We start from the raw sequence: 57671 nt of genomic DNA, 5'->3' as shown, positions 1-57671 counted from the left end.
TGGATTCGTTGCCAACGACCAAGCACCTTGAACCTCAGAAATATCATTCACCATCATTTTGACCAAATTACCCAGCATATACAGTTGACCTAACAGAGGTAAAATCAGCCAGCCTCCAATCCCTTGGAAGAATTTTTGAGGTTTAGTATGACTCTGCGCAGGTATTTGAGCCGCGGGCAATGATTCGGGATTAGATGATAAATTCACATCCATAGTAATAACCTTTTTATTCTTTACGCTCTTTGAGTTTTTCTTCGATAAATGCTTTCAGAACCAACGCCTGATTATGTTGCGTATCTTTCGCGCTATATAACAACGTGATATCTCCTTGTTGCGCCTTCGTAAATACAGCACACCATTCATCATTTTGCTGAAGTTCTTGCTGATATTTCGTCACAAACTGCTCAAACTGGTCAGTATGTTGATGAAACCATTTGCGCAATTCATTGGAGGGCGCAACCGCTTTGTTCCATTCATCACACTGCAAATCCACCTTTTTGATCCCTCGAGGCCACAGCCTATCCACCAAGATGCGATAGCCATCCTGAGGACTACAAGGGTCATAGACTCGTTTACAGTAAATCATTAGCAGGCTCCACGGTCATTGGGGTTCACTAATTAATAAAAGTATTGCGAACACGCACAGAGACAAAAAAGTAAGGCACCCAAACGAAACAACCAAATAATCCTCGTATCAATTCACGAATATCATTGGAATCTATTTCGAGGTCTAACAATTGATTGGCAAGCACCAAATCAAAAACCATCACAGCCAATGAAAAAATTTGAAAAAAGGCATACACCTTAATAATTAATTTTTTCTTAGTGAAAAAGAGATAACAAAGATACAAGACTGTACCGTAAATAATCGCATTACCAACCATTTCAAAATATATCACTTCTTTGAATAGCGGAATGAAATAGTCTGAACCCGGTGACGTCAATTCACTCCAATATTCAATCACTTCTTGATTATGATGCCAAAGTCTAAACGGCATAAATAGTGCCGAAAAAATCACCCCAAGTAATGGGAAAATCAACCATCCACCGATACCATTTAATTCAGGCTTAGGTTTTGGTACAGGAGGCATTTCATTATTTACTGCGTTCACCTTCACATCCTTGATTTAATTTATGCAGTTAATCTGCTCATCGATTTGCGCAAGAATTTGCTGAATAGATATGAGCAAGCTAAATTAGCACATGATTATCTGAGTCACCTTTTTGCTAAGCTAACATACTCTAACGGCTAAAAATGTAGCGTTTGACGTTTTTTGTCAAAATTTAACCAAAAATGAGCATAAATCAGAAGAAGACGAACTATGGCATCAACACAATCTGTTTCTATATCACTGCCACCTTATTATCGTATTGATGATTTTTTTGCTTTTCACTTGCGAGATCCGCAAAATATCGCTGAGATTGTTGAAAAAAACACCTTGCGCAAAGGGATTATCTGGCAGGAACGTGCTGCGCAAATTCACCTATCCATTAACGACCAAGCCACTGACAATAAACAAGCAATATTGCAGCTTGATGTTGATAATGCAGAAACCTCGCCTTCCTTAAATGAGCTACACACACTTGCGATTCATTTACTCGGATTGAATCAACCCGTTGAGCAATTTGAAGAAAAATACCTTACCCACCCAATACTCGGTAAACTGATTGCGCCACAGCGAGGTATGCGAGTGTATCAATCCGCCACCACGTTTGAAGCGCTCGTATGGGCCATTATCGGTCAACAAATTAGTGTTCTTGCTGCCATCGCCATCCGCCGACGTTTTATTCAAGCTGTTGGGCAACAGCACTCATCAGGAATTTGGTGCTTTCCTACCGTTACCTCAGTCATCAATGTGGACGATGAAATTTTACGACAAGCGGGGTTTTCTCTTGGAAAAATCATCGCCTTACGCGGGCTTTGTAACGCTATTCAAGCGGGTGAATTAGACTTAGACAACGCCGTTACCCCCGAAAATGTCCATGATGTCACCGAAAAATTGCTAGCCATCAAAGGCATTGGGCCTTGGACTGTCAGCTATGGTCTCCTGCGGGGATTTAATTACCTAGATGGCTCCCTGCATGGGGATGTTGCCGTGCGGCGCAATCTACAAACTTTATTAGTTCAAGATGCGCAACCATCCGCGAAAGAAACCCAGCAATGGCTAGCCCAATTTGCACCGTGGCGAGCACTGGTTGCAGCCCACCTTTGGCGCAGCCAATCTGCTGCGGGTTATTAAACAAAAATCCCCAATCCAGTACACCGAATTGGGGATTTATTTATGATACTAATTTTAGGGTGCTACTCGATTAGATAACAATTAACGCAACCAGTTGGTTTTCACCAATTGCACCACCTCATCACCACGACCGCTCATAATCGCCTTCAACATATATAAGCTAAAGCCTTTGGCTTCTTGCGCTTCAATTTCCGGAGGCATTGAAAGCTCTTGCTTCGCCGTCAATACATCCACAACAACTGGACCATCATGGGCAAAAGCTTCTTTCAGCGCACCGTCCAGATCTTCACTTTTCTCAACGCGAATGCCTTTGATACCTGCCGCATTGGCAATCGCAGCAAAGTTTGGATTCTGTAAATCGGTGCCCGCAGTCATAAAGCCTGCAACCTTCATTTCCATCGCTACAAAGCCCAACACACCGTTGTTATGAATGATGATTTTTACTGGTAATTTCATCTGCGACAGTGAGATAAAGTCACCCATCAACATACTGAAACCGCCATCACCACACATCGCAACCACTTGGCGATTTTTATCAACAGCTTGCGCACCAATCGCTTGCGGCATTGCGTTGGCCATCGAGCCGTGGTTAAACGAACCGATCAGACGACGTTTACCATTCATTTTTAAGTAACGCGCAGCCCACACCGTTGGTGTGCCCACATCGCAGGTAAAGATAGTGTCGTCGTTCGCCAACTCGCTCAATTTGGTAGCTAAATATTGTGGATGGATCAACCCTTCATGACCCGGCTTAGCCAAATCATCCAACCCTTTACGCGCCTCGGCATAGTGCTTCAGTGCGCCATCCAAATGTTTGCGGTTCTGTTTCGCCGTTAAATGTGGCTGTAAGGCAGTCAATGTCGCCTTAATATCCCCGATTAGCCCCATATCAATATGACAATGGGAGCCTAAGCTTCCGGCATTCAGGTCAATCTGAATAATTTTCGCATCAGTTGGGTAGAACGGACGATACGGGAATTGGGTGCCTAGCAATACAACGGTATCCGCATTCATCATCGCGTGGTAGCCAGATGAGAAACCGATTAACCCCGTCATGCCCACGCTATTTGGGTTATCCCACTCAATATGCTCTTTACCACGCAGCGCATGTACCACTGGTGCATTCAAGGTTTCTGCTAGTTTCACCACTTCATCATGAGCGCCAGCACAACCATTACCGCAGAACAATGTGATATTTTCTGACTGATTCAATGCTTCTGCTAGTTTTTCAATTTCAGGGCGCTGAGGCATGATCAAAGGTGCTTGTGGCTGATACCACTCTTCTTTCGCCGATTCTGGTGCATCTTTCAGGGCGATATCACCCGGTATAACGACAACGGAAACGCCTTTATTCAGGATCGCTTTACGCATCGCAATACCCAGAACTTGTTGAATTTGCTCAGGGTTAGTTACCATTTCACAATAGTGGCTACATTCACGGAACAGTTCTGTTGGGTGGGTTTCTTGGAAGTAATTACTACCGATTTCACTCGATGGGATATGTGCAGCAATGGCTAATACAGGTACACGGTTACGATGGCAATCATACAACCCGTTGATTAAGTGCATGTTACCGGGTCCACAAGACCCCGCGCACACCGCTAGCTCGCCCGTTAGTTGCGCTTCTGCGCCCGCGGCAAATGCAGCCACTTCTTCATGACGGGTGCCTAACCACTCAATAGCCCCTTGCTTACGTAAACTATCCGTTAAACCGTTTAATGAGTCCCCAGTGACTCCCCAGATGCGCTTAACACCTGCGTTATCCAGTACTTTCGCAATATAGGATGCAATACTCTGTTTTTTCATAATGGCACTCTTTTTAAGTCGGATTAAATTCAATGTATTCTTGTTAACAATGACATATTTAACAAGAGGTGCTAATTTTCAAATACGCTTAATAATATGTATTTGATTCTAACTAAATCGATTCCCCATTCCTACCAATGCAGTACATTCAAAAACAGAACAAGATATTCATCCGCGAATATCGAAAGAAGAATGAGATAACAGGACAAATTTAAGGTCGTAAAAAGAGGGTTAGTTTCAGTTATGAACAACCCAGCAAAATCCCGTTTATTTTGCGCGCATCGAAAGTCATAAATATCTTTATATTTTCCAAAGAACGATTCCAAATTGATAACCTGCACCTAACGTCCAAAATAAGACAATATCTTCATCACGGAGTAAATTCTTTTTCTGGTGGCAATAATAAGCAATAAATGGGCTGGTTGCCCCTGTATAACCATATTCATCCGCAATATATTCTATTTTTTTATTAGGAATATTTAATTCTTCTGCCAATTCTGAAATATTGCTTTTCATTACCTGAGAAAAGAAAAAACAACTTATATCATCAATAGTTAACCCATTATTTTTTAATAATTTGTCAATGTGATAAATAGCATGAGGCAAACACTCTTTTGTTGTAAATTTACCCCAGTAAATTTTCTCATCTTGCATATTTTGGCTCTGTGAAAAACCATGCTTAGGAAAACGAGTCTCCCGGCAAAAACTCGAATCCGTATAATAAAAGCTATCCATCAAACCAGAGCTTGTCCCGTTTTGTACTTTTTCTAATGTCATAGCAACTGCTGCATCCCCAAAGAGAACTGATGGGAATAGCTCATTTTGATTACATAGATTTGAAAGATGGTCCGAGGCAACAATAAGGGCTTTTTTAGCTGTTTTTTTCATCTTTAGTATGATCGCAGCCTGCTCTAACGCCATTAACATTCCGAGGCAATTACCGTTAATATCAATACATACACACTCATTTTTTAAGGCTAAATGATGATGTAAATATAGGGCATTAAGTGGTGACAAATATTCCATCGTCGTTGAGGCAAATATCAAAACATCGATATCTTTATCACTAATTGGGGCTAATGCATTAATCGACATCGTCAACGCATTTTCATCAGGCTGGATCGTGATATATCGCTGCTTCTGCCCAAAATCATTCAATAATTCCGGTAAATTTTTGACATTTGGATACTTATCAAAATAATATTGGTTATTCCTAATATTTTCAGGATGGTAGATATGAATAGATGAAATTTTTATTGCCTCATTCATTGCATTTCCCTTATCTGTATTAGTTTACCCACAAGGTATAACCCACCAATTAATAAAAAACAATCGACACAAACCACCGCATTTTACATTTTGTCGATATTATTGTATTATTGGATCATATTTGACTATCTAAAGGTGACATTTTTGCTTTATTTTAAAAACACAATAAATAAGTATTTCCCTATCAATACACTTCGTTATAAAAACTTGATATAGCTTATTCAACAAGCTTATTAATCAATAAATTTCCATTCAATTAGTTTAGATACTGCATTTAATTATCCATACTAATTTTCATTATTTGCAGATTGTCCGAGCAAATCGGATCGGGAAACCCACATCTTAAAATTCAAATAAGAGGATGGTTCCATGAAGCTCAGAAAGAAAAAAGAAAAACCATTAAATATCAACGATATTACAATTATTGATGATGGAAAATTGAAAAAAGCAATCACAGCGGCTTCGCTGGGTAATGCGATGGAATGGTTCGACTTCGGTGTTTACGGCTTCTTAGCCTATGTACTGGGTCAAGTCTTCTTTCCGGACGCATCACCGAGCGTTCAGATGATTGCGGCGTTAGCCACTTTCTCCGTGCCTTTCTTGGTTAGACCCCTTGGGGGCGTTGTCTTCGGTATTCTCGGGGATAAATACGGCCGACAAAAAGTATTGTCCATGACCATTATTATTATGGCAATCAGTACCTTCTGTATCGGTCTGATCCCATCATATGAGAGAATTGGTATTTGGGCGCCTATCTTATTACTGCTCGCTAAACTGGCTCAAGGTTTCTCCGTGGGTGGTGAATACTCTGGTGCTGCTATCTTTGTTGCTGAGTATTCCCCAGACCGTAAACGTGGCTTTATGGGCAGCTGGTTAGACTTCGGTTCTATCGCAGGTTTTGTGATGGGTGCGGGTGTCGTCGTGCTGATTTCAAGCCTTGTCGGTGAAGCTAACTTCCACGATTGGGGATGGAGAATTCCGTTCTTCTTAGCCTTACCGCTAGGTATTATCGGTCTCTATTTACGTCATTCATTGGAAGAAACCCCTGCATTCCAGCAACATATTGAAAGTTTAGAGCAGCAAGACAAAGCCAATATCCAGAATCCACCGAAAGTCTCTTTCCGTGAAGTTGCATCTAAATATTGGAAAAGCTTGATGATTTGTGTCGGCTTAGTTATCGCCACTAACGTGACGTACTATATGCTGCTGACCTATATGCCGAGCTATTTATCCCATAATTTGAACTACTCAACCGACCACGGTGTGTTGATTATTATCGCCATTATGATTGGTATGCTGTTTGTACAGCCAATCATTGGTTTAGCCAGTGACAAAATTGGTCGCCGACCTTTCGTTATCATGGGCAGCGTGGGGTTAATTGTGTTGGCTTACCCCGCATTTATGATGATTAATAGCGGTTCTGTTGGCTTAATTTTTGTCGGATTGTTGATTCTTGCGGTATTACTCAACTGCTTTACAGGGGTGATGGCATCGATTTTACCGGCTATTTTCCCTACCCATATTCGTTATAGCGCATTAGCCATCGCTTTTAATATTTCGGTATTAATTGCGGGTGCAACACCAACAGCGGCGGCATGGTTAGTTGAAGCGACTAATGACTTGTATATGCCTGCATATTATCTGATAGTCATTGCATTGATTGGTCTGTATACCGGTATTAGAATGCCAGAAACAGCTAATAAACCACTACGTGGTGCAACGCCTGCAGCCTCAGATAAAGCGGAAGCAAAAGAAATTTTGAGTGAGCATTTTGACAATATCGAACAGAAAGTTGAAGATATCGAACAACAAATTGCTGAGCTGGAAAAACAGCGTCAATCGCTAATCAACCAGCACCCAAAATTAGATTAACCCTTAAAAAATAGCGAGGAAAGCGATGTCGGCTTGTCACTTAGTTTGGTTTCGCAACGATCTACGAGTCACCGATAATAAAGCGCTTACCTTTGCTTGTGAGGATCCTACTGCCACTGTGATTGGCGTCTATATTGCGACGCCAGAACAGTGGGCAACTCACAACGTATCACCAAGGCAAATTGCCTTTTTGCATCAAAACCTGGTGGAGCTACAACACGCTTTAGCGAAACGAGGTATTCCCCTGATTTGCCATACCACTGCGACCTTTGCGGATTCCGTGAAATGGTTGCTGGATTTTGCCCAACAGCAAAATGCCACAGGGTTATATTTCAATCACCAGTACGAGTTAAATGAACGCTTGCGAGATGAACAGTTACGCCAGCAGGCGCAACATCTGAATATTTTCACCTATGATGATGCGCTATTACTTACGCCAGGTTTAGTGACGACGCAAAAAGGGGATATGTACCAAGTCTATACCCCGTTTCGCCGCGCCTTTTTGAGCCAATTGATGATGAGTGATTTTCGCTCGTTTCCCGCCCCCAAACCACGGGAAGCGGCATTAGCCGTTGAAAATACACTTCCACTTTTTGCTCACCAATCCGTTGAAATTTCACCGCAATTTATTGCCGGAGAACAAGCTGCATTAGCAAAGTTACGGCAGTTTTGCAGCGAGCGCGTACAAGATTACCAACGCAACCGAGATATTCCCGCCATTGATGGTACTAGCCAATTATCCCCCTATTTAGCCCTTGGAGTGCTTTCGCCTCGCCAATGTGTGAATCGCTTATTGGCAGAGAACCCGCAGGTTTTTGACTCCCAAGAAAGTGGCGGTTTTAGCTGGCTAAATGAATTAATTTGGCGAGAATTTTATAGTCATCTATTGGTCGCTTTTCCGCGCCTTTGTCGTCACCAACCGTTTATTGAATGGACGCAGCATATTCAATGGAACCCCGATGATGCTGTATTTTCGACATGGAAAAACGGGCAAACAGGCTACCCGATAGTAGATGCCGCCATGCGCCAACTCAATCAAACGGGCTGGATGCATAACCGGCTACGGATGATTGTGGCGAGTTTTTTAGTCAAGGATTTGCTAGTCGATTGGCGCAAAGGGGAACACTACTTTATGAGCCAGTTAATTGATGGCACTTTGGCGGCGAATAATGGCGGCTGGCAATGGTCAGCGTCAACGGGTGTTGATGCCTCACCGTGGTTCCGTATTTTTAACCCAACCACTCAGGGGAAAAAATTCGACCCACAAGGGACGTTTATCCGCGAGTGGCTCCCCGAACTTCGCGATGTTCCCGAGAAGTTTATTCACGAACCCCATACATGGGCTGAATCTCACCAAGTTTCTCTGAGCTACCCAACCCCGATTGTTGACCATAAGCAGGCAAGGTTGATGACGTTAGAAGCGTTTGAGGCGGGGAAGCGGGACAGCATAAAAATAGAATAAATTTTATTGATTTAACTTAAACCAATCCCTTATCGTTGAATTCTTGCAAAACCCGTCTATAACCCGACGCCATTACCGATATAAATAATTTTGACAATAAAAATTTTATATCACCCATCCCAAAAGTAACGTCTAGTTACTATAACCACGGCGATAATAAATATTTTTCAGCTTAGATTATATTAATTACTCGTATTTAGACTAAACTTAAAAGTGAAAGCCAATACAGCCAACTTGCTTGTATTTGAATTAACTCTCAATACTCGAGATACCAAAGTACGACAAGCGAATAAACCATACTGGATATCAAAGCACTGCTAATTGCATAAATAAATATTGCCTCTATTACGTGATAAATGTCGCTGCAGCTTGAAAGTTGGCAAGTATAAAACTAGCTCAGTTAGGAGATCCGTCATGAAATACTTATCCTTAATTGCAACCGTTATTACGGTACTAATCTCTAGTTTTTCGTTTGCTTATGCTATTTCTAATGCAGCTAATTCCGCTAGCGGTGGCACTATCACTATAACTGGCGCTATCTATGAACCTCTATGTAACGTGAGAATTAGCAATAGCGAAAAGATTGATCTTATATGTTACCGAAATGGTCAGAATTTAGCTAAAACAAGTTCGCTGAAAAATGCGAAAACACTTAGCTCTAATCTCTTAAAAATGAAATATAGCCAGTTCAACAATAAACCAACTTTAAATATAAATTATAATTAACTATTCATTTATGTTCGGGATGTTTATTTAATATCCCGAATCATCTATTTTATAGGATTAATCCATATACTTATATGATATTTTATATGGATGTATTTATTATATATTAAGTCGCAAAGTTGCTAGCTAGACGAGTTTATCACCTAGCTAAATCTCAAATTATTCAGAGCATTAAAAATATTAGTGTTTGTTTAGCATAAAGGTTGCTTTACTACGTACAATACCAGGCACAACAGCTTCGCTGCCATATCGAACAATTCGAGCAGAAAATGCAACATTGACTGAGGACGCTGCTCCTGATGATGGTATTGATAATGATTGCCAGTTATTTGTATTTGAAATAACACCTCCTGTAGCGGCGAGATTCAAAAGTGGTATTTTAGTGTTATTTGAATTAAGAATTTCAATAGCAACCCCTTTTGCTGTAGACCCCATATTAGAGTCAAGTAGCAATACATCCGTTACGTTTTTGCTTATATTCTCTATTCCAGGTGCAAAACCATAATATATACCTGTTGAACCAGCATCGCATTTTACCGTAACAGAAAAATTAACTGGCGTTGACGGTAAAGCGTTAGCAGAATGAGAGCCCAGTTGTACATTTGTATCATTTTTTTCTATGTAGCATGAATTTACTGCGGTTGTACTCGTCCCGCGCAATCCTACTGTGAAGAATGAAAATACTTCAGGGGCACCAAATCCAAGATTCCCTGCTATTTGCTCGTTAATGCCAGGACCTTTAAAATAAACAAACCCTCTTACATACGGGGGAATTACCGGATTAAAACCGCTGGCCGTTACAGCTACATTAGAACGAACCTGTCTGTTAGTCACTCCAGAAAAATGCTTCCCTTTTATCAAAATATAATTTGAGTTTTTTGGATCAATATCGTACCCAATTCTTTTTGTCCTATTCGGCTGATTGTTAAATGCAGTGCCTGCACTAACTCCATTCCCTAAAAAAAATTCAAAGTTAACACCTGAAATAGGGGTGTTATTGGCACCAGTAATCCACATTGCCCAGTACGGTATCCCACCTATGGTTTGAGCAGGCGTTAAATGTTCATCATATGCTCTAAAGACATAATAACCTTCAAAAATTTGAGATGCATCTGATAATGCACAGCGAAATATTACCGTCTCTGCGGTGATTCCATATACTTCTGCCATTTGTGCGCCAGAAATATAGTCCTGACTTAATTGCGTTCCTGCTGGTTGAAACTGCAATCCAGAAATCGTAATTGGGTTTGACGTTCCTATTTGAATAAATCCACCTGTATTTAAAGGTGTTACTATACTGCAAATTGCATTAGCCAAGAAAGATGTAAACATTAGGCTTGCACACATAATTAATTTCACTTTTTCATTAATCAACATGTTTACCTCAATAAAAATAACAAATAGAATCAAAGACAGTATTTTTATTAGAAATGCTGTAATCTAATTTACAACGTTGGTTTTCTTTATCGCCCCATTTAATAAAAATAGTGCCACTATCAGATTGAGAAATAAAATGAACTAACCCACCCTGACCAACTAAACCAATTTTATTATTGGAACTATCATAGACATCAGAGCCAAATGGTATAGCTGATTTATCTTGTAATAAAATTCGATAAGAAATATTAATGCCTTTTTGGGTATTAAATTTAACTAATACAGCAGTTCCAGCGTAAGGCGCAACTTTTGCCATATTATTATCAATCTCAACATCTGAGCTCATATTTTGAGAATCAAGGTATAAAGTATTATATTGGTATGGCATTAGCGATGGAACAACAGCTTGCCCATGCTTATTCAAAACAATATTACTCCATGAAGATATAGATGCACCTTCACCACCTTCTGCCTCAACAATCGCAAACGTATCACCTAAATAACGTGAAGGGATAGCCCCCCCCCCCCTCGTAAATAACAAATGCGCCATTTGCACCTGCCGAGAGTGAACTATAATCACGCCCTTGCGAATACCCAGCATTCACCGAAGCTGATGACAACTCTTTTTGAATACTCGTTGAAAAATTACTATTTGAATGACCAACATCACTTGCTGTCGCATTCCATGAAATAGAATTGTCCTCACCAAAAGAACTACTCACACTGGTATTATTTGACCAACGATCACTAGAATCAGAACGTGTCACAGAGCTACTTAAAACCGTATTTTGTTCAGGATACCAAAGAGAAAACGGTATTGTGACACTCAACATGTAGTTGTTATCACTACCTTGCTCACCATTACGATATAATTTCATATAAGTAAGACTATAGCCGATACCTTTAAAATTATTCATGTAGCCAGCTTGTAATTGCTTACTATCTGGTAAGTTATCACGCCAAGTTTGTAGTGCCCCACTCACATATATGGAACCGTAATAAGCCAGACTCTGATTGACGGTTAAAACATATTGAGCTTTCCTTGGGTTAATTGATTCACCGTTATATAAATAGCTATCACGATATGTATCTGCCTCATATAAACTTAAATAATTTTGTGATTCATAACGGTAGCCTGCTAACGCAATGTTAGTGCTTGTAGATTGGATATCTTTATTCCAAGTCATCCTAGCTCGTGTGCCTTTATATGTTTCATTGTTATTTAATTGAGACTTTGAGCTAGCCATATCAAAACTAAAAGCACCAATTTGAGTATTAACCACTAAACCTAGCATTCCTGATTGATATTTATTGGTGTATTGCATACCTACAAATGGAGTTAAAATATTATTTAAACCGTATTGCACGGTTGATTGCACAAATACATTTGAAGATGTGTTTGGTCCTCGCAATTCACCACTCACAATACTGTAATCAACCTGTCCAGGTCTCAATAAACCAGGAACTGTGGCAAATGGAACAATATATGTTGAGATACTACCATTTGCCTCGGTTACTTCTACGGTTAAATCACCACCATAACCCGTGGCATAAAGGTCATTAATCACAAACTCGCCTGGCGATACGTTCGTTTCATAGATCGTATAACCATTTTGAATAATTTTTACTCGCGCATTACTATTGGCAATTCCTCTAACTGTTGGGGCAAATCCTTGTAAAGATTGTGGTCGCATGCGATTATCGGTAGCTAACTCTGCACCTGTATAGGAAAAACTGTCAAAAAGACTACCACTAGTAAATGATTGCCCTACGGTTAATTCACTCTCAATTTGAGGGAATGCGCGTTGAATATAAGTTCTAATACTTTCATGATGAAATTTATCATTTTGGTTGTATTGAATATTTGATTGATGACGGACTCGATATAATCCTAAATTTAGTCCTGCATTAATATTTCCATAGGCAGAATGCTCATTCTCACCATGACTACGACTACTATAAGCATTGACGTTATAGTTCATAAATAGTGCAGGGACTCCTTCATTGAGAGAGTTAATGGGTACATAGCCACGAGCATATTCTTCCATCATTGCTTGAGGAATCAATATATCCAACCGTAAAACATCTTGTTTCAAATTAATTTTTACATCGTTTGAAAGCGCGGAAAGATCTTCACATTGACCATTTGATTTCACTAACGACAAAAATTCCGGCTTTATATTAAAGCTATTGATCTCATTTAGAGTTAAGCAAGGAATAACTCGACCTTTATCATTCTCATAAAATAAAATATTTTTGTTATAAATAAATTCATTATTTAGATAAATATCAACCGACCAATCTCCAGGAGAAATTTGATCTTCTGAAATTTTGTCAATAGAAATAGACTTTGCATTACCAACTAAAAAGCCTTCATTATATGAGTATTTTTTTTCATTCTGAATTTGTTCAATAGCAAAAGAAAAACTACTCATTCCTAAACTCAAGGATACAAGTGCAAATATTAATTTAATTTTCATATCAATACCGTATTGTTATATATTCGACTCATATGAATCTACACCACCGTAATCATTAATTACGCTGTAGTTCATTTTTTTAGAGTTAAGAAATTCATTCGGTATCGAATTACCATTTTCATTACCAAGTGAAATGGTTGAGAATGGCGCCACCATATTATTTTCTAATTTTAATTTTTTTGAATTATTCGAAATGGTAATATCCTGTAAAGTAACATACCATGGTGAATCATTTTTTACTAAAACCCTATTACCTTTCTCTGATTTCTCAAATGAAAATTTGAGCTTTTCATTTATTAACGCAGGCATACCAATCCCTTCGGGTCTAAAAAATAATTTTATTCTCGTCCTAATCGCAATTTGCATGGTATTTTGTTGTTTTTCAATCGCATCTTCATTTTCTGGTGGAACTTCTAATATATTTAAATAATAGATGGATTCTTTATTTTTAGGTAATGGTTCACCAAGATAGGTTATGCGTAAATTTTGTCCTGAGTTTGATCCCATTTTAAAAATAGGTGGAGTAATAGCAAATGGTGTTTTAATATTTTCAGGCGGCTCATCGGGGTTACCATTATCCAACCACACTTGAACAAGTGCTGGCCATTTATTTTCATTAACGAGTTGTACAATTTTACTTTTAGAGTTTTCATTATAAACCACGCGAGTGCCATTTATAATCACACTAGCATAAATCGATGTTGATATAGCAAATAATGAGAAAAATAAAATAATTTTATTTCTGATTGATGCTTGAGTTATCATAATGACCTAACCTTGAAATCATCTACTTTATTAAAAATATTTTCCTGAGGTACTGAAATTAATAATCATTATATTAATTAAAAATCATTATTAATTTTTTAATACAGCAAAGTGGAAAATATATTTCCACTTTGCTGATTATCTATATCATGAGGGTATTTTCTCTGACATTACTACACTTATGGGTATGTAATTGAATAGTTCACTTGTGCTACAACAACACCTGCGTTAGTAACCGGGGTTTTAGCAAAATAGTAAGCTTGGAATGGTAATGTTGCACTACCGCTAACAATAGTTGTCTGTCCTGCTACACCGCCATTAACTACAGCCTGCGTACCTGCAGCATCAGCTAAACGAATTTGGACACCCGCAGGACCTTGTGTTGGATTTAAATTTCCATTGCTAGTATCCGTATTTGTTGTATTTTCAAAGTTGGCTGCTACAGCGACGTTTGAAGTACAATTTGATAATAGCAAATCAAACTGTGTTACACCGGCAATATCCCCAGCATTTGCTAACGCCGTTGTTGAGACTTTAGGTAAGGTAACAGTGAAATCTTTGCTGCCCTCACTTGAAGAGATATCGCAAGTTGTTGCAGTAATTTCACCATTAAAAGTAATAACACCATTTTCAGCCATAACTGATGCCGAAATTGAAGATGTAACTAACAAAACTAAAAGAGATTTTTTCATATTTGACCTTTGTAGAATAAAACGAATGCTATCCTTTATTAATAGTAATAAGGATAATTAATAACCTATATTGATAAATAGATTTTAGCTAAATCCCTTTAGTACAACTTCCGAAAACTAAATAACTATAGAATTTGCAATGAATATGTTTTTTTCATAAATTGCCTTATCATAATCTGATAATAAAACTGCGATGCTCACATTAAATGCATTGGCAAATTTAACTAATGATTCAACATCAAGTCTATTTATTCCTCGTTCGAAACGCGAGATTTGCTGTTGGCTTATTCCTGTTATCTTTCCTAACACTTCACCACTCCAACCATTTTGTAATCTGAGTGATTTAATTCTTTGACCAATTTCCAATGAGTATTTATATCTTTCCATTTCCATGAGGGTACCTCTGAATTAATTATTCATGACTTGATTCAGACTGGTTCATAGCAAACATATTACCCACTTAAAGTTTAAAGACAAATAACCTCACTCATTAAAGAGTAAATTGAAATTAAGCAATTACTTGTTCTAGCCATACAATTCTCACAAAAATAAAATCAATTTAAACAAAATGTTACAAAACAACACACAGGCAGAATTAACACCTAAATCAATAAAATTAAACGAGACAAATAAGATAAAACACCTACTTAAAATTATAATATCGACATTAAATCCAAAAAAACTCATTTTATAATCTAATATATAACATTTTAGTTACATTTTTAGAGTGCTATAGCTATCATGTATATACCTAATTTAAATCCTTATTAAAAAACATCTAAATATAGCCGTCAGATAATGATTTAAAAATGAGTAAAGAATTATTTTTTGTTAATGTAATAATAAAAATACTTATTTTTACATATCTTTTATTTATTTCACTTTCCAGACAAATTATAAAAAAATCTAAAAATTATTTTTATAACTGACATTGAAATCATCAAAAATAATTCATGTTAATAAATTACAGATTATCAATAAAATAAGTAAATGATTTTTATTATTCTTATAATACAATAGTTACTCCATTTTGGTGTATAACTACCCCGCAGAAGCGGATTCAATATATTTAAGTTTGCCTGAATTGTTCATAAAGAAATTAAAATATAAGTGAAAATTAATAGAATAACCCATTTCCATTTCCAACATAAATTAAGTAGCAATTCACCATTATTCTTATCTGGTTAGTAAATATTATAACCCTTTGTTTTTTATTAAATTATATTGCATACCGTATAGCTAAATCGATGATTAAATTCTTTCTGTATCCACCGCTCATTCAGCTCCATCACCAATATTTTCCGTACTAACACCGAAACACACCATGCTGAATATGTAATAACCTATGAAAAAATAGTAAATATCCGTACTCCCTACACTTTTTCCCCCCAATCCCCAATTTGATCAATCCTAAATAAAAATTACTGGTTATGATAATCAGACAACAACAATAGGAGGCAATAATGCAGGTGATTTTACAGGTTGATTTCCCATACCAAGGCCCATGGGGTGAAGAGATGGCAACGGCAATGGAAGGATTAGCGCAATCCATTAACCAAGAGCCGGGGTTTATTTGGAAGATTTGGACTGAAAACCAACAAACTCAACGGGCGGGAGGCATTTACTTATTTGCTAACCAAGCCGATGCGCAAGCATATCTCGAGATGCACAGTGCGCGACTCAAATCCTTTGGTGTACCTGAAGTCAGCGGGCAAATTTTTAGTGTGAATACCGCACTCAGCCAGCTTAACCAAGCACAATTTATTCAAAAATAGTTTTAATGGAGAGGGCATTTTGCCTTCTCTTATCCCGTTAAAATTTACTCAGTAAAATCCAATTCATCGACATCCACAGATTGATGAATAACGCGGGAGATAAAAATAAATGGGGTTTGGGGCATGTAATAAATGGAATGTTTTTTAAACTCAAATCGCCTCATCCCTTCACATACCCAATGACATTCTTTACCTATCCATGGCGAACTAGCCAGTAACTCAAACGTTTTTTTTAATTCATTATGGTATTTTTTCGCTTGATTGACACCGAACTGCCGTATTGTGTAACGAGCAATTTGATAAATATCCTCTTCCGCAACTTGAGAAATTTTATACATTTAAATCCTTTTCCGCTCTGGCAAAAATGTCATCCATGCTGCTTTCACTTTCCGGTGAATTCAGTCCATCCAATACCATCTTTCTCACATACTCAAGGCGTTGTTCTCTCTCTTCCATCATACGCAATGCGTCCCTTATCACTTCTGATGTATTACCATAGCGGCCAGACTGGATCATATCGCCAATAAAACGGTTGAAATGCTCCCCCAATGTCACACTTGTTACTCTCGCCATAAACTCACCCACCATCGAATTGTATTACTCAGTCATACAACTATAGCAATGAATTTCTGTTGCTTCCAGCCAGCGAAAGAGAGGGCATTTTGCCCTCTCTGATAACTTCGCCCTCAAAAATCCCCGTGGCGACGCTCCACAAGCGTTAAAATACTGTACAGCGCCACAATGTCATTGTGCTGATTAAACACTTGGACATCCCACTCGATAACCCCATTAGGCTTATCTTCGGCTTTTTTCTGGGCTTTTTTGATCTTTTTCTTGCACGTTAAGCGCACTTGGATGGTATCGCCAATTTTGACTGGCTCGATAAAACGCAAGTTTTCCATCCCATAGTTCGCGATAACAGGCCCGACTCCCGCATCCACAAACAGCCCTGCTGCTGCCGATACCACAAAATAACCGTGGGCGATGCGCTCACCAAACATGGATTGCTCGGCGCCAAGTTTATCCACATGCACATAGAAATTATCCCCGCTGAGACAGGCAAAATTCACAATATCCGCTTCAGTTACCGTGCGTCTCGCGGTCAGTAACGTATCGCCAATCACTAACTCTTCGAAATATTTACGGAACGGATGCACCACATCAGCAATAGCCTCAGCGCCGCGCATCCACTGCTTACTAATCGCAGTCAACATGGATGGGCTGCCTTGCAGTGCCGTGCGCTGCATATAATGTTTTACTGCTCGCAAGCCGCCCAGCTCTTCACCGCCCCCGGCACGCCCCGGTCCACCATGTACCAACATTGGCAAAGGTGAGCCGTGCCCCGTGGATTCTTTTGATGCTGCTTCATCCAGAATAAACATCCGCCCATGCGCCCGTGCCGTTGCGCGGATCACCGTCTGCGCTACTTGGCTATCGGCAGTCACCAGCGAACCGACTAAGCTCCCGCCTCCTAGCGCCGCCAATTGCACCGCTTGATCTAACCCGTCATAACTCATTAATGTCGCCACGGGACCAAACGCCTCGGTTTCGTGTACCGCTTGATGCACAAATGGCTCGGCACAGTACAGCAATGTCGGTGGGAAAAATGCCCCTTTCTCGCTATCGCCACCCACCACCTGCATATTGACAAAGCTACCACCACATAAGCGTTCGCAGCCATTGGCTAGCAGATAATTCACTTTGTCCTGCACATCTTGGCGCTGTTCAAGGTTAATCAATGCGCCCATTCGAACCCCTTCGGCAGCAGGGTCACCCACCACGACATTCGAGATGCGTTTTAGGAGGGCATTTTTCACATTTTCCAACTGAGTTTTAGGGACGATAATGCGGCGAATTGCAGTACATTTTTGCCCTGCCTTCGTCGTCATTTCATTAACCACTTCTTTGATAAACAGTGCAAATTCAGGTTGCTCAGGCTGAACATCTGAACCTAAAATGGCGCAGTTTAATGAGTCCGCTTCCATGGTAAAAGGCACAGATTTTTGATTGATGCGCGGGTGAGATTTGAGTTTTTGTCCAGTGCCTGCTGAGCCTGTAAAGGTCACCACATCTTCAAAATCCAAGTGGTCGAACATATCCCCAACGCCGCCACAAATTAATTGAATCGCCCCTTCGGGAACTAACCCGCTCTCCATCATCAGTTTCACCATTGCGTGAGTCAGTTGGGCGGATGCGGTGGCAGGTTTGATAATAGCAGGCATCCCCGCTAACCACGTTGGCGCTAGTTTTTCTAGCATACCCCAGCACGGAAAGTTGAACGCATTGATGTGCAAAGCCACGCCACGGCGCGATGTTAAAATATGGCGGGCAACAAACTGCCCCTGTTTTGATAGCGGGATCATCTCGTCTTCTGACCACACGGTATCATCCGGCAGCTCACGGCTTGCCAGTCCCGCATAGGAAAATAGGGTGCCGATCCCCCCTTCGATATCCACCCAACTGTCTGATTTAGTGGCGCCAGTCTGGGCAGAAATGACATATAACGCCTCTTTATGGGCAAGTAAATGTCGAGCAACTGCTTTAAGCATCTCTCCACGCTGTTGAAACGTTAATTTCCCTAGCGCCTCGCCACCGACATCACGCCCGTACTGTAAGCTTTGCGCTAACGGTAGTCCTTCAGAGGTCACGGCATAGAGTGCTTCATTGGTCAGCGCATGAAAAATCGGACGACCTTCCCCTGCTCCCGTTGCCCACTTCCCCATAATGTAACTTGTTAAATGTTGCATGTTCCATCTCCAGAAAAACGACAATAAACTAGATTTAGATATTAAATATGTATCATATAAACAATCATAGATGCCAATCGAAATTTAACAAATAAAATACAAATAGGGTTGATTTGAATGTTTGCGGCAAGAACCAAACAAAAAATGATGATTTCATTACATTGATTTATATGAATATAATTTAATTACTTGTGAGGTGAATCGCAAAAACCCCACAAACAGCATTGATCTTATTGTTAACTATTCCTAGCATTGATGTTAAATAAATGTGTTCCATATTTTTACATTAACTTAATTTTTATGAATCACTTTAATGGAAAATAACAATGAGCGAGCAAAACCAAATCCACTTCGATGCCAAAATCGAAGCCGACATCGCAATCGAGCCAAAAGATTGGATGCCCGATGCTTACAGACAAAACCTCATTCGCCAGATTGGGCAACACGCCCATTCAGAAGTGATTGGCATGCTGCCGGAAGCCAACTGGCTCAGTCGCGCGCCAACTCTACGCCGCAAAGCCGTTCTGCTGGCAAAAATTCAAGATGAAGCAGGACACGGTTTGTACCTCTATAGCGCCGCAGAAACGTTGGGATGTACTCGCCAAGATATCTACCAAAAAATGCTCGACGAAAAGATGAAATACTCCTCCATTTTCAACTATCCGACGCTCAATTGGGCGGACGTGGGCGTGATTGGCTGGCTGGTTGATGGTGCAGCGATAGTTAACCAAGTGGCACTGTGCCGCGCTTCTTACGGACCTTACGCCCGTGCGATGGTAAAAATCTGCAAAGAGGAGAGTTTTCACCAACGCCAAGGTTATGAAGCCGTCATGGCACTGGCTGAAGGGACTGATGAGCAAAAAGCCATGTTGCAAGACTCTATCAACCGCTTTTGGTGGCCAGTATTAATGATGTTTGGTCCGAATGATTCTGACTCCCCTCATAGCGCGCAAAGTATGGCGTGGAAAATCAAGCGCTTCAGTAATGACGAGCTGCGCCAGAAATTTGTGGATAACACCGTGCCGCAGGTGGAAGCCCTTGGCATGACCATCCCCGACCCTGACCTGCACTGGGATGACGCGCTGGGTCACTACCGCTTTGGTGAGATTGATTGGGAAGAGTTCTACCAAGTGATTAAAGGGCAAGGGATCTGCAACCAAGAACGCCTTGATGCGAAACGTAAAGGTTGGGAAGAAGGAGCTTGGGTGCGTGAAGGCGCAATGGCTCACAGCCAAAAACAAAAAGCCATTAAATCTGCAGCTTAACCACCAAGAAGGAAAAGACCATGAACAATCAAGATTGGCCACTGTATGAAGTGTTTGTTCGCAGTAAACAAGGTTTAGCCCATCGCCATGTGGGAAGTTTACATGCCGCCGATGACCAAATGGCGTTGGAAAATGCTCGCGATGCTTACACTCGCCGTAGTGAAGGCTGCTCCATTTGGGTCGTCAAAGCCGCCCATTTGGTCGCATCTCAACCTGATGAAAAAGATCAATTTTTTGACCCCGCGGACAGCAAGGTTTACCGCCATCCAACTTTTTACACCATCCCTGATGGCATCAAAAACATGTAAGGAGCTTGAAATGACCGAAAAACAGCAGCTCCAACATTATGTGTTACGCCTCGGAGATACCCCACTGATTCTGGCACAACGCCTGTGTGAGTGGTGTGGTCACGCCCCTGAAATCGAAATTGACCTAGCGCTATCTAACATCGGCTTAGATTTACTGGGGCAAGCGCGCAACTTTCTTAGCTACGCCGCTGAACTCAAAGGCGCAGGTTACAACGAAGATAAGCTGGCTTACTTGCGTGATGAGCGTGAATTTAGCAATTTACTGCTTGTTGAGCAGCCAAATGACGGCTTCAACGACACCCTCGTTCGCCAGTTTTTTATCGATGCCTACCATGTGCCTCTTTACAGCGCACTGACCCAAAGCCGCGACCCGCAGCTGGCCGCCATTGCAGCAAAATCTCTCAAAGAAGCCCTGTACCACCTGCGTTTTAGTCGTGGCTGGATGATCCGTTTAGGGGATGGCACCCCACTGAGCCAGCAGAAATTGCAGCAATCTATCAACCGCTTATGGCGCTTTACCGGTGAATTGTTCCATGCCGATGCCATTGAAATGGCATTAAGCGAGGCAGGCATTGCCGTTGACCCGCGTACGCTGCGCGATATTTGGCTGCAAACTGTGAATGAAACCTTTGAAGAAGCCACTCTCAGCCTGCCTGAACAAGCAGCTTACCGATTAGGCGGTAAACAAGGCAGCCATACTGAGCACCTCGGTTTAATTCTCACACAGCTGCAATTTGTGCAACGCGCTTACCCCAACAGCCAATGGTGATAGTGATGGAACAGAGAATGCAACTTCAATCCCCCGATATTCATCAGATCTGGCAGCAACTTCAGCAGATCCCAGACCCTGAATTGCCGGCTCTGTCTATTACTGATCTTGGTATGGTGCGCCATGTGAAGCCAACCGAACAAGGCTGGAAAATTGGGTTTACCCCAACCTATTCAGGCTGCCCCGCCACCGAATTTTTAATCAATGAAATCAAAACGGTTCTCGATAGCGCGGGCTTCTCGCCTGTGGATGTGGAAGTAGTATTAACCCCCGCATGGACCACTGACTGGATGAACCAAGATGCCAAAAGGCGCTTACGTGAATTTGGCATTGCGCCCCCACAAGGCGTTGCCTGTGAGCATCCTGAACATACTGGGGCAATTTGTTGCCCACGTTGTGACAGCGAACAGACGGAAAAAATTAGCGAGTTTGGCTCTACCGCCTGCAAAGCGCTATATCGCTGCAACGAATGCTTAGAACCGTTTGATTACTTTAAATGTATTTAAGGGCACACTCATGACTGTCTTTCACCGTTTAAGTATTGCCGCTATTGATCGTGACACACCCGATGCTGTGGCGGTCACCTTTCATATTCCTGAATCGCTGCAAGCGCAGTATCGTTACCGCCCAGGTCAACATTTGACGCTAAAAGCCGCGATTAATGGCGAAAATCTTCGTCGCTGCTACTCCATTTGTAGCGCCCCCGATGAAAACGGGCTCAAAATTGGCGTTAAAGCTATCTACGAAGGGCGATTTTCTAACTTTATCAACCAACAACTGAATGTTGGAGATAGCTTAGAAGTGATGATCCCTCAAGGGCAATTTGGCTACCAACCCGATAGCCAGCAACAAGGACACTATTTAGCCGTGGCGGCAGGCTCCGGTATTACCCCGCTGTTATCCATCATCAAAGCTACGCTGCAAACCGAGCCAAATAGCCGCTTTGTGCTGATTTACGGTAATCGCAATAGCCGCTCAGTGATGTTCAAAGAAGCCATCGCTGACTTAAAAAACCGCTTTGCCACCCGTTTTCAAGTGCTGTATCTGTTTAGCCAAGAGCCTCAAGAAAGCGCGTTGCTCAGCGGGCGCATTGATGCGCAACAACTTAGTGCCTTAGGAAAATCCCTTCTCAATTTTAGCCAATTCAACCGCGCCTTTATTTGTGGTCCAGAGTCCATGATGGATGAGGTTCAAGAAACCTTAATTCATCACGGCATGGCACAAGAGCGCGTACACACTGAGCGCTTTAATACCTCTGGCGCGAAATTCAAACCGACCCTTGCCACCAGCGAAAACCGCCAAGTCACCCTTCAATTAGATGGGCGCACCTTAAATATCAATATGGATGGGCAAGATGACAGCATCCTCGATGCCGCACTGCGCCAAGGCGCTGACCTGCCTTATGCCTGTAAAGGCGGTGTTTGCGCCACTTGCAAATGTAAGTTGCGCTCAGGAGAAGTTGAAATGGGCGTGAACTACAGTCTCGAACCTGACCAAATTGCCGCCGGTTATATCCTCAGTTGCCAAGCATGGCCAAAAGGGGATGGCGTGGTATTGGACTTTGATGTGTAGGGATGAGCAATGGAAAATAATTGGATTTTATCTCAACAACATCACCGCGTTCTGACGCTGACGCTTAATCGCCCCGATGTGCGCAACGCACTGAGTACACCGTGCCTTGAATTACTGGTTAAGCATCTTGAACATGCGCAAACCGACGACAATATCGGCGCTATCGTCATCACGGGTAATCCACGTTTCTTTGCCGCAGGGGCTGATCTTAAAGAGCTTCAGCAGCAAACCGTTGCCAGCGCTATAACAGATAAACGTCCGCAAGTTTGGCGCCGCTTTGCGCAAATCAGCAAGCCGATTATTTGTGCCGCTAATGGCTATGCGTTAGGCGCGGGGTTCGAGTTATTGCTCGCCAGCGACATCATTATTGCAGGGGAATCCGCTCGCTTTGGTCTACCGGAAATTACCCTTGGACTGATCCCCGGAGCGGGCGGTACTCAGCGACTTATTCGTGCCGTGGGTAAATCCCTTGCAATGCAGATGGTACTTACCGGAGAAACCATCAGCGCTGAGCAAGCCCAACAAGCCGGATTGGTCAGTGAAGTGTGTGTGGACGCACTCACCCTTGAACGCGCTCAAGCCATTGCCAAACGCATTGCAGGTCATGCGCCTTTAGCCGTAAACGCCGCCAAAGCTGCGCTAGTGAGCGCCCAAGAAACTCACCTGACCGAAGGCTTAAAACTGGAGCGCCAATACTTTGTCAGCCTTGCGGGTACTGACGATCGCCAAGAGGGGATCGCCGCCTTTTTCGAAAAACGATCCCCCCAATTTACAGGACGCTAATCATGATAAATGACACTGTGATCACCGACGAGATGATCCTTACAACGCTGGAAAATGGGGTGCTCACGATTACCTTAAACCGCCCTGACCGCCTAAACAGCTTTAACGATGAGATGCATCGCCAGCTGAGCGCAGCCATTAAAATCGCCGAACAAGACGAAACCGTCCGTTGCTTAGTGATCACCGGAGCGGGCCGTGGATTCTGTGCGGGGCAAGATCTTAACGATCGTAATGTCTCCGTCGGATCCAAAGCCCCTGATCTGGGCTTTTCCGTCGAAACCTACTACAACCCGCTGATCCGCCGTTTAGTCGCATTACCCAAACCGATTATTTGTGCCGTGAACGGCGTTGCCGCAGGCGCGGGTGCGGCGATTGCTCTTGCGGGAGATCTTGTTATCGCGGCGAAAAGTGCCAGCTTTATTCAATCATTTTGCCGCCTTGGGCTGGTGCCTGACTCCGGGGGAAGCTGGTTTTTACCGCAATTAGTCGGTCGTGCTCGTGCCATGGGTATGGCGATGCTAGGGGATAAAATTAGCGCGGAACAAGCATTGCAGTGGGGTATGATTTGGCAAGTCACGGAAAATGACCAACTCGCCACCACCGTCAACAACCTCGCGAAGCACCTTGCAACTCAACCGACCTATGGGTTGGGGCTGATCAAAAAAGCGATTCACAGTGCCGCCACCAATACCCTTGATGAGCAGCTCAATTTAGAGCGAGATTTACAGCGCTTAGGCGGGCGCAGCCAAGATTATCGCGAAGGCGTCGATGCGTTTTTAAATAAACGTGAACCGACGTTCCAAGGGAAATAACCATGAAGACTTCACTAAGCTCATCAATACAAAATGTCGCTGTGATTGGTGCAGGTACTATGGGGATTGGAATTGCGCAAGTCGCTGCGAGTGTAGGTCTACAAGTGCACATTTTTGACGTGAACGCCCAAGTGTTGCAGCAATCTTTAACAGCACTCACCACTCGTTTACGCAAACGCGTTGAGCAAGGAAAAGCCGACGCCAAATGCACGGAAGAAATCCTTGATCGCCTCCATGTTGTCGACAGTCTTGCCACCCTTGCTGACGCCGATTTAGTGATTGAAGCAGTCGCAGAGAAACTTGCCATTAAGCAGGCTATTTTCAGTGAACTTGAAGACATTTGCCGCGAAAATACTATTTTTTCCAGCAACACCTCGTCATTATCTATCACGGCAATTGCCAGCGTACTCAAACACCCTGAGCGTATGGCTGGATTGCACTTTTTTAACCCTGCCCCCGTGATGAAACTGGTAGAAGTGATCCGCGGACTCGAAACCGCGGAGAACGTGATTGAAATCCTAAAAACCCTGACACTGTCGTTCAATAAAATTCCGGTGATTTGCCACTCCACGCCAGGCTTTATTGTTAATCGTGTAGCAAGACCTTTTTATGCAGAAGCCTTACGCGCATTAGAAGAGCAAGTGGGCAACCCCGCCACATTAGACAGTGTCATGCGTGATGCTGGAGGCTTTTCCATGGGTCCTTTGCAGCTCACCGATTTAATCGGGCATGATGTTAATTACGCCGTGACAGAATCCATGTTTCAAGCATTTGGCTATGACCCGCGTTTCCAAACCGCCTTTGCGCAATTGGCATTAGTACAAGCAGGGCACCTAGGACGTAAATCAGGTCGCGGATTTTATGATTACACCGCCGATAATCATGATGATCATAATAAATCCGCATCTCGGGTCGATATTGCGCCTGCCGTGACACAGCCTCGCCAGCTCGACATCAAAGCCTATGGAAATTGGCAAATATTTCCTGAACTTAAGCAACTCTTACAGCAAAACGGGATCTGCCTCGAAGAAGTTGAACAAAAAACGCGCCCGTCACCCTCACTGGTTGTTAACGGAGTTATTATTATGTTAACAAATGGTGAAATGACATCCACCCTTGCGCAAAAACTTGATAAGCCCGTAGTGCAATTTGATTTATCCGCCAACTACGTTGCGGCAACCACTATCGCTATCAGTTGCGCAGTACAAAATAGCCACCAGCAAAACCAAGATGCGATTGCCTTTTTTCAGTCCCTCGGTAAGCAAGTGATTGTGCTGCCGGACTACCCTGCACTGTTAACCCTGCGTACCGTTGCCATGTTGTGCAATGAGGCTTTGGATGTGGTGAATAAAGGGGTCTCAAGCGCCCAAGATACTGATCTGGCGATGCGTTTCGGCGTGAATTACCCGAAAGGGCCATTAGCATGGGGCGCGCAAATCGGTTGGTCACATATTTTGCACACCCTTGAACAGTTAACTGATTTCTATGGGGACACGCGCTATCGCCCCAACCCATTACTACGCCAGCTTGCTGCCGGTTTTCAATCACTCTCATTGGAGGCGTTGTCATGAATTCACTGCCCAACATCACCCTCGCTCAGCAAGCGGCACATGCCATGTATCGCGATGATACTTGCGCTAAAGCCATGGGCATGGTGATTGAAGATGTTGCTGAAGGCTATGCGCAACTCACCATGGTGGTTATGCCCAATATGCTTAACGGGCATAAAACCTGCCACGGCGGGCAGTTGTTTAGTCTGGCAGATACCGCGTTTGCGTATGCCTGCAACAGCCAAGGTTATGCCGCCGTCGCCTCTATGTGCTCTATCGATTTTTTGCGCCCCGGTTTTGAAGGGGATGTACTGACTGCCACCGCAAAAATGCAGCACCAAGGTAAGCGCAGCGGGCTGTATGAAGTAGAGATCATCAACCAAGATGGCAAGCCACTGGCGCTGTTTCAAGGCCGTTCCCACCGTTTAGGTCACCGTTTAGTTGGAGAAGCCTCATGAATGACGCCTATATTTGCGATGGTATTCGCACCCCGATTGGTCGCTATGGCGGCGCATTATCCTCACTGCGTCCCGATGACCTTTCTGCCGTCACTCTTAAAGCATTGATGGCACGTAACCCACAACTGGACTGGACACTGACCGATGACATTATCCTCGGTTGCGCCAACCAAGCGGGGGAAGATAACCGCAACGTCGCGCGAATGGCGGGGCTACTGTCTGGCTTACCAATTTCAGTTTCCGGCACCACCATCAATCGCCTGTGTGGCTCTGGCTTAGATGCCATAGCTCTTGCCGCTCGCAGTATCAAAGCAGGGGAATCGGGATTGATGATTGCCGGTGGTGTAGAATCCATGAGCCGCGCGCCGTTCGTGATGGGAAAACAAGATTCTGCCTTTTCTCGCCAAGCGCAAATTTTTGATACCACTATTGGCTGGCGGTTTATCAACCCATTAATGGAGCAGCAATTCTCCACCGACTCCATGCCAGAAACCGCGGAAAACGTGGCGCACACCTACAATATCAGCCGCGAAGACCAAGATGCCTTTGCCCTGCGCAGCCAACAGCGCACCGAAGCGGCTCGCCTTAAAGGTATCTTTGCCGAAGAGATTGTTCCCGTCACCGTGACATTGCGCAAAGCACAGAAGCAAGTCACTGAAGATGAGCACCCACGCCCTGAAACCACACACGAACAGCTGCAAAAACTAAAAACACCGTTTCGTGAAAATGGCAGCGTCACCGCAGGCAATGCTTCTGGAGTCAATGATGGCGCCGCAGCCTTAATCATCGCCTCCGAAGCGGTTGCCAAGCAGCAAGGATTAACCCCACGAGCGCGAGTGATTGCCACTGCCACCTGTGGCGTCGAACCGCGTTTAATGGGTATCGGCCCTCTGCCTGCCACTCAAAAAGTGTTGAAAATGGCAGGGCTGACTATCGAACAAATGGATGTGATTGAACTTAACGAAGCCTTTGCCGCTCAAGCACTGGCTGTATTACGGGGCTTAGGTCTGCCAGATGACGCCCCACAGGTTAACCCCAATGGTGGGGCTATCTCCTTAGGGCATCCGCTGGGTATGAGCGGGTCTCGCTTGGTGATTTCCGCCATGAATGAACTGCACCGCAAGCAAGGTCGCTACGGGTTATGCACCATGTGCATCGGTGTGGGTCAAGGTATTGCAATGATTATTGAACGCGTCTGAATAACAAAACTGCCTGACTCCCCTACACCTGTTCAGGCAAGTATCAATAATAATAAGGATTGGCAATTATGAGCATGACACAACACGATAATATCGACCCGATCGAGTTTGCTTCCCGCGATGAGATCGAGGCGTTGCAGTTCTCACGAATGAAGTGGACACTCACTCACGCATACGAAAATGTGCCAATGTACCGCAAAAAATTCGATGCCGCAGGCGTACACCCTGACGATTTTAAACAGCTTAGCGACATCGAAAAATTTCCCTATACCACAAAGCAGGATTTACGTGAAAACTACCCATTCGATACTTTTGCCGTACCAATGGATCAAATTATCCGTATTCACGCCTCTTCCGGTACCACAGGGCGCCCGACGGTTGTCGGTTATACCCAACAAGATATTGATAATTGGGCAGATTTAATCGCTCGTAGCCTGCGCTCTGCGGGTGCCACTCGCGGGGATAAAGTCCACGTTGCTTACGGTTACGGGCTATTTACTGGCGGACTCGGAGCACACTATGGTGCTGAGCGTCTTGGCGCGGCAGTTATTCCCATGTCCGGCGGTCAAACCGAGAAACAAGCGCAGCTGATTGTCGATTTTAAGCCCGATATCATCATGGTAACGCCATCTTACTGCCTTAGTATTATCGACGAACTTGAGAAAATCATGGGCGGAGACGCTAGTAAGTGCTCACTAAGAATTGGCGTCTTTGGAGCAGAACCGTGGACAGAATCCCTCAGAACTGAAATTGAAACTCGCTTGGGGATCAAAGCCTTAGATATTTATGGCTTATCTGAAGTGATGGGACCTGGCGTTGCCATGGAGTGTGCAGACTCCGACGAAAGCGGTCCAACTATCTGGGAAGACCACTTTTACCCTGAAATTATCTGCCCAAATAGCCTAAAAACCCTCGGTCATGGGGAGCATGGTGAGTTAGTGTTCACTACCCTTACAAAAGAAGCCATGCCAGTGATCCGCTATCGAACCCGCGACCTTACTCACCTAAAATCCGGTGGAAACCGCCAGATGCGCAGTATCGGAAAAATCACGGGGCGCTCCGATGACATGATGATTATCCGTGGCGTGAACGTTTTCCCGTCTCAAATTGAAGAGCAAATTATGCAATTCAAAGAGTTATCTCCACACTACCAGCTGGAAATCGGTCGCCAAGGCAACATGGATAACCTCTCTGTTCGTGTTGAGCTCAAACACCCTGAACAACTGACCTTTGATGAACGCTGTAATATCTGCCACAACCTCAAACACCGTATTAAATCCATGGTGGGGATCAGCACCCGCGTAAGCATAGTCAACTGTGGGGATATCCCCCGCTCACAAGGTAAAGCCCAACGAGTGATTGATACACGAATTGCCATTTAATCTCCGAGAATGAGGTGTATTCATAATGAATACGCCTCTCGGCAGGTTTCCTCACAATGCTCACACTCTTTGGTATGAAAACAAGACAACCTTCTGGTTTTTGTCTAAGATTTGCCAAGTACCTGATACATTAATTTTAGGGATAAAAGCATAATGGAAACCAAACTCAGCCAATTTATACACTACGCCATCGAGAGCCAACCTATCAGCGGAACATCGCTTATCAGCTCCCTATATGGGGATGCCCTGCACCACCGTGGGGGCAAGGTTTGGCTAGGTAGCCTGACCAAATTGCTTGAGCCTATGGGTTTTTCCGACCGCTTTGTGCGTACTTCCGTATTTCGTCTACAAAAAGAAAACTGGCTGGATGTCGAGAAAATAGGACGCCGTAGCTATTACCGTATTTCAGAGCGTGGGCAAAATCGCTTTCGTCGAGCGGAAAGCAAGATTTACCTCAGCGAACAACCTGAATGGGATGGAACATGGGATTTATTGCTGCTGGAAAGCGCAGATAAAGATGAAAAGATTCGCCTTAAAAAAGAGTTTGGTTGGCTCGGGTTTGGGCAATTTAATAGCGGCTTGATGGCAGCGCCAAGCCGGACACAAAGCGACATTCCCGCCTTACTGGGGGAGTTAAACGCGGCTGATCAAGTCATTTACTTCCGTGCCGATTATCCCTTCAACCGCTCCGAGAAAAAATTAAAAGAGTTAGTGTTTGATGCCTGGTCTCTCCCTGAAATTTCAGAGCATTATCATCAATTTATCAGCTTATTCCGCCCAGTCGCATTATTACTGAAAGAGCATGGAGAACAGGCGATTTCCCCTGAATTATGCTTCCAGCTACGCCTATTACTGATCCATTTTTATCGCCGCGTGATATTAAAAGACCCGTTGCTGCCCGATGAGCTGCTTCCTGCACAGTGGGAAGGACACATTGCGCGCCATTTGTGCACCAATATTTACCAGCGTATCGACCAAGGTGCCACCCAGTACGTTACCGGCTTATGCGAAACCACCGTTGGGGAACTTCCACAACCCTCCAGCGCCTATTATCGACGTTTTGGCGGTATTCTTCGGGAGCTAGCAGCCGCATAATCATTATGCTAAAGGAGCCTTTATGCCATTTTATCAAATTGACGGTATTACCCCTGTAGTCAGCCCTGAAAGTTTTGTTCACCCTACCGCCGTGATCATTGGCGATGTCGTGATTGGAAAACGTGTTTATATTGGACCTAACGCCAGTTTACGTGGGGACTTTGGGCGACTGATTATTAAAGATGGGGCGAATGTGCAGGATAACTGCGTGATGCACGGTTTTCCGCAATTCGATACTATCATTGAAGAAGATGGACATATCGGTCATGGGGCTATTTTGCATGGCTGCCATATTAAACGTAATGCACTGATAGGCATGAACAGCGTGGTGATGGATGGCGCGGTAGTGGGCGAAAATTCTATTGTTGGCGCCTGTGCATTTATCAAAGCGGATGCACAATTCCCCGATAACAGTTTAATTGTTGGAACACCCGCTAAAGTACTGCGTAGCCTGTCAGAGCAAGAAATTGAATGGAAAAGCAAGGGGACACTGGATTACCAAACCTTAGTGACCCGCTGCCTCAATACGTTCCAAGAAGTGACGCCGCTGACGGAGGAAGAGCCTAACCGCCCGAAACTGGCCTTTGACGATGTTGTTCCAAAGTCCAGACTGTAAAAAACCATTCTGTAAAAACTATTGTGTAAAAACTATTGTGTAAAAACCTGCCATAAAAAAGCGCGTGCCAATCACTCACGCGCCCTTATTTCCATCAATGACTCGCCGTATTTATGATTTATTGGCTTTGCTGCCAAACGGCGGCTTCGCAAACCACACCGTCACAATCAACGCGATAAACACCCAGCCACATAACCAGAAAATCTCATTCGCCGCGATAATCAGCCCTTGGCTAGTGATCTGCTGAGCAATAAAGCCGGAGGTTTGCTCCGTGGTCATGCCATGCGCCGCCATCCCTTGGTACATATCGAGGGATTCTGGGTTGTAATCCGTAATAAATTCAGTGAGCTGGCTATGATGCACTGCCTCCCTATCACTCCACAGTGTGGTGGTGATCGATGTCCCAATTGAGCCCGCCAACGTACGGAAAAAGTTCGCCAAGCTGGAAGCTGAGGCTAATTTTTCAGGAGGCAGCCCCGACAGCGTCAAGGTGGTCAACGGCATAAAGAAACAGGCTACCGCCATCCCCTGCACCAACTGCGGCCAGACAACGGCATCGAACCCCATGGATGGCTCAAAAGTATAGGCGCGCCAGAAGAAGCAAATGGCATAAAACACGAAGCTAAAGGTGACTATCCAGCGAATATCTAAAAAGTCAGAGAGTTTTGCGACAGGTGCTGAGAACAAGACTGGCAAAAGACCGATTGGCGCGAGTGCTAACCCCGCCCATGTTGCGGTATAGCCGTACACTTCTTGCAGCAGCTGCGGCAAAAGTACGATCGCCCCAAAATACGCCATATACGCCAAACTGACCGAAATCGTCCCGATGGTAAAATTGCGGGATTTAAACAGTGATAATTCGACAATTGGGTTTTTGGAGGTCAGTTCCCAAATAACCATAAACACCAGCGCAATCGTGGAAATCACGGCAAGAATCACAATCTCATTGGACGCTAACCAACCGAGCTCTTTCCCTTTATCCAGCAATACCTGCAAGCAGCCCACACCGACAGATAACAACGCTAAACCGATCACATTGAATGGCACTTTAACCACTGTCGATTCCATTCCCTTGAGGATGATCGAGCCAACAATGATCACGAAGATCCCAAGAGGGATATTCATAAAGAAGATCCAGCTCCAATGGAAGTTATCGCTAATATAGCCGCCAAAAATAGGTCCAAAAACAGGGGCTAAAATAATGGTCATCGACCAAAATGCCAATGCCATATTCTGCATTTTAGGCGGATAACACCGCATGATGAGACTTTGCGAGAGCGGAATAACAGGCCCAGCAACCGCCCCTTGTAGCACACGGAATAAAATCAGCATGCCAAGGCTATCAGAAAATCCACACAGTAATGAAAATAGCGTAAACAGTGCCGTTGCCCACAGGAAGACTCTTATTTCCCCAAACCGTTTGGCTAGAAAACCGGAAATCGCGATAGAGATGGCGTTCGATACCCCAAACGAGGTGATCACCCACGTCCCCTGAGAGACAGACACCCCAAGATTTCCCGCAATTGTCGGGATAGCCACGTTAGCAATCGTGGAGTCCAACACCTGCATAAATGTCGCCAGAGACAGAGCGATAGTCGCCCAGACGAGTTTAGCCCCTTTTAGCGGTTGAATATCAGCCATGGGACTAATCCGCGTTATCGCTGATAATGGTGTCGATCACCTGATCCACATCGTCTAACTTCAGCACCAAAACATCACTTTCAAACGCAGGGGTAGTGCGTTGAACTTCTGACAACACAGGGCCATTTTGGTCTTTAATATCGATGGTCACATTCATGGATAAACCGATGCGCAGCGGGTATTTCGCCACTTGCTCAGGGTCTAACTCCACACGGACAGGTAGGCGCTGCACCACTTTGATCCAGTTCCCCGTGGCATTTTGCGCAGGTAGCAATGAGAACGCACTTCCCGTCCCCATATCCAGCCCCACTACGGTGCCTTTGTAACTTACATTGCTACCATAAAAGTCACTGTTAATCGTGACTGGCTGACCGATACGCACATTTTCAAGTTGCGTCTCTTTAAAGTTAGCATCGACCCAAACAGGCTGAACCGGCACAATCGCCATTAACGAGCTTTGCGGGCTAACTTGGGAACCCACTTGCACATTACGGCGAGAAACATACCCCGTCATCGGGCTTTTGATTTCTGTCCGCTGTAGATTGATCCACGCACTGCGCACACTATCAGCCGCTTGTTGCACCGCTGGCTGGTTTTTCAGTGCCGTATTACGCAACAACGCGCGGTTGGCATTATATTGTTGAATCGAAATATCCAGCGCCGCTTGCGCCAGTTGCACCGCTTCTTGAGAGTGCTGTAAATCCTCTTTTGAAATCGTCCCACTGCGACCTAATGCGGCACGGCGCTGATAATCTTTTTGCGCTTGTGCAAGCGAAACTCGATTTTGTTGGATTTGGGCTTGGTACTGATCTCCATTGATATACAACTCTTTAGTTTTGCGCACCGTAGACGCTAAATCATGTTTGGCCTGTTCATAAGCCAGTTGCGCATTGGTTTTATCTAATACCACCAGCACATCACCTGCTTTCACCAAGTCGGTATTCTCAAAGTTCACTTGAGTGACATTTCCGGTAGTTTGCGCAACGATAGGGATCTGCAAACCCGACACATAGGCATCATCGGTATATTCTTGAAAACGCAGAACCAAAAACCAATACACGCCATAGGCGACAAACAGCAAAACAAAAATAACCGTGGCGATGATCATCCACAGTGTTCTTTTATTTTCTTGTTTCGTTTTTTGATGTTCTTCAATTGAATTTGTCGGTTGTTCCATAATAACTCTCAAGGGAAATAGACTTTATTTAAGCAATAAACCTATCTTTACGAACTCACCGTGATAATGCAATAGCCAACTGTTTTATATTAACTAAATATCCATTTTAATTTTTATTTTCTGTTTTAAATCAATCTTCAATCTTGTTTTTAAATTAGAAAAATCAAATGCAATCAAAAAAAGATGAAATTATTTAAAGATAATAAAAAACATTCTAAATAAGATAATTGCGAATCGTTAAATAATAATTGGTATTTATTTCTTTCACTCCAGAAAAGTCATTCTCTCGTTTTTTAGTCCATTTTCTACCATGTGTACGGCTTTTTACTCTCTCTAGTTCCCTCGCAAAAAATGTTAACCGTGATCAAACTTTGCCCAAAAAATAGCTCGCTAATTATTTATTTTCTATCTGCATCGGTGTTAATATTCGCAAACATTATGATTATCATTATCATTTAGTTTTACTAGGGAAAAACATGAGAACGCACTATCACTACTCTTTAATCGCTGCGGGTGTTTGCGCAGCGTTGGCTTCATTTAGCGCCACAGCAGAAGAAAATTCAGACAAAATGATCGTTACGGCATCGGGTTATTCCCAGCAATTACGCGATGCTCCTGCCAGTGTTACCGTTATTACCGCCGAGCAGCTACAAAACAAACCTGTGCGCGACTTAGCCGATGCAGTCAAAGATGTTGAAGGTGTCAGCGTCGTCGGAAGCGCCAATAAACAAGATATTAATATTCGCGGGTTATCCGGCGAATACACCTTAATCTTGGTGGATGGTCGTCGTCAAAATAGCCGTGAATCTCGCCCAAATGGTAGCGGCGGCTTTGAAGCGGGCTTTATGCCGCCTGTTGAAGCTATCGAGCGTATCGAGGTGATCCGTGGTCCTATGTCCTCCCTGTATGGCTCTGATGCCATGGGCGGCGTCATTAACATCATCACCAAGAAAGTGACCAATGAATGGCACGGTAGCGTGACTACGGGCGCAATTATTCAAGAAAATAGCGAAAGCGGCGATTCCATGGACGGTAACTTCTACCTGTCTGGTCCGCTGATCAAAGATAAACTCGGTTTACAACTGTACGGTGGCGGGGATTACCGTAAAGAAGACAAAATTCCAGATGGTCATGATAAAAAGGACAATAAAAGCCTGACCGCGAAATTAACCTTCACGCCGATGGAAAATCAAACCTTCTTATTTGAAGCGGGTAGAACCACCCAAGAACGCTATGCGGAACCGGGTAAATCACTGGCGGAATACTCCATGTTCAATGGTGTAAAACGTGATAATACCAAGTCTGAAACTCACAATAACCGTAACCATATGGCGCTGACCTACAAAGGGGATTGGGATGTTATCCAAACGGAAGTGAGTGTTTATCAAGAACAAACCAAACGTAAGACTAAAGCCGAAACCAAAGACGCAAAAACGGGGCTGTATAATTACGCTTATGAAGCGCGCGTACCAGAAATTACTAACACGGTAGTGGATGGTAAAGTCACCGCCTTCTTGCCGGATAATATCTTAACGGCGGGGACTCAGTACCAACACGCCAAACTGAAAGATACCTCCGCAACTGGTGCGAAAACCACGGAAAATGTCTCGTTAACCGCAGATCAATACGCGCTGTTCTTAGAAGATGAATTTACTGCCACTGAAAACCTGATTTTAACTGGTGGCATTCGTTTAGATCACCACGAATTCTATGGCGACCACTGGAACCCACGCGGCTACGCGATTTATCATTTAACCGATGAAATCACCATCAAAGGTGGGGTATCGCAAGCATTCCGTGCACCAACCCTGCGTGAAATTAGCCCAAACTACAAAACCTCGACAGAAAAAGGTAAAGGGATCATTTACGGTAATGACAACCTGAAACCTGAAAAAAGCTTTAACCAAGAAATTGGTATCGCATATGACCATGAATCTGGCTTCAACGCGAGCCTGATGTTCTTTAATACTGACTTTAAAAATAAGCTCACCAGCTACTACACCGGTGATAAAGACCCAGTGACAGGCTTAAACCTGTACACCTATGACAACGTCGGTGAAGCCAATATTAAAGGGGTAGAAATCGCAACAGGTATTCCATTTGCCGAAGATTGGAACCTTAGCCTGAACTACACTTACACCGATTCAGAACGTAAAAGTAATGATGAAAAACTCACCAGTGGCGAATCCCTCAAAGGCTACCCATTGGATAAAACGCCGAAGCACTTAGCCAATGCGAAGTTAGATTGGCAATATAGCCCAGACCTCAACTTATACACCCGTGCGCATTACGAAGGTGAGCAAGTATGGGCTGCACAGCGTAACGGTTCTTCCGTTCCACGTTACCGTAAAGGCTATACCACTATGGATGTGGGCGCGACTTATCAGCTACTGAAAAATACCAAGCTGAATTTTGCGGTGTTAAATATTGCCAACGAGAAAGGCTCTAAGATTGACGCTGAGAATGGCGGTAACTGGGATGTTGAAGATGGTCGCCGTTACTGGGCGAATGTCAACGTGACATTCTAATCCCTGATTGCGGGTATGATGCTTATCGCTGATTACCCGCTGATCCTTTTTAGTTCGATGGCAATCCCAATGATAAAAAAACGGTTTATAGCGAGTCTCTTGATGTGTATCGCAAGTATGTGTATCGCAAGCAATACTTGGGCGCGTCCCAACCCGAATATTCCTGAATTCGATGCGCGCGTGGCGGACGTATACACGGTGCAGCATCATGACATGCGCAATGGTCAGCGCGAGCTGCGTATCTACAGCGCCGTTCCACGGCATATTTCAGGAAAACGTCCCGTGCTGTTCATGCTAGATGGGAACGGTCTGTACCCACTCGCGGTCAATCAAGCTGCTCAACAATTTTCTCCCGAAAGATTACCGATTATTATTGGTATCGGCTATCCCAGCCCTGAGGCTTTTCCCAAGAAAGAACGCACATACGACTACACGCCGAAAGTTGCTGGCGATGCATTCCAACACGGGGGCGGTGCGGAATCTCTGTACCAGTTTCTCACCTTCACCATTCGCCCATGGGCTGAGCAGCAGTTCCCGATAGATACCCAGCGTGAAACCTTATTTGGGCACTCATTTGGGGGGTTATTTACCCTGATGGCATACCAAGACCACCCTGCGGATTTCCAGCATTTTGTCGCGGCAAGCCCATCATTGTGGTGGGGAGAAGGGAAAATGGTGAATTTAGATAAGTTAACGCGCCCATCGAAGGCATCACCGCTAGATATCACTCTCGGTGAGTTAGAAGAGACGCCAGATTTAAGCCGTTTAACCGATGAGCAGAAGCAGAATTATCAAACGCGCAAAAGTTGGATTTCTCCGCGTGAAGTGTGTGAAGCCATAAACAGCCCTCAACGGGTTTGTGATTTCACCTTATTTTCGGGCAAAACTCATGGTGGCGTCATTCCTGATGCCATCAAGAAAGCGTTGGAAATCGCCACATCCGAGCCATAAAAAACTCGGTTTCCTGCCCAAAAGCACGAAACCGAGTTGTTATTGATGAAAACTGACAAGACAACTTAACTGTCTATGGTGGCGCTAACGAGGTAATCCACAATATCTTGTAACCGTCGCCACTTCATCCACACCTCATCCTTTAATGGCTGTTCAGTATATTCCTCTATCGCTGTAATCAATTCCAACAGCTCTAAAGAATCGATATGCACATCGGCAATCAGCTCTGCATCCATGGAATAGGTTTTGTTGATACCTGAATACTCACGAATTTGCTGAAGATGGCGTTCTAGCCATTGCTGCGCAATATCTTGTTGTGTGGTCATGTCATTACCTTATGGAAAACGTTTGGCGTTATCGTTATACCGCTCGACTTCCGCTTGGTTTGGTCTTAAAGCGCCATGCTCCGTACCCGTGAAAAGCTCATCGGCTTTCGCGATAGAATCTGCAAACATTTGCTCCGCAGGTACCGTTTGTGGTGCTGTACGCAACCCTTGATAAATCTCTTTATCTGCTTGGCTGCGGTTTAACCCCCCTACTGTCGTGACAACGGGTTTTGCTGCATTTTCTGATCCATTACTCAATTTCCAGCCTGATTTCGTTTGAATATAGCGATTCTGGAAACCTGAATTTTTCGACAATAGCCATTGAATATCCGCAACATATTTTAGAGGTTGTTTAACTTGCTCGGTGGTTTCTAACTCAATGCCTGGCTGAGTTTCTTGCTCAATTACCGGCTTAGTTTCTTTCTTAACCGTTTTCTCACTTACTAATAGCTTACTTTCTAAAAATGACTTTTCAGCAACTTGTGGTTGGTATTGCTTAATGTTTGGGATTTCAAGTGTGGTTTTCACACTTCCCAATGTTTGAACGACAGGTGAAGCTAATTCTATATTCAAAACAGATTTAAATGACGTCGGTAATAATGGTTTTTCATTTCCTTCATCATTGGATGGAACAGAATTGATGCTCGTCGTTTCATGAGGAAAGGCATAGTTATTATTTGTCGTATTATACGTAGTATAAGTATTATACATATTTTCATTATGGCTAGTGCTGCTTGGCAATAACGGTGTTGACGGTGTTAAAGGCGTTGATGGAGAGGCTCTGAAATGCGGTCTTCCAGCGTCAATTTCATCATCCCCCATGCGATTTGCCCTTAAAGGTAATTCTTCGGTTGGAGATTGTGTCTGAGCTGAAGACTGACCTAAATCCATAATCACTTTTAAAGGGCGAATGGTTTCAATTTTTTCCTCCAACGCCAAAAATAGATTATGAATTTGGCAGGCTTTATCCACAAATGCTTGGCTTTTATGTTGCTGATACTCATTAATCGCACCCGCTGCTCGTTGCTCGTTGCTCACAACCATGATTCAGAGAACTCACTAAGAAATCGTTGATCGGGCGACTATCAATTTCCTCTTGATTGAAATAAGTCAGGAGGGTTTCTTTGATTGCAGGGTCAACATACTGTTGCTGAAAACGCTGGGCTAATATTTGCAGTTTATCTTGACCCAATCCAGAGATTACCGATTCGATTTTTTTATCGAATGTTTTTTCTTCATTCCCCAGTACATGTTTTGCCTGCGAGTTTTTTTCACCCATCACATGCAGTTTTTTAATTAGGTTTGCGGCGCTCTCTATAAGACCTCTTTCAGCTTTTAATTCTTCCGGTTTTAATAACGTTAATAGAATTAAATTATTCTCTGGGCGATAATTAATCTCTTGTTGAATCAGATTACCACTCGCACCTGCACAGAGTGCCGATAAGATCATTTCCTTTGAAATTGTTGGAAATGCCTCACTTAACATCTGATGAATAATCGTAGCTTGTTTATTATGATTAGCTCGGTGTAATTCATTACGATCTCCGGTAATCGCAACTTGGTCATTTGTTATAGAACGCCCAGGGAAACTATTTTGATCCCCTACCGAATTAACAGCCGAAATTTGTGAGCTGATAGGATTATTACCCGCTAGCGATGTAGTATTTAATGATATATCTGACGAACGTCTTATTTCAGAATTAGCGCTTCCAATAATAGGCATAAAAACTCCTCATAATTACTTATGATTAAAATTAAATAGGATAAATGACTTAAATTACATATTGATCAGACTATTATTATTTTGATTTAAGTCTTTAATTAATTGAATTAATAACTGAACTAGTGTTTCAAAATGACTATTATCTTGACGAAAAGTCTCTAATAAACGGGAAGTACTGCTATTAACCGAATTTTTTTGGGCATCAATGGCTGTTTGTAGGCTCTGCAATTCCTGAGCCATGATGTCACTTCCCCCCCACTCAGCTGATGATTCAACAACAGACTTAAATATTTCACGTATAGGCTTTAAATCAGGGCAAATTTCAATTTTTTCACCCTGTTTCCTAACAATAAATCCTTGACCACTGAGTTTTTTTTCCCAGAATTTAAATTCTGCCTCCGTGTAGTCAAACGTAACAAATGGCTTTGTTTGAGAGTCTTTACTAGACCAGGATTTATAATATGTACTTGGTTCAGATACTCGCATAGCCAGATCTTTAGGAGTAGTGGGTTTATCGTCCGTATATTTTGAAACCGAACCTTCTAATTTGTGTAAAAAATCGAGAGGTTTAAAATTAATTTTGCCGTCTTTCCCTGCCTGGACACAAGAACTCATTAGGCCCACAGCCGTATTAACATCCTGCATATACTCCGTCGATGCTTTAACGATTTCACCGTATTTTTTCTGGTAGTCTCCGTGAATTTCTTCAATTAAATTAAAAGTTGCAGAAATATGGCTACGACCATCCTCAACTAATTGAGAGGCACGTTGAAACTGATCAGATGAATGTTTCATCGCCATCATCATTGAGCGATATTGATCTTTGACTTTATCAAGGTTGCCCGAAACAGCACTCTCACGAAATTGCGTTTCAATCACTTCTGAGCCCAATTGTGCGGCAAATTGAAGACCTTGTTGGTAGACATCTAAAGAGGGGTCTAGTACTAACCCTTCCCCTATAACAAGGGAAGAGTCCTGAGCATCTAGATGCTTGGTCGCTGATCCATTGACTGGTGATTGCGGGTTTAAATGTCTCTGTGTGATGATTTCCATCGTGCTTAACCCCTTACCACGCTTTGGAAGGTACGCAATTGACCTTCACGGATCTCGCGCAGGTGCTCATTCATCTGTTTAACCAAGTCCATGCTTTTATCAATTTGCTTATCTTTATCCGCAGAGACGCTCCGTGCCACATCCGCAACAGATTGCTGCGTCATTTTATTCGCTTCTTCCGCTTTGACATTAACCTGATTCGCTGATGTTGCCATTTGACCTGCGTTGTCAGATAAGCGCCCACCTTGCTCAGCAATCCCCATCTTTGTACGGGTTTTGTTCATAATACGCTCATGTTCATCGCGCTCAGACAGCCCCAATTTATTAGTACGTTGTGCAGCCTCTGCACCACGCTGGTTAGCCAGTGCCTGCTGTGCTGGCGTTGCTTGATCAACGAGTTCCACACTCACACCCTCTTTATTTTTCAGTGTCAGTGAACTGTTTTTTGAAGACGAAGACAGAGAATTTGCATTCAGCTCATTCAAGCGGTCTGCTGCTGAGCCATTTTGGTTCGCCTTAACCAAGTTATTTTTAATTGATTGATTCTGTTGATGGAGAGATTTTGCTTGGAAAGCTGCGCCTGCTGTACTAATTGCCAAGGCAGTAAAGAACCCCGTCAATGCACCCGTGAACATCTCTTTACCTTCTTTGATGGTTGACTCTGCTGCCGCTTCAACCATTTTCGCGTTAAGCATTAAAAATTCGGCACTAATTCTACGGTCCGAAATATTCAGCTCTGCAACCACTTTACGAACTAGCTTAATCAGTTCCAACATGATGTCGCTACTAATGATGCCAACAAATTACTGAGCTTTTGCACCTTCTAGTGACTTGGTGGATTTCTTATCCAACTCAATCACGTCCGAATTTTTCGATGACCCATCGAAGAAACTGCTGCCAATCATCACTTGAATGGCAAGGGCAATTTGTTTGTAATCAGTTTCATCCAGCTGCTGGTTATTAGCCAATACCTGATTAAGTGTTTTACTTTCTGCGGCGAAGACTTTTTCTACTGCTTGTTGCGTTTGCTCTGGTGTGACGCGAATAAAGCCATATAAATCATTCAATAACGCATTTTTCTCTACTCCGCTTAGCTCAGATAATGCCACTTGCATTTGTGTTGCTGTCATCATTGATGCAGGTACAGATAGTGCAGGTCTATCAATGGCGCTATCCGCGAAATCACTCGAAATATCATTTAGCTGAATATCTTGGCGTGCATTATTTACTGTTGAAAGTTGAGTTTTAGGCATCAGTGAAAATCCAATGCCATTTTGTTGGATCTGTGCAGGTAAATTTAATGATTGAGCGATAGTTGTCATATAAAAATTCTCCAAAATTTAAGCGAAGCGAGCCGTTTTTAGCATATCGACTTTATTGTTATTTGATTGGTGAAGAGTGGTCATCATGCCGCTGAACATTTCCTCAAATTGCTCATGGCTTTTAGACATAGATTTGATTAATGAATTAATGAGCTCCGTCAGCATTTGGATACTTTCATTATTGAGCATCATGCCTGCGAGCATCTCTTTCATATCACGCATCTGAGCAGCTGCTTCTAGACGTAACCCGCCTGAAGTTGCCGCATTAGCAACAGAAAGACCTGCGCCAGTTCCTTTCATACCCACTTCCAAACGCGCCATATTGACGCTTTGCGTTTTTCCTGAAGAAGAGACTTTTTCTACTGTTTTACCAATATCTTTTACGTCATCAAGCTTATCAGCGGCTTTCGCAAGTTTTGTTGTATCACTCACTTTCACCATTTGCCCACCAAGGGAAACATAGTCCGAAGATTGATCCGTCGCCTTAGCAAAGCTTTGAACATCATCGAATTTATCGGCTAGCTTGGTGAATTTTGTCAGTTTCACCATTTCATCCGTATTATCTGCAACGGCCTGTCCCATTTTGGTACCTTTCGTTGCCATATTGCCCAGTGCATTGGTAAAACTTTTCGGCATCGCTTTCACCGCACTTTTCAATAAAGTCCCCACATTCTTCGCCAACATCTTGGTGACGTTGGTTACGGTATTAGCAATGTTTTTAACGAATGAAGACATAGAAAGTAGTGAGATTGCCAAGAATGCTACTGCGGCCAGAACCATTCCCACGATGCTGCCAATCTTTTTGGCTTCCTCTTCTGGCACGCCAAAAGTGATCAGCATGTCCGTGACGACACTGGAAATTTCCGTCGCCAACATTTGCATCAAGCTCCCTTGTCCCGTTTCTTCCAAGACAATATCCGCAACAGACATCGCAATACCAATCGCAGCAACCGCCAACGTTAAAGGCGCGGCTGCACCAAATGTAGCAACCGTGGCAATCACAGAAACTGCGAGCATCACATAACTGAAAATCTTACTGGCGCAAGATGCCGCTTTATTAGCGTCTGCCGCTTTACGTTCAGCTTCGGCAGCTTCTTTGGCTTTTTTATCAGAGTCTTTACGAGAGGCTTCATTGATTTTCATCATCACCTCTTCTTGCTCTTTCATGTTGCGGATTGAATCTTCATTCATCGCTTTTTTGAGCTGCGCGGTGAGCATGGTTAACAGCGCAATGGTGTTTTCCCATTTTTCACCATCAACATTCGTTTGCAGTGGTGCAGTCTCTATAAATTGATTTAATTTTTGACGATCTTTATCCGCAATTTCCGCTAGCTTTGTGGAATCGCGCAGCAATGAATCTAATGATGAATTTAGCTGGTCAATCTCATTTTTGAGTACGCTGAGCTCGCTATCGAAGGCTGTAATGTTTGAATCTAACGTTTTTTGCTGTTGGGTAACTTGCTCAATTTCACTCGAAAATTGCGCAATGTTCGCTTCCAACATCACCTCTCGCTGATACACTTCTTCGGTATAAGGTTTCGGGAGTGAATCTAATTGGGCTAATGCTGTTTGGTTTTCGGCTAACTTGGTGCTTAGCTCGGCCAGCTTTTGCTCATTACTTGTGAATAAAGACTCATTTTTCGAGCGCTGGTTAACAAGGTCATTAGATTTAAGATTCAGCGGCTTTAACTGAGCCTTTTTTTCAGCAATTTTGTCATGGGTGTCTTTCAGCTGGTCAGTGGAACCAGCAAATGAGTCCAATAACTCCGCACCTTTTTGGCGTAATGCAGCCGACTCAATATTTAATAACTGCAATCGGTTATTTAACTCACTAATATTACCTTCATGCAATAACTGGCGGATGGTTGAGAATGTTTCAATCAGTACCGCATTGGCATTGAATCCTTTAGCTTGCTGAGCTTCTGGTGACATTTTCATTGCCGACATTTTAGGCTTTACTAGCTTTGGAAGATGCTCTGAACGCTGACGTTTCATTTGCTCTGAAGACATCAGTTCACCACATGCCTCTTCTAAGGCTAATACCGCTTTTGCAGTCGCCTCACCTAGCTCCAAAGGATTATTCCCTTGCAAGAAGGTGTGAATATTATTAATTCGTTCATTACCTGAAGCGTGACTTACGCCTGGCATGGTGACTTGACTCATGGTGTTTCCTTCTCTAGGTATTAGAGTTCGATGACTCTGATGACTCTGCCTTTTCGATGTTTGCCTTCAAAGCACTCAAATAAGCTTCTGATTTTTTCTGTAAATCTGCATCAAGACTGTTTTCAATTACGCTTTCAAAACAGTGGATTGCCGCACTGCTCTTCTTCAGCATCAAATTGCACTGCCCTGCATGGAATAATGGTCGGTAATCATTTTTCGCCAAAACAAAGGCGAGTGCGTATAATTCCGTTGCTTTCTCATAACGTTTTGTTAATTGATAAACAGCCGCTAACCCCATGACATAGTCAGTGTTATAAAAATCGTAAATACTTAAAAAGCGGAAAAAGGTTTCTGCTTCTTCTAACTTGCCTTGCTGATAAAATTCATAAGCGTAGGCATAAATGCCATCCATCGTGGTTTGTGGAATACCATGAATATCTTTATACGTTGCCCCATCCATGAGTGCCGTGGTAATTCCGTCGAGTAATGCTTCCATTTCGATTTGAGTGCTGTTAGTTTGGGTACTGCTTGTTTCTGTGTGGTTCATATAGTCACCTCGTTATTAATACGTGATATATGATGCAAACTGCTCTGTTGCATCATAATTAATCAAATTTCTCATTTCTTATAAAAAACGATTCAATGTATGAATAATTAATTCATAGCGTCATAAATTTATGATGAAATTAACTTTTCCAATGCTTCATCAACATCTATTCCTAATTTCTCTAATTCTACGCGGATCAGCCAAGTAATTATTTGCATAACATCCTGTAATCCATTTTCATCAATAAAGCTGTTCTTTTTATAATTTCGCCATATTTGACGAGCCAAAATAATATCTCGTACTACAGGTACATTCTGTTGCTCTGCATATTTAATAACGGCTTTCGCTTGTACCCCGCGAGTTTTTAACATTAAGAAAGGCAGTGGTGCGACATTCGAGTCATAGTAAATTAACATGGCAATGTGTGTCGGGTTTGCCATAACGAATGTCGAGTTTTTAATATTTGACTTCACTTCCTCTGATAATATTTCTTGGTGTAGCTCTTTACGTGCGCTTTTAATGTGGGGATCACCTTCATTATCTTTGTACTCTTTTTTGACTTCCTGTTTTTCCATTTTTAGGTTTTTAATAAATAAGAAAAACTCTGCAATTGCATCCACCAAAACAATAATGAGCGCCACTGCAAGAAAGACAAATACAAAGATAATACAAAGAGTTACCCACTGTGTAGTCATGCCATTTATCGTGGTTCGATATAACATGAAAATTTCGTGCCGCCACACCACAAAAAAAGTGGCAGCGGAAACACTAAAGACCAATAAGTACAAAATGGCTTTAATCAGCTCTTTAAGCGAATTTAAAGAGAATATTTTTTTAAATCCGGCAATTGGGTTTAATTTTGTAAAATCGAGTTTGATTGCCTCGGTCGCTAATCTAAACCGACTCTGCAATAATGAAATAATGGTGCCTGAAAAAAAACAGGCAATCAAAATAGGTACCACTATGCTCAAAAATATTTTTGAGAATTGCCAAAGTAAATTATCGATATGAATATCATGTGGGTTTAATAATAATTTTTTCATTAACCCACCCAGTTCATATAAACTGGACATTCCGCCAATAACAAATGCACCAGTGACTAAAACAATTGCTGCTATGGTGTCCTTACTTTTATAACTTTGTCCTTTTTTGGCAGAGTCTTTTATTTTTTTGTCGGTAGGCTTTTCTGTTTTTTCAGCCATAGCACAGCCTCATAATTCCGTATCAATAATCATTAAGGTGAATAAAAAATAGTTTTTAATGGCGATATCGAAATCATATTGACCAAAATATCTGGAACTTCATTTTGGAAATAAAGTAAAAATACAATAAAAGCAATAATCGACTTAATTGCCAAAGACAATGAAAATGCGTTTAATTGCGGACAAAAACGGGAATATAACCCAAGCGCTACTTCCGAAATAAAGAGTGTCACAATAATCGGTGCCGTTAATATCACTCCGTTCACTACTGCCTTATTTATCCATTCCCCTAACGGTAAACTATTGAATGACGTAAACCCATGAGCAAAGGGCAATAATTGGTAGCTTTGCGCAAATACGTTGGCGAGTTGGTACATGCCCCCTTGCGCCAAAAACACCATACACACGATATAACTGATAAATACTGCTAATTCAGAGGCTTCTGTACCACTCGCAGGGTCTACAATACTACTAATGGTTTCTCCCCGCTGGGTATCTATCAACTCGCCGATAACATTGGCAATCATAAATGGCAGCCCTAAAATTAGCGCCAATACAATGCCAATACTGATTTCGTAAATGAAAACCTCACTGAGGCTGATTTCATCCCAATTTATTTCGCGAGCGGTAAGATAAGGCCACATTCCTAACGCCAAATACGCAACGACACAGTTTTTAATGATCCCACCATTGAGTAATTTATTACTCAAAAAAGGCAGGAAGAACATCACAGGGGCAATGCGCAACCATGCAAACGCAATCTTCACTAGCCCTTGTTGGAAATTAAAATACAAGGACGACGCTAATGAGAGCATCTCCTGGTTCATCCAAATAACCCTATCGCAGGCAGAGCGGTGGTCATGACTTCAATAGCGTAATTCATCACTTTATCCGCCAGCCAACCTGAAATCATAAACAAGGAACCAAATACGGCTAATAGCTTGATACCAAAAGGTAATGTCTGTTCCTGAAGTTGGGTCACGGTTTGTAAAAGCCCGACTAACAACCCCACGACCGTCGCCACAATCACAGGAATCGCTGACAATATGACGATCAACAACATCGCTTTATTACTGACATAAATGATTGAATCCATTTTCTATTCCCTTACGTCAATGCTGTGCGAGTTCGAAATACTGCATCACCAGCCCTTTCGAAATCAGTGACCATCCATCAATTGCCACAAACAAAATCAATTTCACTGGCACTGAGATAGTCACGGGACTCATCATCATCATACCGAGTGCCAACAGAATGCTTGAGATCACCAAGTCGATAACCACAAACGGTAAATAGATATAAAAACCAATTTCAAACGCGGATTTAATTTCACTCAATGCGTAGGCTGGCAGTAATGAAAATAGCGTTGGCGCCGCTTGCTCTTCTTGTACCTCGGCTTCCGTTTTACCCTGCTGAATAGACTCGAAGAAATTCACTAATTGAGGATCGGAATATTTCACTAAGTAATCTTTATAACGCCCTAGTCCGTTATCAACGAAGTTGTCGATGGATTCCACATTGCTAAAATCCACGCTTTCGTGGCGCATGTAATTGTTCACATCTTGCAGCACAGGCATCATCACAAAAATAGACAGTAATAAGGCGATACCATTAAGTGCCATCGTCGAAGGGACTTGTTGTACGCCCATCGCATTGCGCACCATAATCAGCACAATCGAGATTTTTAGATAGCAAGTTCCCGCTGCAATAATAAAAGGTAGCAGTGTGGAAAAGGCGATAAGGACTAATAAAGGTATTTCATTCGGAACCGTTGGCATGCTTATAACCTTTTATCGCCTAAGCTTACCAATCGCTTAATTTCTAAGCCTAATTCGTCACTATCACCAATATAGGTCAGCTCGCCTTCTGCGATCAGTTGCTTGTTGGCATACACCTTCACTTCACGTTCTTTATTTTCACCAATTGAGTAGATTGCTCCCGGCTGGAGTGAATCCAATTCCTCTACACTGATGTCTGAATGACCCAATACAAAGGTCAGTTTGACCGTGAGGTCGTGCAAATTAAAAGGACGAACAGTTTCATCAACAAACTCCTCTTCCACCGCAGAATCTATCTGTTCGTCATCCGCTGTCATTAACTGCTCAATCATAAAAATGCCTTCTTGTTGTTTTTGAAAATGGGCCAATACACGCCCTGCAACGGTCATATCTAATTGTAATTGCTGAATACGCAGCACATCGCCAAGCGCGATAGACTGCAAAATTTTGCGACTGATATGGCTATAACCTAAAATCCAGTCGGCTTGCAGCTTAAGCTGCTCGGCTATCCCGTTTTGCGCCTTACGCTCGATTAGCCCTTCAATAGGCTCAGCTAACAGCACAATGCCAAGTTTCTTTTCTTTCACCGTGAACCTTGGTTGTAGGAGCTGTTCATCATCAATAATCTCGACGCCATGACAACGGAATTGCTCGGAGAAAAACACCTTTCCGGTATTTTCATAAGTAAAAACTTTGCATAAGCTTTTGGTATCTAAAAGATTCCATGCGTAATGAGCCAACTTAGGCCAGCGGTGACGGCACCACTCTTCAGCATTCACCAGCACTTGAGTTTTCTGCTTTTTACTGTGTAGAGTGACTTGAAAATAGCACTCTCCAACTTTGGGAATATGCATGTCTAAGTCCCATTGAAAACGCTGCTGCCACTCTCTCACCTGCTTTTCTCGGTGGCTAATTCGATGAATGTTTAGCATTAGGACTCCTCATCTTGCTGATGCTGTTGCTGCCGTTGACGCTGTTGACCTTCCTGCTCTTCACGTCGGATTACCATTTTTTGTTCACCTGTCCATAAATGCTGGTTGTCTTGCAAAGCCTGCTGAACCTCATCGCTTTGCGTTGATGCCACCACCTGATCTTTGTTGGTACTCGCTAAAGCAAAAGAGACCGTTGGTGCATTTTGCCATTGGCTAAAGGTGTAACTCAGTGTGCGAGAAGGCACCGTTTTGAAACTTTCAACTTCGGAAGCTGCCATCAATTCAGCGACTTTGCTTACCATTGAAGAGGCTTGCTGTGTGTGTGTTGAAGTTTGAGAAGCCGAGGTTTGAAAAGTAGAAATTTGAGGCGTCACCGCCAGTGGCTTATCTCCCATCTCTGCACGCACTTGCGTTAAAATGTTTTTGGTAATATCCATTTCATCCGGTTGAATCACTTCTGATTTTTCAATATTGAAGCTTTTCATATCAGGAAAATGTTGCGGTGCCGGGCGCTCATTTGGTACAGGACGCTCATTTGGCACAGGTCGGCTTTCGTGACTCGCAGAGGCATTCTGCCCCTCAAAATCATGCTGAGCTTGCATAACAGGCTCAGTCACAGAGTGAGTTTCACTCACTAAACTTGATTGACCATCACGCAAAGGTGATTTCAATACCGCGATATCCACAACTTCAGTCTGCTGCGCTAATGGGATGCTCATCCATTGGGTCTGCTTGACACTTGTCGGGTTATCTGACAAAAAGCGAGCCGCTTTTTGTTCTATAGTTTTTGTTTTAACGGTTTTCGCGTTAGTTAATTGACCAATCGATACCACCTCAACATTGGCGTTAAACGTAATCTGAGGAATATCATCTTCACTCACCGCTTGCCCTAATAAGTCATCAGGTTGTGCACTTAGTGAATGGTTCGCTTCGCTGTTGTTTTTATCTGAGCCATATTCTGCAGAGAGAAATGCCACTTTCACGCCAGAGTGCATATGCTGGATTTGAGTCGGTAAGTTCAACAGAACGGGTACTGCCAACTCCTCTACTGGTTTTTTAGGCTTTTTATTATTACCGGTCACTTGAGTCAGTTTTTTTTGAACAATATCCTGAGCCGCTTTTTTGACTGAATGCTGCTGACTGCCCTGCTTTTGAAAACCCGGTTTTTGCTGGTTATATTTTTGATGATTAAAACCAAGTGATGAACTTTTAGCTTCCATTACGGAATTAAATGTATTGTCACTGGGCAGTGATTTTATTGTCGACATGAACAAACAGCTCCTCGATTTCATTTTGTTGCTGACGCTCTAATTTTAACCACCGCGCCCTACGTTGTTGCTTGAGATATTTTCGGAATTTCTCGCACTTATTACGCAAAATGAACGTCCGTTCAGTCATTTGCTGCTTCAATAAATGGTACTTAGATAATTCAGCGTTGATGTTTTCTATCTGAAATTCACATTGGGCGATTTCTGATAAAACCACGGCTTTTTGCCGTTGACGTTCCCAAAAATCCATTTGGGTTAATTCTTCAGATTTTTCATACACCCCAACTTGTAGAGTTAATATGGCGATCCGTTGGTGGATATCTTGGCGCTGTTGCTGCAACTGCAAAATGGCGATTTTCAGCTTGCTTTGCTCTAACTGCACTCTTTCGAGACGCTTTTCAGTCAACGCTAATAATTGATTAATCATCAGGATGCCAAATGGTGTAATTGGGCTAACATTTCCTCAAAGCCCTCTGACTCATCCATGTTTTGTTGTAAGAAATGATTGATATCCTGCTGTTTATCTAAAGCACGGTCATTTTCTTGGCTTTCACCTCGCTGGTATTCCCCTAATTCGAGGTACAGCTTGATCTGCTCTAAGCGAGATAAATTTTCACGAATATCGACAGCAAATTGGCGATGTTCTGGCGTTGTTACCTTCTGAAAAACACGGCTAATACTGTGCAAAATATCAATCGCAGGGTAATGTCCTCGCCCCGCAAGTTTATGACTGAGATAAATGTGTCCATCCAAAATAGAGCGAATTTCATCTCCGATAGGATCGGCTTCTTCCTCGCTTTCTAATAACACGGTGTAAAACGCAGTAATAGAACCCTGTTTTACGCGCCCTGGACGTTCGAGTAATAACGGAAGTTGCTCGAAAACAGAGGCAGGATAACCACGACGTGCAGGAAGCTCTCCTGCCGCAAGAGCCACATCGCGCAACGCCCTTGCATAACGGGTCATCGAATCGACATACAATAAAACCTGTTTTCCTAAATCGCGGAAATATTCCGCCATCGCTGTCGCCAATAAGGCGGCATTACAACGCTCAATCGGCGGGCTGTCGGAGGTGGCATACACTAAAATGGTTTTATCCGCATGGGGGGACTGCTTGAGTTCTTCAATAAACTCAATCACTTCTCGCCCACGCTCACCAATCAGTGCCACGATATGAATATCCCCGTGAGCGTGATTAATCAGCATGTTCATTAAGGAGGTTTTACCGCTACCCGCGGCTGCAAAAATACCGATACGCTGACCTAACCCGCACGTGAGCAATCCATCGATAGCGCGAATTCCTGTGACCATCGGTTCATTCACCGGACGGCGTTTATTCACACTCACTGGAGGATTATCAATGCGTTGCAGCTTGGTTTTTAACTGGGTGATTTCGCTATTTTTCTGACTTAATGCGCCTTCTAATTCCCCAGCAGCATTAAAAATATTCCCAGCAAGATGCTCCCCCATTTGGAATACAAATGGGTAGCCACTTGGGCGAATAACCACTTCACGAGTGAAGCCCTGAGCACGGCCAATGAGGCTCAAAACAGTTAGCCCTTCTTTGAAGCCTATTACTTGCGCTTTGGCGATAACTTTTGGCTGTGCCAATGACTGCTCAATAAAGCAGATCTCGCCAATAAATACGCCATTCAATGGAGCTTCAATCAGGCATCCATGAATGCGCACAGGATGTGCGCAAACGTCAAAAAGTTTCATCATCAATTACGATAATTGCAGACGCAATTCGTTAACGCGTTCAAAGAATTCTTCAAAAGAATCAGCAAATAATTGCATGTCATCCAATGAAGTCTCCTTTAATACCGCGGACAGCACCAAGTTATTTTCCATAATATTGAGTGCAGGTTGCCCTGGATAAAAATTACGTGGTACATATTCTAAAATGCTTTTTAATAATGAAGCGTGGGATGCATCGAGCCGGCTGTAATTACATTCCATTAAGCTGCACCAAATAATTAAATCATCCGATGACAAATCAATATTAATCGCAGGTACATCACTCATTTCGAGTTGAATATTGGAATGGCAATCAAGCTGCGGATTCACTAAATCACTGCGCCCCATGGCATTTAAAAATTCATTCAATTTTTCGACAAAACGGTATTTCATTTACGTATTCCTTATATCGTTTTAATAACGTTGACCTTCACCATTTCGGAAACCTCATTAAATGAGAGCACCTCAAGTTCAGGGAAACGGCCTTCTAAGATTTTTTTCACAAACCGGCGGATATCCACAGGTACCAGTACATTGACATCTCTAACAGATAAGTAACTGTTTTCTAATGCCAATTCAGCAGCCTGAATAAGCTCATTGCTTTTTTCAGGTTCTAAATGCAAATAAACGCCACCAGATGATTGACGGATACCTTGGCGAATGGTGTCTTCCAGTTCGGCATTCACCATTAAGACATTCAAACGCCCTTCCACCGAGAAACGGGATGAGATATAACGCGCCATTGAGCTGCGAATGTGCTCTACCAGCATCATGCTGTCTTTCTCTTTGGGCACCCATTGCACTAAGGTTTCAATAATTAGCTTCATATTGCGCACCGAAATTTTTTCCATTAATAAACGTTGAAAAACTTCCGTGACTTTTTGTACGGTGGCGTGGCGATAGCATTCTTTCAGTAATTCGGGGTACTTTCTTTCAAGATCATCCAGTAAATTTTTAGTTTCTTGGATCCCGAAGAATTCATTGATGTGGCGTAAAAGCAGCGTACTGACGCAATCAATCATTTCCGTTACGTCATCGCGCACTAATAGACCGAGTTGCTCGACGTTTTCGCTGTATTGGTTGTCAAACCAGGTGCTGACTGAACCATATTCATCGGTATATTTGATGAGTTCCATACCAAGGTATTCCAGCTCATCATTCGCTGTTAGTAAGCGTTGACCATGAAAATAGACATCGTATTCACCCGCTTTTACTTCGTTTATTAGCACCACAATTTTGTTTTCTGGCACGATAGGCGAATAGTTAATGGCAATATCTGGAATGCGATATCCATAACGAATAAACACATCTTTTTTCATGCGAGATAGAAAATTATTATCTTCTAGATGCTGCTTATATTGCTGATTAACCGAGATAATGACGGGTAAAGTTTCAGGAATATACTCATCGTCGAAATCATCATTCGCGCGCTGAGTTTCCCCTTCAGTGGCTTCGGTTTGCAGATTTTCCTCACCCAATTGCTGCTCTTTTCGCTGTGCTTTACGCTTTTTAAAATAGCGAGTGGCAAATAACCCCATCAGCAATGCCGCAAGGAATAAGAAAATGGCGGTTGGAAATCCGGGTAAAAACCCCATGAATAGCACGATAAATGCGGTGATCAGGATGGTGAAATCATTGTCAAAAAGTTCAGAAACAATGTTTTCACCCAAGTTTTTATCATTGCCACCCACGCGGGTCACAATAAAGCCCGCACTGATAGAGATAAGCAGCGCTGGAATTTGTGCGACCAACCCATCACCGATGGTTAATAACGTGAAGGTATTTAATGCCGTGGAGAGATCCATGCCTTGCTGAGCCGTACCCACGGATATTCCGCCGATTAAGTTGACGAAAATAATCACGATACCGGCAATGGCATCCCCTTTGATGAACTTCATCGCACCGTCAAAAGAACCGAATAATTGGCTCTCTTTTTCCAGTTCGCCACGTTTAATTTTCACGGTCGCTTCATCGATAACCCCAGCGCGTAAATCCGCATCGATGCTCATCTGTTTTCCGGGCATCGCATCCAAGGAGAAGCGAGCTGCCACTTCAGCAATACGTTCTGAACCTTTAGTGATAACAATAAATTGCACGATCGTCACGATGGCGAATACCACCATTCCTACCACTAAGTTGTCCTGAATAACGAACTCACCGAAGGTATCGATAATGTCGCCAGCATCTGCTTCAAGCAGAATAAGTCGGCTGGTACTAATAGAGAGCGCCAATCTAAACAGTGTGCTAATCAGCAAAATAGACGGGAAGGATTGGAAGTTAAGAACGCGCGTAATATAAAACGAGCTCATAAAGATCAGCACCGAAATCATAATGTTCAGTGCAATCAATAAATCGACCAAGACGGTAGGTAACGGAATAATCAGCATCGCAATAACCATCACCATGATGACTAGCACCATCAGCTCAGGGCGATTACGGATCTGCAATAAAAATCCGGTTAAGTTTTTCATGAAATCGTGTATTTCCTGTCAAATTAGGATTGTCGACGTAAGCGCTGCTCTTGCGCCAAGAGTTGATCCATCTGTATTTTTAATTGGTCGAGTAATTCATCACGCGCTTCCAATGAGTAAAAAATGGCAACGGGAATAATTGAAAACGCAATAATTAGAAGCTGAACAAAGCGGGCGCGTAGATCCGTGGTCATGGCACTTAATTGTTCCTGAATAAAATTCACAAGCTTGTCATTGAAACTTTCTTGGCTACGGATCCCACTGGTAAATAGTTGGCTTAGCACCTTCTCCAATTGGTTCTGCGGCAAGAGGTTTTGTGACAACTGTTTTTGTGACAAGCTCGCTTGCTGGCGAAATAGACCCGATTGGAGAAATTGCTGACTAAATGTGCGGTCTAGTGACTGCAATTCACGCAGACGACCAATTCGTGTGAAGAAGCTGCCAAACTCACTAATATTCAGGTCTCCAAGCGGCAGTGCTTGTAAGTCACACGCTAAGGCTCTTGCGAGATAACGCATCATGTTTTCGCGTTGAGCCAGCTCCATTTCTTCTACCCACTGTTCGTATAAATAGACCACTGGACCGTCATAACCGATAAATTCGCGGTATAAGGTGCGTAAGTTCCCAGCACTTTCACGCAGAGTTTGGGCAAACGCTTTGGCAATTAGCGCGATGTTTGCCCCTGCCTGCGCCGTACGGTTGGTATCTTCCGTTAGCAGTAACCGCTCTAACTCTTGTAAATGATCAATCTGCTCCTGCTTGAGTTTTTTACGGTTGATAAGCGCGGCAAGCACCATCAGTAAATCGCTAGGATCAGAGAAAAACTGCAATAAAAAGGCGCGTAGCTGCTGAGGTGTCATCAACTGACGATTGAGTATTCCTTCAATCTTCAGCACTTTTTCGTCCGCATTGTTTTCTAAGATGCGCTCAGCAAAGCGCATCCACTCCTCTTCTTGCCCTTTTTTCGAACCGCCTCGACGAACATGGCTCGCGGCCAACATCGCCATCGAAGCGTATTCGCTGGAACTGTCAATCACCCCCGCACCACGCGCAGCTTCATCTGAGTCATCACTGCTTTTCGTGGCTGTACGACTCTTATCTTGTGCGTTCAGTAGCGTGCGATTGCTATAGCTCAGCGGGGTTATTGCCATGAATCCCTCATGTATTGCTGGAGAAACTGTACAGTTCCATGCAGTTGGCTATCTTTTTGTGTAATACGGGCTTTCTCGGAAAATTGTCTCCCATCCCACACTTCGTTTTCATCCAATAAACGCGGCTGGATTAAAAAGATGCGCACCATTTTTTGTTGATTGGTCGAACTATGGCGGAATAAGCCACCCACCCAAGGAATATCACCAAGAAGAGGAATTTTGCTTTCATTTTCAATATATTGGTCGCGGGTATAACCACCGATTAATAAACTGCTATCTTTGGCGATACGTGCCACGGTATTAATGCTGGTACGGTTAACCGTCGGAAGCCCTTCAACGCTGGACGTTTTACCGCTGCTATCACGGTTCTCTGCACCGTCTTCGATATTGACTTCCATTTCAACACTTTGGCCGGCTGAAATGCGCGGCATGACGCTGATCATCGTGCCGTAAGTGACAGATTCGAGAGTTGCGGTACGTTCACCTTGTAGCTTGGCGTAGAAACTGGTGTTGTTATCAAACAGCGCAGGAACGTTTTCTTGGGTCAGTAGCACCGGACGCGAGACAATTTGGCTATTACCATTTTTGCTTAGCGCATCAATTTGTACTAAAAACTTGCTGCTATCGGGTAAAGTGCTTCGATTGAAAGAAACAGAGCCACCGCCTACGTTAAAAGAACCGACTTCCCAATTGACCCCTAAGTTATCTAACTCAGAACGCGTGATATCGATGATCCACAAAGAAAGCTCCACTTGGCGGCGGCGGTTATCTAATGTTTTAACCAAATCGCGGACGTAACGGATCTGCTCAGGGCTACCTTTCACAATCAGGCTGTTGCTGTCAGGATGGGCAACCAGAGAAAAGCTACTATTTGATGCGCCACCACGTTTGACGGTGACTTGGCGATTTTCAGGACGAGCGCCACCAATGGGTGCATCCATCAAGGCATCAATTTCATCCCCATCGGTATTGAGCTTTGCAGGTAAAATTTCGAGGGTTTCTTCGACGCTACTGCCCCCATTTTTAAACAGGGAACTGATCACCGATAACATGCCGGGAACCGTGATCGATTGACCACGTAATGAGTAACTTCGATCGCTTACAGAGGCATGCTTCAGCGGGAGTACCGCAACATTACCACTGGTTTTTTCTTCTTGTTTGCGTTGCTCGCCAAGATACAACGCGGTACCTTTAATCAACTCAACATAGAGCGGCGGTCCCGACACAAATAACATCGTGTCGCCACCTTGGGAACGAACAGGAAAACGCGCATCATAGATGCCATTACGTTGAATATAGCTGAGAACTTGCTGGCTACTGACTTTATGAGTTGGAATAATCAGACTACGCATTTCACTATTATCATAGACATAAATGCCTGCACCATCGTCATACCAGACTAACGCGATACGACGCGTTAAGGCTTTAAACATTTCATCGGCATTCGCGAGGTTAAAATTTCCCGTCACTTTTTTCTGGGATGCCAATTTACTTAAAATAATCGGCTTGTTAATTTGTTCCGCTACAGCATCAAACACTTTGCCTACCGCGATATTATTCGCGACAAACGTGTCTGCACTTCTTTCTTGTGTTACCGGCTCTGCAATCATCATTTCTGATTGCGCGGTATTGATATTTACACTCAGTAAAAACAGCGAGATAAAAACCGCCATTAATTTTTTACTGTTCATATAACGTTGCTCCAAGGTGCCTTATTTCTGATGGGGTTAATCCCAATTCTTTTTTCAAATCATTCGTGAAGTGAGAGGCGGAGCAGTAACCTGCTTCTAACCCAACATCTAAAATAGAACTTTCACTTTCAATTAATTGCAAAATGGCCGCCCCCATACGTACGCCCATAATTTTGCGTTTAGCGGTTTTATTAAAGTTTTCTCGGTAGAGTTGTCTAAAATAAGAAGCGGAAATGCCGTAACGGGCACACAGTTGATTAATATTGGCGTTTTTGTCTTGCTGAGCGGCTGAAATTAAAAAGCGCATCATTCCATACGCTTCATAGCGTCTTAATACATCACACCAATCATCAAATAACGGCTGCTTTTTAATGATCAAATCAATTACGATATTTTTAATTAAAACAGGTGCTGATATTTCATCGTCAAATAGAATGAATTCACCTAGTTGGTTTTCATCACTCTCTCTGGTGGCTTTTTTTGCAAGAAAGGATTGCCCCATTGCAGTATCAATAATAGCCAGCGTTTCAACGAGTTCAGATAATTCCATTGTATAGATATCCCATAAGGCTTTATCTTCAATCGTTAATTCATCCAAACCGCAAACAAAGATAGCGGGTTCTTGTACTTTAATATTTAAATTTGTATACCGAGATTTATAACAAAGCGTCGCTTTCGCTTTTACTGTGGTTACAGTTTCTATTGAGGTTATAGTTTCTTTTGGTATTGACAAGACCAATACGTCTTGTAAAGAAAAGCAACTATTTCTACTCGCCAATAATTTAGCAATATCTTCATTCGACATTATAAATAGACCTTATCCATTGATTTTTACTTGATATAGGTTCATTGATTAAATATAAAAAAACAAATGAATACTCTGGAATAGTTTGGAATTAACTATAAAAATAAAGGGTGTGAATGAATAAGATAAATTCAGCTGACTATATTATGTTCTTATATTTAAATGCTGAGCATTGAAGTCAATAT

General features: G+C 43.0%; 57 protein-coding genes (1 of these 57 only partly in view). 20 read left to right on the top strand and 37 right to left on the bottom strand.

The window, feature by feature from the left end; genetic code table 11:
• The 3 genes in view from GKR61_RS08650 to GKR61_RS08640 are tightly spaced (at most 28 nt apart) and all read right to left on the bottom strand, a layout consistent with a single transcriptional unit that may run on beyond the window.
• Positions 1-213: the 5' portion of a DUF2569 family protein gene (locus tag GKR61_RS08650; RefSeq protein ID WP_108478696.1), read on the bottom strand. The gene continues 318 nt to the left of window position 1, outside the view; only the first 213 of its 531 coding nucleotides appear in the window; the start codon lies at positions 211-213; its stop codon lies off the left edge, out of view.
• 13 nt (positions 214-226) lie between these two features.
• Positions 227-586, bottom strand: coding sequence for a DUF488 domain-containing protein (locus GKR61_RS08645; protein ID WP_036948410.1), 360 nt, complete (start codon positions 584-586; stop codon positions 227-229).
• A gap of 28 nt (positions 587-614) precedes the next feature.
• A complete protein-coding gene (locus tag GKR61_RS08640) occupies positions 615-1112 on the bottom strand; it encodes a DUF2569 domain-containing protein (protein WP_336426616.1) in 498 nt (165 codons plus the stop codon).
• 210 nt (positions 1113-1322) lie between these two features.
• On the opposite strand from GKR61_RS08640, the gene GKR61_RS08635 reads away from it, so the two are divergent.
• The gene (locus GKR61_RS08635; RefSeq protein ID WP_154599866.1) at positions 1323-2240 is read left to right on the top strand and encodes a DNA-3-methyladenine glycosylase family protein; all 918 of its coding nucleotides are present in this window, start codon (positions 1323-1325) and stop codon (positions 2238-2240) included.
• An 81-nt stretch (positions 2241-2321) separates the two neighbouring features.
• Here GKR61_RS08635 and poxB read toward each other — a convergent pair whose 3' ends face one another.
• Together poxB and GKR61_RS08625 are read right to left on the bottom strand one after the other, a co-directional pair.
• Positions 2322-4046, bottom strand: a complete 1725-nt coding sequence (gene poxB, locus GKR61_RS08630) for a ubiquinone-dependent pyruvate dehydrogenase (protein WP_036948406.1) — start codon at positions 4044-4046, stop codon at positions 2322-2324.
• Positions 4047-4346: 300 nt separating this feature from the next.
• Positions 4347-5315, bottom strand: coding sequence for a 3-oxoacyl-ACP synthase III family protein (locus tag GKR61_RS08625; RefSeq protein ID WP_154599865.1), 969 nt, complete (start codon positions 5313-5315; stop codon positions 4347-4349).
• A gap of 369 nt (positions 5316-5684) precedes the next feature.
• Between GKR61_RS08625 and proP the strand changes: the two genes are divergently transcribed.
• The 3 genes from proP to GKR61_RS08610 all read left to right on the top strand — a co-directional run bounded on the left by proP (position 5685) and on the right by GKR61_RS08610 (position 9375).
• Entirely contained in the window at positions 5685-7187 is a 1503-nt protein-coding gene (gene proP, locus GKR61_RS08620; protein ID WP_036948402.1) for a glycine betaine/L-proline transporter ProP, read from the top strand.
• Between the two features lie 25 nt (positions 7188-7212).
• Complete coding sequence (gene phrB, locus GKR61_RS08615; protein ID WP_154599864.1) at positions 7213-8649, top strand: deoxyribodipyrimidine photo-lyase; 1437 nt, start codon at positions 7213-7215, stop codon at positions 8647-8649.
• Between the two features lie 414 nt (positions 8650-9063).
• Entirely contained in the window at positions 9064-9375 is a 312-nt protein-coding gene (locus tag GKR61_RS08610; RefSeq protein WP_154599863.1) for a hypothetical protein, read from the top strand.
• A gap of 180 nt (positions 9376-9555) precedes the next feature.
• Here GKR61_RS08610 and GKR61_RS08605 read toward each other — a convergent pair whose 3' ends face one another.
• From GKR61_RS08605 to GKR61_RS08585, 6 genes are all read right to left on the bottom strand, one after another.
• On the bottom strand, positions 9556-10752 hold the full coding sequence (locus tag GKR61_RS08605) for a fimbrial protein (RefSeq protein WP_154599862.1): 1197 nt from the start codon (positions 10750-10752) through the stop codon (positions 9556-9558).
• Between the two features lie 7 nt (positions 10753-10759).
• Positions 10760-11302: a fimbria/pilus outer membrane usher protein gene (locus tag GKR61_RS17810; RefSeq protein WP_255453190.1), complete on the bottom strand. Its 543-nt coding sequence runs from the start codon at positions 11300-11302 to the stop codon at positions 10760-10762.
• The gene (locus GKR61_RS08600; RefSeq protein ID WP_255453189.1) at positions 11244-13232 is read right to left on the bottom strand and encodes a fimbria/pilus outer membrane usher protein; all 1989 of its coding nucleotides are present in this window, start codon (positions 13230-13232) and stop codon (positions 11244-11246) included. Before GKR61_RS08600 ends, GKR61_RS17810 begins: the two co-directional genes overlap by 59 nt.
• Positions 13233-13247: 15 nt before the next feature.
• Positions 13248-13997, bottom strand: coding sequence for a fimbrial biogenesis chaperone (locus GKR61_RS08595; RefSeq protein ID WP_154599861.1), 750 nt, complete (start codon positions 13995-13997; stop codon positions 13248-13250).
• Between the two features lie 179 nt (positions 13998-14176).
• The gene (locus GKR61_RS08590; RefSeq protein ID WP_154599860.1) at positions 14177-14689 is read right to left on the bottom strand and encodes a fimbrial protein; all 513 of its coding nucleotides are present in this window, start codon (positions 14687-14689) and stop codon (positions 14177-14179) included.
• A gap of 117 nt (positions 14690-14806) precedes the next feature.
• Positions 14807-15082, bottom strand: coding sequence for a helix-turn-helix domain-containing protein (locus GKR61_RS08585; RefSeq protein WP_154599859.1), 276 nt, complete (start codon positions 15080-15082; stop codon positions 14807-14809).
• Positions 15083-16152: 1070 nt separating this feature from the next.
• Between GKR61_RS08585 and GKR61_RS08580 the strand changes: the two genes are divergently transcribed.
• Positions 16153-16464: a monooxygenase gene (locus tag GKR61_RS08580; protein ID WP_108478687.1), complete on the top strand. Its 312-nt coding sequence runs from the start codon at positions 16153-16155 to the stop codon at positions 16462-16464.
• A gap of 44 nt (positions 16465-16508) precedes the next feature.
• On the opposite strand, the gene GKR61_RS08575 is transcribed toward GKR61_RS08580, so the two are convergent.
• From GKR61_RS08575 to paaZ, 3 genes are all read right to left on the bottom strand, one after another.
• A complete protein-coding gene (locus GKR61_RS08575) occupies positions 16509-16802 on the bottom strand; it encodes a type II toxin-antitoxin system RelE/ParE family toxin (RefSeq protein ID WP_154599858.1) in 294 nt (97 codons plus the stop codon).
• Positions 16795-17037 carry a type II toxin-antitoxin system ParD family antitoxin gene (locus tag GKR61_RS08570; RefSeq protein WP_006663118.1) on the bottom strand — a complete coding sequence of 81 codons (243 nt, stop codon included), beginning with the start codon at positions 17035-17037 and terminating at the stop codon, positions 16795-16797. Before GKR61_RS08570 ends, GKR61_RS08575 begins: the two co-directional genes overlap by 8 nt.
• A gap of 113 nt (positions 17038-17150) precedes the next feature.
• Entirely contained in the window at positions 17151-19211 is a 2061-nt protein-coding gene (gene paaZ / locus GKR61_RS08565; RefSeq protein ID WP_036948391.1) for a phenylacetic acid degradation bifunctional protein PaaZ, read from the bottom strand.
• Between the two features lie 326 nt (positions 19212-19537).
• Here paaZ and paaA point away from each other — a divergent pair, with 326 nt between their 5' ends.
• From paaA to paaY, 13 genes are all read left to right on the top strand, one after another.
• A complete protein-coding gene (paaA, locus tag GKR61_RS08560) occupies positions 19538-20476 on the top strand; it encodes a 1,2-phenylacetyl-CoA epoxidase subunit PaaA (protein WP_132496869.1) in 939 nt (312 codons plus the stop codon).
• 20 nt (positions 20477-20496) lie between these two features.
• On the top strand, positions 20497-20784 hold the full coding sequence (paaB, locus tag GKR61_RS08555) for a 1,2-phenylacetyl-CoA epoxidase subunit PaaB (RefSeq protein ID WP_036948387.1): 288 nt from the start codon (positions 20497-20499) through the stop codon (positions 20782-20784).
• A gap of 10 nt (positions 20785-20794) precedes the next feature.
• Positions 20795-21553: a 1,2-phenylacetyl-CoA epoxidase subunit PaaC gene (paaC, locus tag GKR61_RS08550; RefSeq protein ID WP_036948384.1), complete on the top strand. Its 759-nt coding sequence runs from the start codon at positions 20795-20797 to the stop codon at positions 21551-21553.
• Positions 21554-21558: 5 nt separating this feature from the next.
• Positions 21559-22059: a 1,2-phenylacetyl-CoA epoxidase subunit PaaD gene (gene paaD / locus GKR61_RS08545; RefSeq protein WP_036948382.1), complete on the top strand. Its 501-nt coding sequence runs from the start codon at positions 21559-21561 to the stop codon at positions 22057-22059.
• A 10-nt stretch (positions 22060-22069) separates the two neighbouring features.
• Positions 22070-23125: a 1,2-phenylacetyl-CoA epoxidase subunit PaaE gene (gene paaE / locus GKR61_RS08540; protein WP_154599857.1), complete on the top strand. Its 1056-nt coding sequence runs from the start codon at positions 22070-22072 to the stop codon at positions 23123-23125.
• 9 nt (positions 23126-23134) lie between these two features.
• A complete protein-coding gene (paaF, locus tag GKR61_RS08535; RefSeq protein WP_036948377.1) occupies positions 23135-23908 on the top strand; it encodes a 2,3-dehydroadipyl-CoA hydratase PaaF in 774 nt (257 codons plus the stop codon).
• Between the two features lie 2 nt (positions 23909-23910).
• Entirely contained in the window at positions 23911-24720 is an 810-nt protein-coding gene (paaG, locus tag GKR61_RS08530; protein WP_154599856.1) for a 2-(1,2-epoxy-1,2-dihydrophenyl)acetyl-CoA isomerase PaaG, read from the top strand.
• A gap of 2 nt (positions 24721-24722) precedes the next feature.
• Complete coding sequence (locus tag GKR61_RS08525; protein ID WP_154639731.1) at positions 24723-26291, top strand: 3-hydroxyacyl-CoA dehydrogenase; 1569 nt, start codon at positions 24723-24725, stop codon at positions 26289-26291.
• Positions 26288-26728, top strand: coding sequence for a hydroxyphenylacetyl-CoA thioesterase PaaI (gene paaI, locus GKR61_RS08520; RefSeq protein WP_036948371.1), 441 nt, complete (start codon positions 26288-26290; stop codon positions 26726-26728). Before GKR61_RS08525 ends, paaI begins: the two co-directional genes overlap by 4 nt.
• Positions 26725-27927: a 3-oxoadipyl-CoA thiolase gene (gene pcaF / locus GKR61_RS08515; protein ID WP_036948369.1), complete on the top strand. Its 1203-nt coding sequence runs from the start codon at positions 26725-26727 to the stop codon at positions 27925-27927. Before paaI ends, pcaF begins: the two co-directional genes overlap by 4 nt.
• Positions 27928-27995: 68 nt before the next feature.
• Positions 27996-29309: a phenylacetate--CoA ligase PaaK gene (gene paaK / locus GKR61_RS08510; protein ID WP_132496859.1), complete on the top strand. Its 1314-nt coding sequence runs from the start codon at positions 27996-27998 to the stop codon at positions 29307-29309.
• Positions 29310-29462: 153 nt separating this feature from the next.
• Positions 29463-30404 (top strand): phenylacetic acid degradation operon negative regulatory protein PaaX, encoded by a 942-nt coding sequence (gene paaX / locus GKR61_RS08505; RefSeq protein WP_154639730.1) that lies wholly within the window; start codon positions 29463-29465, stop codon positions 30402-30404.
• Between the two features lie 22 nt (positions 30405-30426).
• Positions 30427-31020 carry a phenylacetic acid degradation protein PaaY gene (paaY, locus tag GKR61_RS08500; protein ID WP_036949970.1) on the top strand — a complete coding sequence of 198 codons (594 nt, stop codon included), beginning with the start codon at positions 30427-30429 and terminating at the stop codon, positions 31018-31020.
• Positions 31021-31131: 111 nt separating this feature from the next.
• Here the strand turns inward: paaY and GKR61_RS08495 are convergent, their stop codons facing one another.
• Both GKR61_RS08495 and emrA read right to left on the bottom strand, forming a co-directional pair.
• Complete coding sequence (locus GKR61_RS08495) at positions 31132-32661, bottom strand: DHA2 family efflux MFS transporter permease subunit (RefSeq protein WP_036949968.1); 1530 nt, start codon at positions 32659-32661, stop codon at positions 31132-31134.
• A 4-nt stretch (positions 32662-32665) separates the two neighbouring features.
• Entirely contained in the window at positions 32666-33838 is a 1173-nt protein-coding gene (gene emrA / locus GKR61_RS08490) for a multidrug efflux MFS transporter periplasmic adaptor subunit EmrA (protein WP_036949966.1), read from the bottom strand.
• A gap of 476 nt (positions 33839-34314) precedes the next feature.
• Between emrA and GKR61_RS08485 the strand changes: the two genes are divergently transcribed.
• Together GKR61_RS08485 and GKR61_RS08480 are read left to right on the top strand one after the other, a co-directional pair.
• Positions 34315-36366 (top strand): TonB-dependent receptor domain-containing protein, encoded by a 2052-nt coding sequence (locus tag GKR61_RS08485; protein WP_154599854.1) that lies wholly within the window; start codon positions 34315-34317, stop codon positions 36364-36366.
• 69 nt (positions 36367-36435) lie between these two features.
• The gene (locus tag GKR61_RS08480) at positions 36436-37317 is read left to right on the top strand and encodes an alpha/beta hydrolase-fold protein (protein ID WP_036949981.1); all 882 of its coding nucleotides are present in this window, start codon (positions 36436-36438) and stop codon (positions 37315-37317) included.
• A 65-nt stretch (positions 37318-37382) separates the two neighbouring features.
• On the opposite strand, the gene GKR61_RS08475 is transcribed toward GKR61_RS08480, so the two are convergent.
• The 21 genes from GKR61_RS08475 to GKR61_RS08380 all read right to left on the bottom strand — a co-directional run bounded on the left by GKR61_RS08475 (position 37383) and on the right by GKR61_RS08380 (position 57486).
• Positions 37383-37643: an acyl carrier protein gene (locus GKR61_RS08475; protein WP_036949962.1), complete on the bottom strand. Its 261-nt coding sequence runs from the start codon at positions 37641-37643 to the stop codon at positions 37383-37385.
• A gap of 9 nt (positions 37644-37652) precedes the next feature.
• Positions 37653-38687, bottom strand: coding sequence for a hypothetical protein (locus GKR61_RS08470; RefSeq protein WP_154639729.1), 1035 nt, complete (start codon positions 38685-38687; stop codon positions 37653-37655).
• Positions 38647-39366 carry a hypothetical protein gene (locus GKR61_RS08465; protein ID WP_154639728.1) on the bottom strand — a complete coding sequence of 240 codons (720 nt, stop codon included), beginning with the start codon at positions 39364-39366 and terminating at the stop codon, positions 38647-38649. The genes GKR61_RS08470 and GKR61_RS08465 overlap by 41 nt, the downstream gene beginning before the upstream one ends.
• Positions 39367-39420: 54 nt before the next feature.
• The gene (locus GKR61_RS08460) at positions 39421-40419 is read right to left on the bottom strand and encodes a hypothetical protein (RefSeq protein WP_154599852.1); all 999 of its coding nucleotides are present in this window, start codon (positions 40417-40419) and stop codon (positions 39421-39423) included.
• Between the two features lie 5 nt (positions 40420-40424).
• Positions 40425-41195, bottom strand: coding sequence for an IpaC/SipC family type III secretion system effector (locus GKR61_RS17720; RefSeq protein ID WP_230083144.1), 771 nt, complete (start codon positions 41193-41195; stop codon positions 40425-40427).
• Between the two features lie 27 nt (positions 41196-41222).
• Complete coding sequence (locus tag GKR61_RS17715) at positions 41223-41741, bottom strand: hypothetical protein (protein WP_230083143.1); 519 nt, start codon at positions 41739-41741, stop codon at positions 41223-41225.
• Positions 41742-41759: 18 nt separating this feature from the next.
• Positions 41760-43904 (bottom strand): type III secretion system translocon subunit SctE, encoded by a 2145-nt coding sequence (gene sctE / locus GKR61_RS08450; protein ID WP_154599851.1) that lies wholly within the window; start codon positions 43902-43904, stop codon positions 41760-41762.
• Positions 43905-43917: 13 nt separating this feature from the next.
• A complete protein-coding gene (gene sicA, locus GKR61_RS08445; RefSeq protein ID WP_051422582.1) occupies positions 43918-44451 on the bottom strand; it encodes a type III secretion system translocator chaperone SicA in 534 nt (177 codons plus the stop codon).
• A gap of 128 nt (positions 44452-44579) precedes the next feature.
• Positions 44580-45653 (bottom strand): EscU/YscU/HrcU family type III secretion system export apparatus switch protein, encoded by a 1074-nt coding sequence (locus GKR61_RS08440; RefSeq protein ID WP_154609573.1) that lies wholly within the window; start codon positions 45651-45653, stop codon positions 44580-44582.
• A 32-nt stretch (positions 45654-45685) separates the two neighbouring features.
• Complete coding sequence (gene sctT / locus GKR61_RS08435) at positions 45686-46480, bottom strand: type III secretion system export apparatus subunit SctT (RefSeq protein WP_036949956.1); 795 nt, start codon at positions 46478-46480, stop codon at positions 45686-45688.
• The gene (gene sctS / locus GKR61_RS08430; RefSeq protein ID WP_036949954.1) at positions 46477-46749 is read right to left on the bottom strand and encodes a type III secretion system export apparatus subunit SctS; all 273 of its coding nucleotides are present in this window, start codon (positions 46747-46749) and stop codon (positions 46477-46479) included. The genes sctT and sctS overlap by 4 nt, the downstream gene beginning before the upstream one ends.
• Positions 46750-46765: 16 nt before the next feature.
• Positions 46766-47431, bottom strand: a complete 666-nt coding sequence (locus GKR61_RS08425) for an EscR/YscR/HrcR family type III secretion system export apparatus protein (protein ID WP_036949952.1) — start codon at positions 47429-47431, stop codon at positions 46766-46768.
• A gap of 2 nt (positions 47432-47433) precedes the next feature.
• Entirely contained in the window at positions 47434-48363 is a 930-nt protein-coding gene (locus tag GKR61_RS08420; RefSeq protein ID WP_154639727.1) for a FliM/FliN family flagellar motor switch protein, read from the bottom strand.
• Positions 48363-49631 (bottom strand): SpaN/EivJ family type III secretion system needle length determinant, encoded by a 1269-nt coding sequence (locus GKR61_RS08415; protein WP_154599849.1) that lies wholly within the window; start codon positions 49629-49631, stop codon positions 48363-48365. Before GKR61_RS08415 ends, GKR61_RS08420 begins: the two co-directional genes overlap by 1 nt.
• Positions 49603-50058 (bottom strand): hypothetical protein, encoded by a 456-nt coding sequence (locus GKR61_RS08410; RefSeq protein ID WP_036949946.1) that lies wholly within the window; start codon positions 50056-50058, stop codon positions 49603-49605. The genes GKR61_RS08415 and GKR61_RS08410 overlap by 29 nt, the downstream gene beginning before the upstream one ends.
• Entirely contained in the window at positions 50058-51350 is a 1293-nt protein-coding gene (sctN, locus tag GKR61_RS08405) for a type III secretion system ATPase SctN (RefSeq protein WP_108478767.1), read from the bottom strand. The genes GKR61_RS08410 and sctN overlap by 1 nt, the downstream gene beginning before the upstream one ends.
• Before the next feature lie 6 nt (positions 51351-51356).
• Entirely contained in the window at positions 51357-51761 is a 405-nt protein-coding gene (locus GKR61_RS08400; protein WP_036949943.1) for a type III secretion system protein, read from the bottom strand.
• 11 nt (positions 51762-51772) lie between these two features.
• The gene (locus GKR61_RS08395; protein ID WP_036949941.1) at positions 51773-53839 is read right to left on the bottom strand and encodes an EscV/YscV/HrcV family type III secretion system export apparatus protein; all 2067 of its coding nucleotides are present in this window, start codon (positions 53837-53839) and stop codon (positions 51773-51775) included.
• Positions 53840-53862: 23 nt separating this feature from the next.
• Positions 53863-54990, bottom strand: coding sequence for a type III secretion system gatekeeper subunit SctW (gene sctW / locus GKR61_RS08390; RefSeq protein WP_154599847.1), 1128 nt, complete (start codon positions 54988-54990; stop codon positions 53863-53865).
• Positions 54981-56681 (bottom strand): type III secretion system outer membrane ring subunit SctC, encoded by a 1701-nt coding sequence (gene sctC / locus GKR61_RS08385; RefSeq protein WP_154639726.1) that lies wholly within the window; start codon positions 56679-56681, stop codon positions 54981-54983. Before sctC ends, sctW begins: the two co-directional genes overlap by 10 nt.
• Positions 56671-57486 (bottom strand): AraC family transcriptional regulator, encoded by an 816-nt coding sequence (locus GKR61_RS08380; RefSeq protein WP_036949931.1) that lies wholly within the window; start codon positions 57484-57486, stop codon positions 56671-56673. The genes sctC and GKR61_RS08380 overlap by 11 nt, the downstream gene beginning before the upstream one ends.
• Between the last annotated feature and the right edge of the window lie 185 nt (positions 57487-57671).

Source organism: Providencia sp. wls1916 (genome assembly GCF_009706585.1).
GTDB lineage: Bacteria > Pseudomonadota > Gammaproteobacteria > Enterobacterales > Enterobacteriaceae > Providencia > Providencia lanzhouensis.
Note: the sequence above shows the minus strand (reverse complement) of the source record. Positions and strands in the feature narration are given on the sequence as shown.

What these genes read in the sequence shown, in the direction of transcription:
- GKR61_RS08440 (WP_154609573.1), bottom strand. Translation starts at nt 45,653, where the DNA reads ATGGCTGAAAAAACAGAAAAGCCTACCGACAAAAAAATAAAAGACTCT.
- phrB (WP_154599864.1), top strand. Translation starts at nt 7,213, where the DNA reads ATGTCGGCTTGTCACTTAGTTTGGTTTCGCAACGATCTACGAGTCACC.
- GKR61_RS08645 (WP_036948410.1), bottom strand. Translation starts at nt 586, where the DNA reads ATGATTTACTGTAAACGAGTCTATGACCCTTGTAGTCCTCAGGATGGC.
- GKR61_RS08585 (WP_154599859.1), bottom strand. Translation starts at nt 15,082, where the DNA reads ATGGAAATGGAAAGATATAAATACTCATTGGAAATTGGTCAAAGAATT.
- GKR61_RS08465 (WP_154639728.1), bottom strand. Translation starts at nt 39,366, where the DNA reads ATGCCTATTATTGGAAGCGCTAATTCTGAAATAAGACGTTCGTCAGAT.
- GKR61_RS17720 (WP_230083144.1), bottom strand. Translation starts at nt 41,195, where the DNA reads ATGTTGGAACTGATTAAGCTAGTTCGTAAAGTGGTTGCAGAGCTGAAT.
- paaK (WP_132496859.1), top strand. Translation starts at nt 27,996, where the DNA reads ATGAGCATGACACAACACGATAATATCGACCCGATCGAGTTTGCTTCC.
- GKR61_RS08610 (WP_154599863.1), top strand. Translation starts at nt 9,064, where the DNA reads ATGAAATACTTATCCTTAATTGCAACCGTTATTACGGTACTAATCTCT.
- paaB (WP_036948387.1), top strand. Translation starts at nt 20,497, where the DNA reads ATGAACAATCAAGATTGGCCACTGTATGAAGTGTTTGTTCGCAGTAAA.
- paaZ (WP_036948391.1), bottom strand. Translation starts at nt 19,211, where the DNA reads ATGCAACATTTAACAAGTTACATTATGGGGAAGTGGGCAACGGGAGCA.
- GKR61_RS08475 (WP_036949962.1), bottom strand. Translation starts at nt 37,643, where the DNA reads ATGACCACACAACAAGATATTGCGCAGCAATGGCTAGAACGCCATCTT.
- sctE (WP_154599851.1), bottom strand. Translation starts at nt 43,904, where the DNA reads ATGAGTCAAGTCACCATGCCAGGCGTAAGTCACGCTTCAGGTAATGAA.
- paaF (WP_036948377.1), top strand. Translation starts at nt 23,135, where the DNA reads ATGGAAAATAATTGGATTTTATCTCAACAACATCACCGCGTTCTGACG.
- GKR61_RS08495 (WP_036949968.1), bottom strand. Translation starts at nt 32,661, where the DNA reads ATGGCTGATATTCAACCGCTAAAAGGGGCTAAACTCGTCTGGGCGACT.
- GKR61_RS08460 (WP_154599852.1), bottom strand. Translation starts at nt 40,419, where the DNA reads ATGGAAATCATCACACAGAGACATTTAAACCCGCAATCACCAGTCAAT.
- proP (WP_036948402.1), top strand. Translation starts at nt 5,685, where the DNA reads ATGAAGCTCAGAAAGAAAAAAGAAAAACCATTAAATATCAACGATATT.
- paaA (WP_132496869.1), top strand. Translation starts at nt 19,538, where the DNA reads ATGAGCGAGCAAAACCAAATCCACTTCGATGCCAAAATCGAAGCCGAC.
- paaY (WP_036949970.1), top strand. Translation starts at nt 30,427, where the DNA reads ATGCCATTTTATCAAATTGACGGTATTACCCCTGTAGTCAGCCCTGAA.
- paaX (WP_154639730.1), top strand. Translation starts at nt 29,463, where the DNA reads ATGGAAACCAAACTCAGCCAATTTATACACTACGCCATCGAGAGCCAA.
- GKR61_RS08595 (WP_154599861.1), bottom strand. Translation starts at nt 13,997, where the DNA reads ATGATAACTCAAGCATCAATCAGAAATAAAATTATTTTATTTTTCTCA.
- sicA (WP_051422582.1), bottom strand. Translation starts at nt 44,451, where the DNA reads ATGAACCACACAGAAACAAGCAGTACCCAAACTAACAGCACTCAAATC.
- paaG (WP_154599856.1), top strand. Translation starts at nt 23,911, where the DNA reads ATGATAAATGACACTGTGATCACCGACGAGATGATCCTTACAACGCTG.
- GKR61_RS08575 (WP_154599858.1), bottom strand. Translation starts at nt 16,802, where the DNA reads ATGTATAAAATTTCTCAAGTTGCGGAAGAGGATATTTATCAAATTGCT.
- GKR61_RS08580 (WP_108478687.1), top strand. Translation starts at nt 16,153, where the DNA reads ATGCAGGTGATTTTACAGGTTGATTTCCCATACCAAGGCCCATGGGGT.
- GKR61_RS08605 (WP_154599862.1), bottom strand. Translation starts at nt 10,752, where the DNA reads ATGTTGATTAATGAAAAAGTGAAATTAATTATGTGTGCAAGCCTAATG.
- pcaF (WP_036948369.1), top strand. Translation starts at nt 26,725, where the DNA reads ATGAATGACGCCTATATTTGCGATGGTATTCGCACCCCGATTGGTCGC.
- sctN (WP_108478767.1), bottom strand. Translation starts at nt 51,350, where the DNA reads ATGAAACTTTTTGACGTTTGCGCACATCCTGTGCGCATTCATGGATGC.
- GKR61_RS08410 (WP_036949946.1), bottom strand. Translation starts at nt 50,058, where the DNA reads ATGATTAATCAATTATTAGCGTTGACTGAAAAGCGTCTCGAAAGAGTG.
- sctC (WP_154639726.1), bottom strand. Translation starts at nt 56,681, where the DNA reads ATGAACAGTAAAAAATTAATGGCGGTTTTTATCTCGCTGTTTTTACTG.
- sctW (WP_154599847.1), bottom strand. Translation starts at nt 54,990, where the DNA reads ATGGCAATAACCCCGCTGAGCTATAGCAATCGCACGCTACTGAACGCA.
- GKR61_RS08625 (WP_154599865.1), bottom strand. Translation starts at nt 5,315, where the DNA reads ATGAATGAGGCAATAAAAATTTCATCTATTCATATCTACCATCCTGAA.
- GKR61_RS08590 (WP_154599860.1), bottom strand. Translation starts at nt 14,689, where the DNA reads ATGAAAAAATCTCTTTTAGTTTTGTTAGTTACATCTTCAATTTCGGCA.
- GKR61_RS08635 (WP_154599866.1), top strand. Translation starts at nt 1,323, where the DNA reads ATGGCATCAACACAATCTGTTTCTATATCACTGCCACCTTATTATCGT.
- GKR61_RS08425 (WP_036949952.1), bottom strand. Translation starts at nt 47,431, where the DNA reads ATGCCAACGGTTCCGAATGAAATACCTTTATTAGTCCTTATCGCCTTT.
- paaI (WP_036948371.1), top strand. Translation starts at nt 26,288, where the DNA reads ATGAATTCACTGCCCAACATCACCCTCGCTCAGCAAGCGGCACATGCC.
- GKR61_RS08395 (WP_036949941.1), bottom strand. Translation starts at nt 53,839, where the DNA reads ATGAAAAACTTAACCGGATTTTTATTGCAGATCCGTAATCGCCCTGAG.
- paaE (WP_154599857.1), top strand. Translation starts at nt 22,070, where the DNA reads ATGACTGTCTTTCACCGTTTAAGTATTGCCGCTATTGATCGTGACACA.
- GKR61_RS17715 (WP_230083143.1), bottom strand. Translation starts at nt 41,741, where the DNA reads ATGACAACTATCGCTCAATCATTAAATTTACCTGCACAGATCCAACAA.
- GKR61_RS08470 (WP_154639729.1), bottom strand. Translation starts at nt 38,687, where the DNA reads ATGGTTGTGAGCAACGAGCAACGAGCAGCGGGTGCGATTAATGAGTAT.
- GKR61_RS08485 (WP_154599854.1), top strand. Translation starts at nt 34,315, where the DNA reads ATGAGAACGCACTATCACTACTCTTTAATCGCTGCGGGTGTTTGCGCA.
- GKR61_RS08420 (WP_154639727.1), bottom strand. Translation starts at nt 48,363, where the DNA reads ATGCTAAACATTCATCGAATTAGCCACCGAGAAAAGCAGGTGAGAGAG.
- GKR61_RS08400 (WP_036949943.1), bottom strand. Translation starts at nt 51,761, where the DNA reads ATGAAATACCGTTTTGTCGAAAAATTGAATGAATTTTTAAATGCCATG.
- sctT (WP_036949956.1), bottom strand. Translation starts at nt 46,480, where the DNA reads ATGAACCAGGAGATGCTCTCATTAGCGTCGTCCTTGTATTTTAATTTC.
- GKR61_RS08525 (WP_154639731.1), top strand. Translation starts at nt 24,723, where the DNA reads ATGAAGACTTCACTAAGCTCATCAATACAAAATGTCGCTGTGATTGGT.
- paaD (WP_036948382.1), top strand. Translation starts at nt 21,559, where the DNA reads ATGGAACAGAGAATGCAACTTCAATCCCCCGATATTCATCAGATCTGG.
- GKR61_RS08600 (WP_255453189.1), bottom strand. Translation starts at nt 13,232, where the DNA reads ATGAAAATTAAATTAATATTTGCACTTGTATCCTTGAGTTTAGGAATG.
- sctS (WP_036949954.1), bottom strand. Translation starts at nt 46,749, where the DNA reads ATGGATTCAATCATTTATGTCAGTAATAAAGCGATGTTGTTGATCGTC.
- GKR61_RS08570 (WP_006663118.1), bottom strand. Translation starts at nt 17,037, where the DNA reads ATGGCGAGAGTAACAAGTGTGACATTGGGGGAGCATTTCAACCGTTTT.
- emrA (WP_036949966.1), bottom strand. Translation starts at nt 33,838, where the DNA reads ATGGAACAACCGACAAATTCAATTGAAGAACATCAAAAAACGAAACAA.
- GKR61_RS08480 (WP_036949981.1), top strand. Translation starts at nt 36,436, where the DNA reads ATGATAAAAAAACGGTTTATAGCGAGTCTCTTGATGTGTATCGCAAGT.
- poxB (WP_036948406.1), bottom strand. Translation starts at nt 4,046, where the DNA reads ATGAAAAAACAGAGTATTGCATCCTATATTGCGAAAGTACTGGATAAC.
- GKR61_RS08380 (WP_036949931.1), bottom strand. Translation starts at nt 57,486, where the DNA reads ATGTCGAATGAAGATATTGCTAAATTATTGGCGAGTAGAAATAGTTGC.
- GKR61_RS08415 (WP_154599849.1), bottom strand. Translation starts at nt 49,631, where the DNA reads ATGTCGACAATAAAATCACTGCCCAGTGACAATACATTTAATTCCGTA.
- GKR61_RS17810 (WP_255453190.1), bottom strand. Translation starts at nt 11,302, where the DNA reads ATGGCGCATTTGTTATTTACGAGGGGGGGGGGGGCTATCCCTTCACGT.
- paaC (WP_036948384.1), top strand. Translation starts at nt 20,795, where the DNA reads ATGACCGAAAAACAGCAGCTCCAACATTATGTGTTACGCCTCGGAGAT.